Source organism: Streptomyces sp. NPDC002742, from assembly GCF_042888885.1.
In the GTDB taxonomy this organism is placed as follows: Bacteria; Actinomycetota; Actinomycetes; order Streptomycetales; family Streptomycetaceae; genus Streptomyces.
Window position 1 is genome coordinate 1 of sequence record NZ_JBIAQF010000004.1, and the last position, 57,149, is coordinate 57,149.

Annotated in this window: 47 protein-coding genes and 3 pseudogenes (1 of these 50 running past the window's edge); 16 read left to right on the forward strand and 34 right to left on the reverse strand. The window is 69.8% G+C overall.

The genetic code is table 11. The features are described from left to right. The 6 genes from ACFYW8_RS07515 to ACFYW8_RS07540 all read right to left on the reverse strand — a co-directional run. The coding region (locus ACFYW8_RS07515; RefSeq protein ID WP_389068857.1) for a homocysteine S-methyltransferase family protein at positions 1–1,121 on the reverse strand (1,121 nt) is incomplete at its 3' end. Further along, on the reverse strand, positions 1,118–2,101 hold the full coding sequence (locus tag ACFYW8_RS07520) for a carbohydrate kinase family protein (protein ID WP_389068858.1): 984 nt from the start codon (positions 2,099–2,101) through the stop codon (positions 1,118–1,120). The genes ACFYW8_RS07515 and ACFYW8_RS07520, both read right to left, overlap by 4 nt. A 37-nt stretch (positions 2,102–2,138) precedes the next feature. Then, positions 2,139–3,347, reverse strand: a complete 1,209-nt coding sequence (gene metK, locus ACFYW8_RS07525) for a methionine adenosyltransferase (RefSeq protein WP_389068861.1) — start codon at positions 3,345–3,347, stop codon at positions 2,139–2,141. 223 nt (positions 3,348–3,570) lie between these two features. Then, the gene (locus ACFYW8_RS07530; protein WP_389068864.1) at positions 3,571–4,332 is read right to left on the reverse strand and encodes a thioesterase II family protein; all 762 of its coding nucleotides are present in this window, start codon (positions 4,330–4,332) and stop codon (positions 3,571–3,573) included. A gap of 182 nt (positions 4,333–4,514) precedes the next feature. After that, positions 4,515–5,363 carry a BTAD domain-containing putative transcriptional regulator gene (locus tag ACFYW8_RS07535; protein WP_389068867.1) on the reverse strand — a complete coding sequence of 283 codons (849 nt, stop codon included), beginning with the start codon at positions 5,361–5,363 and terminating at the stop codon, positions 4,515–4,517. Positions 5,364–5,827: 464 nt separating this feature from the next. Next, positions 5,828–6,571 carry a TetR/AcrR family transcriptional regulator C-terminal domain-containing protein gene (locus tag ACFYW8_RS07540; protein WP_389068870.1) on the reverse strand — a complete coding sequence of 248 codons (744 nt, stop codon included), beginning with the start codon at positions 6,569–6,571 and terminating at the stop codon, positions 5,828–5,830. Positions 6,572–6,760: 189 nt separating this feature from the next. On the opposite strand from ACFYW8_RS07540, the gene ACFYW8_RS07545 reads away from it, so the two are divergent. From ACFYW8_RS07545 to ACFYW8_RS07560, 4 genes are all read left to right on the forward strand, one after another. Continuing rightward, positions 6,761–7,369 carry a PadR family transcriptional regulator gene (locus tag ACFYW8_RS07545; RefSeq protein WP_389068873.1) on the forward strand — a complete coding sequence of 203 codons (609 nt, stop codon included), beginning with the start codon at positions 6,761–6,763 and terminating at the stop codon, positions 7,367–7,369. Between the two features lie 2 nt (positions 7,370–7,371). After that, positions 7,372–8,337 carry an ATP-binding cassette domain-containing protein gene (locus ACFYW8_RS07550; protein ID WP_389069601.1) on the forward strand — a complete coding sequence of 322 codons (966 nt, stop codon included), beginning with the start codon at positions 7,372–7,374 and terminating at the stop codon, positions 8,335–8,337. Between the two features lie 11 nt (positions 8,338–8,348). Continuing rightward, entirely contained in the window at positions 8,349–9,104 is a 756-nt protein-coding gene (locus tag ACFYW8_RS07555) for an ABC transporter permease (protein ID WP_389068876.1), read from the forward strand. Positions 9,105–9,218: 114 nt separating this feature from the next. Next, entirely contained in the window at positions 9,219–10,169 is a 951-nt protein-coding gene (locus ACFYW8_RS07560; RefSeq protein ID WP_389068879.1) for an aminotransferase class I/II-fold pyridoxal phosphate-dependent enzyme, read from the forward strand. Here the strand turns inward: ACFYW8_RS07560 and ACFYW8_RS07565 are convergent. Further along, positions 10,056–11,354 carry a Glu/Leu/Phe/Val dehydrogenase dimerization domain-containing protein gene (locus ACFYW8_RS07565; RefSeq protein ID WP_389068882.1) on the reverse strand — a complete coding sequence of 433 codons (1,299 nt, stop codon included), beginning with the start codon at positions 11,352–11,354 and terminating at the stop codon, positions 10,056–10,058. The two genes, ACFYW8_RS07560 and ACFYW8_RS07565, sit on opposite strands and share 114 nt — an antisense overlap. A 314-nt stretch (positions 11,355–11,668) precedes the next feature. On the opposite strand from ACFYW8_RS07565, the gene ACFYW8_RS07570 reads away from it, so the two are divergent. Together ACFYW8_RS07570 and ACFYW8_RS07575 are read left to right on the forward strand one after the other, a co-directional pair. Continuing rightward, positions 11,669–12,433, forward strand: a complete 765-nt coding sequence (locus tag ACFYW8_RS07570; RefSeq protein ID WP_389068885.1) for a hypothetical protein — start codon at positions 11,669–11,671, stop codon at positions 12,431–12,433. 1 nt (position 12,434) lies between these two features. Beyond that, positions 12,435–14,390 (forward strand): prolyl oligopeptidase family serine peptidase, encoded by a 1,956-nt coding sequence (locus ACFYW8_RS07575; RefSeq protein ID WP_389068887.1) that lies wholly within the window; start codon positions 12,435–12,437, stop codon positions 14,388–14,390. Here the strand turns inward: ACFYW8_RS07575 and ACFYW8_RS07580 are convergent. From ACFYW8_RS07580 to ACFYW8_RS07610, 7 genes are read right to left on the reverse strand one after another with little or no spacing between them, the layout of a single operon-like run. Continuing rightward, positions 14,374–15,006 (reverse strand): GAF domain-containing protein, encoded by a 633-nt coding sequence (locus ACFYW8_RS07580; protein ID WP_389068890.1) that lies wholly within the window; start codon positions 15,004–15,006, stop codon positions 14,374–14,376. The genes ACFYW8_RS07575 and ACFYW8_RS07580 overlap by 17 nt on opposite strands. Then, positions 15,006–15,842 (reverse strand): S8 family serine peptidase, encoded by an 837-nt coding sequence (locus ACFYW8_RS07585; RefSeq protein ID WP_389068891.1) that lies wholly within the window; start codon positions 15,840–15,842, stop codon positions 15,006–15,008. Before ACFYW8_RS07585 ends, ACFYW8_RS07580 begins: the two co-directional genes overlap by 1 nt. After that, the gene (locus tag ACFYW8_RS07590) at positions 15,839–18,880 is read right to left on the reverse strand and encodes an AAA family ATPase (RefSeq protein ID WP_389068894.1); all 3,042 of its coding nucleotides are present in this window, start codon (positions 18,878–18,880) and stop codon (positions 15,839–15,841) included. The genes ACFYW8_RS07585 and ACFYW8_RS07590 overlap by 4 nt, the downstream gene beginning before the upstream one ends. A gap of 20 nt (positions 18,881–18,900) precedes the next feature. Next, entirely contained in the window at positions 18,901–19,107 is a 207-nt protein-coding gene (locus ACFYW8_RS07595) for an aroma-sacti cluster domain-containing protein (RefSeq protein ID WP_261704515.1), read from the reverse strand. Further along, positions 19,104–19,787, reverse strand: coding sequence for an iron-containing redox enzyme family protein (locus ACFYW8_RS07600; RefSeq protein WP_365868471.1), 684 nt, complete (start codon positions 19,785–19,787; stop codon positions 19,104–19,106). The genes ACFYW8_RS07595 and ACFYW8_RS07600 overlap by 4 nt, the downstream gene beginning before the upstream one ends. Further along, positions 19,784–20,728, reverse strand: a complete 945-nt coding sequence (locus ACFYW8_RS07605) for a 4Fe-4S cluster-binding domain-containing protein (RefSeq protein WP_389068900.1) — start codon at positions 20,726–20,728, stop codon at positions 19,784–19,786. The genes ACFYW8_RS07600 and ACFYW8_RS07605 overlap by 4 nt, the downstream gene beginning before the upstream one ends. After that, positions 20,712–21,779 (reverse strand): radical SAM protein, encoded by a 1,068-nt coding sequence (locus ACFYW8_RS07610; protein ID WP_389068902.1) that lies wholly within the window; start codon positions 21,777–21,779, stop codon positions 20,712–20,714. The genes ACFYW8_RS07605 and ACFYW8_RS07610 overlap by 17 nt, the downstream gene beginning before the upstream one ends. 348 nt (positions 21,780–22,127) lie before the next feature. On the opposite strand from ACFYW8_RS07610, the gene ACFYW8_RS07615 reads away from it, so the two are divergent. Genes ACFYW8_RS07615 through ACFYW8_RS07630 form a run of 4 tightly spaced genes read left to right on the forward strand, consistent with a single transcriptional unit; the run spans position 22,128 to position 25,822 of the window. Further along, a complete protein-coding gene (locus tag ACFYW8_RS07615; RefSeq protein WP_389068904.1) occupies positions 22,128–23,258 on the forward strand; it encodes a hypothetical protein in 1,131 nt (376 codons plus the stop codon). Beyond that, a complete protein-coding gene (locus ACFYW8_RS07620; RefSeq protein ID WP_389068907.1) occupies positions 23,255–24,244 on the forward strand; it encodes an ABC transporter ATP-binding protein in 990 nt (329 codons plus the stop codon). Before ACFYW8_RS07615 ends, ACFYW8_RS07620 begins: the two co-directional genes overlap by 4 nt. Beyond that, entirely contained in the window at positions 24,241–25,026 is a 786-nt protein-coding gene (locus ACFYW8_RS07625; protein WP_365868480.1) for an ABC transporter permease, read from the forward strand. The genes ACFYW8_RS07620 and ACFYW8_RS07625 overlap by 4 nt, the downstream gene beginning before the upstream one ends. Before the next feature lie 7 nt (positions 25,027–25,033). Then, a complete protein-coding gene (locus tag ACFYW8_RS07630; protein ID WP_389068910.1) occupies positions 25,034–25,822 on the forward strand; it encodes an ABC transporter permease in 789 nt (262 codons plus the stop codon). A 7-nt stretch (positions 25,823–25,829) separates the two neighbouring features. Here ACFYW8_RS07630 and ACFYW8_RS07635 read toward each other — a convergent pair whose 3' ends face one another. The 3 genes from ACFYW8_RS07635 to ACFYW8_RS07645 all read right to left on the reverse strand — a co-directional run bounded on the left by ACFYW8_RS07635 (position 25,830) and on the right by ACFYW8_RS07645 (position 30,931). Beyond that, complete coding sequence (locus ACFYW8_RS07635; protein ID WP_389068912.1) at positions 25,830–27,965, reverse strand: hypothetical protein; 2,136 nt, start codon at positions 27,963–27,965, stop codon at positions 25,830–25,832. A gap of 68 nt (positions 27,966–28,033) precedes the next feature. Then, positions 28,034–28,969, reverse strand: a complete 936-nt coding sequence (locus ACFYW8_RS07640) for a hypothetical protein (protein WP_389068913.1) — start codon at positions 28,967–28,969, stop codon at positions 28,034–28,036. Between the two features lie 3 nt (positions 28,970–28,972). Continuing rightward, positions 28,973–30,931 carry an ABC transporter substrate-binding protein gene (locus ACFYW8_RS07645; RefSeq protein WP_365868485.1) on the reverse strand — a complete coding sequence of 653 codons (1,959 nt, stop codon included), beginning with the start codon at positions 30,929–30,931 and terminating at the stop codon, positions 28,973–28,975. 333 nt (positions 30,932–31,264) lie between these two features. Here ACFYW8_RS07645 and ACFYW8_RS07650 point away from each other — a divergent pair, with 333 nt between their 5' ends. After that, positions 31,265–32,608, forward strand: a complete 1,344-nt coding sequence (locus ACFYW8_RS07650) for a phosphotransferase (protein ID WP_389068916.1) — start codon at positions 31,265–31,267, stop codon at positions 32,606–32,608. 39 nt (positions 32,609–32,647) lie between these two features. On the opposite strand, the gene ACFYW8_RS07655 is transcribed toward ACFYW8_RS07650, so the two are convergent. From ACFYW8_RS07655 to ACFYW8_RS07705, 11 genes and pseudogenes are all read right to left on the reverse strand, one after another. Continuing rightward, a complete protein-coding gene (locus ACFYW8_RS07655; RefSeq protein WP_389068918.1) occupies positions 32,648–33,310 on the reverse strand; it encodes a LuxR C-terminal-related transcriptional regulator in 663 nt (220 codons plus the stop codon). A 280-nt stretch (positions 33,311–33,590) separates the two neighbouring features. Next, the gene (locus tag ACFYW8_RS07660) at positions 33,591–34,628 is read right to left on the reverse strand and encodes an alcohol dehydrogenase catalytic domain-containing protein (protein WP_365868491.1); all 1,038 of its coding nucleotides are present in this window, start codon (positions 34,626–34,628) and stop codon (positions 33,591–33,593) included. Further along, positions 34,628–35,950: a nucleotidyltransferase family protein gene (locus ACFYW8_RS07665; RefSeq protein ID WP_389068922.1), complete on the reverse strand. Its 1,323-nt coding sequence runs from the start codon at positions 35,948–35,950 to the stop codon at positions 34,628–34,630. The genes ACFYW8_RS07660 and ACFYW8_RS07665 overlap by 1 nt, the downstream gene beginning before the upstream one ends. Further along, positions 35,947–36,774, reverse strand: a complete 828-nt coding sequence (locus tag ACFYW8_RS07670) for a hypothetical protein (protein WP_389068924.1) — start codon at positions 36,772–36,774, stop codon at positions 35,947–35,949. Before ACFYW8_RS07670 ends, ACFYW8_RS07665 begins: the two co-directional genes overlap by 4 nt. Before the next feature lie 360 nt (positions 36,775–37,134). Continuing rightward, entirely contained in the window at positions 37,135–39,471 is a 2,337-nt protein-coding gene (locus ACFYW8_RS07675) for an FdhF/YdeP family oxidoreductase (RefSeq protein WP_389068927.1), read from the reverse strand. Positions 39,472–39,889: 418 nt separating this feature from the next. Further along, complete coding sequence (locus tag ACFYW8_RS07680; RefSeq protein ID WP_365868498.1) at positions 39,890–40,168, reverse strand: hypothetical protein; 279 nt, start codon at positions 40,166–40,168, stop codon at positions 39,890–39,892. Between the two features lie 202 nt (positions 40,169–40,370). After that, positions 40,371–40,772, reverse strand: a pseudogene (locus tag ACFYW8_RS07685) (Clp protease N-terminal domain-containing protein); the annotation flags it as partial. Positions 40,773–40,988: 216 nt separating this feature from the next. After that, the gene (locus ACFYW8_RS07690) at positions 40,989–41,861 is read right to left on the reverse strand and encodes a family 1 encapsulin nanocompartment shell protein (protein WP_365868499.1); all 873 of its coding nucleotides are present in this window, start codon (positions 41,859–41,861) and stop codon (positions 40,989–40,991) included. After that, positions 41,858–42,907: a Dyp-type peroxidase gene (locus tag ACFYW8_RS07695; RefSeq protein WP_389068932.1), complete on the reverse strand. Its 1,050-nt coding sequence runs from the start codon at positions 42,905–42,907 to the stop codon at positions 41,858–41,860. Before ACFYW8_RS07695 ends, ACFYW8_RS07690 begins: the two co-directional genes overlap by 4 nt. 117 nt (positions 42,908–43,024) lie before the next feature. After that, a complete protein-coding gene (locus tag ACFYW8_RS07700; protein ID WP_389068935.1) occupies positions 43,025–43,669 on the reverse strand; it encodes a DUF1345 domain-containing protein in 645 nt (214 codons plus the stop codon). Between the two features lie 129 nt (positions 43,670–43,798). Then, positions 43,799–44,284, reverse strand: coding sequence for a PaaI family thioesterase (locus ACFYW8_RS07705; RefSeq protein WP_365868505.1), 486 nt, complete (start codon positions 44,282–44,284; stop codon positions 43,799–43,801). Positions 44,285–44,400: 116 nt separating this feature from the next. Between ACFYW8_RS07705 and ACFYW8_RS07710 the strand changes: the two are divergent. From ACFYW8_RS07710 to ACFYW8_RS07725, 4 genes and pseudogenes are all read left to right on the forward strand, one after another. Beyond that, positions 44,401–44,856: pseudogene (locus ACFYW8_RS07710) on the forward strand (winged helix-turn-helix transcriptional regulator); the annotation flags it as partial. A gap of 336 nt (positions 44,857–45,192) precedes the next feature. Continuing rightward, positions 45,193–46,590, forward strand: a complete 1,398-nt coding sequence (locus tag ACFYW8_RS07715; RefSeq protein ID WP_389068938.1) for a diacylglycerol/lipid kinase family protein — start codon at positions 45,193–45,195, stop codon at positions 46,588–46,590. 213 nt (positions 46,591–46,803) lie between these two features. Continuing rightward, entirely contained in the window at positions 46,804–47,592 is a 789-nt protein-coding gene (locus ACFYW8_RS07720) for a polysaccharide deacetylase family protein (protein WP_389068941.1), read from the forward strand. 140 nt (positions 47,593–47,732) lie between these two features. Beyond that, positions 47,733–48,179: pseudogene (locus ACFYW8_RS07725) on the forward strand (SRPBCC family protein); the annotation flags it as partial. A 180-nt stretch (positions 48,180–48,359) separates the two neighbouring features. On the opposite strand, the gene ACFYW8_RS07730 reads toward ACFYW8_RS07725, so the two are convergent. The 6 genes from ACFYW8_RS07730 to ACFYW8_RS07755 form a co-directional block, all read right to left on the reverse strand. After that, positions 48,360–49,571, reverse strand: a complete 1,212-nt coding sequence (locus tag ACFYW8_RS07730; RefSeq protein WP_389068945.1) for a glycoside hydrolase family 6 protein — start codon at positions 49,569–49,571, stop codon at positions 48,360–48,362. 109 nt (positions 49,572–49,680) lie between these two features. After that, complete coding sequence (locus ACFYW8_RS07735; protein ID WP_389068947.1) at positions 49,681–50,853, reverse strand: XdhC family protein; 1,173 nt, start codon at positions 50,851–50,853, stop codon at positions 49,681–49,683. A gap of 76 nt (positions 50,854–50,929) precedes the next feature. Beyond that, on the reverse strand, positions 50,930–52,387 hold the full coding sequence (locus ACFYW8_RS07740; RefSeq protein WP_389068950.1) for an NCS2 family permease: 1,458 nt from the start codon (positions 52,385–52,387) through the stop codon (positions 50,930–50,932). A 328-nt stretch (positions 52,388–52,715) separates the two neighbouring features. Further along, the gene (locus ACFYW8_RS07745) at positions 52,716–55,103 is read right to left on the reverse strand and encodes a xanthine dehydrogenase family protein molybdopterin-binding subunit (protein WP_389068952.1); all 2,388 of its coding nucleotides are present in this window, start codon (positions 55,101–55,103) and stop codon (positions 52,716–52,718) included. 2 nt (positions 55,104–55,105) lie between these two features. Continuing rightward, positions 55,106–55,708 (reverse strand): (2Fe-2S)-binding protein, encoded by a 603-nt coding sequence (locus ACFYW8_RS07750; protein ID WP_389068954.1) that lies wholly within the window; start codon positions 55,706–55,708, stop codon positions 55,106–55,108. Continuing rightward, the gene (locus tag ACFYW8_RS07755; RefSeq protein ID WP_365868519.1) at positions 55,708–56,598 is read right to left on the reverse strand and encodes a xanthine dehydrogenase family protein subunit M; all 891 of its coding nucleotides are present in this window, start codon (positions 56,596–56,598) and stop codon (positions 55,708–55,710) included. The genes ACFYW8_RS07750 and ACFYW8_RS07755 overlap by 1 nt, the downstream gene beginning before the upstream one ends. A 454-nt stretch (positions 56,599–57,052) precedes the next feature. Here ACFYW8_RS07755 and ACFYW8_RS07760 point away from each other — a divergent pair, with 454 nt between their 5' ends. After that, positions 57,053–57,149, forward strand: the 5' end (the start) of a protein-coding gene (locus tag ACFYW8_RS07760; protein WP_389068957.1) for a PucR family transcriptional regulator. The gene runs 1,577 nt beyond the window's last position; the window shows 97 of its 1,674 coding nt (coding positions 1–97); the start codon lies at positions 57,053–57,055; its stop codon lies off the right edge, out of view.

Genomic DNA, 57,149 nt, shown 5'->3' on the forward strand with positions numbered 1-57,149 from the left:
GCCATCTCCACACAGTCGTCCCAGCGCCCCTCCAGCATGGCCTCGCGGAACTTCTTCGACCCGTTGGCGTTGGTACGCTCACCGATCGCCATGTAGGCGGTGTCCTGACGGAACGGGACCGTCTGGTAGAGCGAGGCCGCACCCGGCTCGGGCCGCGGATCGCGCACGGCGGGCGTGACACCGTTCACCCGCTCGACCACCTGGCGCAGGTGCTCCGGCGTGGTGCCGCAGCAACCGCCGATCAGGGACAGGCCGTACTCGCGTACGAAGTTCTCCTGGGCGTCTGCGAGTTCCGGCGCGGTCAGCGGGTAGTGGGCGCCGTCCTTGCCGAGGACGGGCAGGCCCGCGTTCGGCATGCAGGACAGCGGGATGCGCGAGTGGCGGGCCAGATAGCGCAGGTGCTCGCTCATCTCGGCCGGGCCGGTCGCGCAGTTCAGGCCGATGAGGTCGATGCCGAGCGGCTCCAGCGCGGTCAGCGCGGCACCGATCTCCGAACCCAGCAGCATGGTGCCGGTCGTCTCCACCGTCACCGACACGATCAGCGGGACTTCGTACCCGGCCGTCTCCATGGCCCGGCGAGCGGCCAGCACGGACGCCTTGGTCTGGAGCAGGTCCTGGGTCGTCTCGACGATCAGCGCGTCGGCGCCACCGGCGAGCAGACCCTCGGCGTTGCTCTGGTACCCGTCCCGGATGGCGCCGAAGGTGGTGTGGCCGAGGGTGGGCAGCTTCGTACCGGGTCCCATCGAGCCCAGTACCCAGCGCGAGCGTCCGTCCCGGGCCGCGAACGCGTCGGCCGCCTCGCGGGCGATGCGGGCGCCGGCCTCGGACAGCTCGGCGATGCGCTCGGGGATGTCGTACTCGCCCAGAGCGGTGAGGTTCGCTCCGAAGGTGTTCGTCTCCACACAGTCGACGCCGACCTCGAAGTACGCCTCATGGACCGAGCGCACGATGTCGGGACGGGTGACGTTCAGGATCTCGTTGCAGCCCTCCAACTGCTCGAAGTCCTCCAGCGTCGGGTCCTGCGCCTGAAGCATCGTGCCCATCGCACCGTCGGCGACCACGACACGGGTGGCGAGCGCTTCTCGGAGTGCGTCGGTTCGCCTCCGGCCCTCGGCGGTCATGACGGCGACTCCGGCGCACTCGCAAGGCGTTGGGCCGCTTCGGGCCCGTAGGCCCGGTGCACGATGCCGAGCAGGGTTGCCCAGTCGGTCTCGTAGGTCTGTGAACCGACCGTGCCCAGGGCGACGGAGGCGAGTGCGCAGCCCAGTCGGGCCGCGGTTTCGAGAGGAAGCCGCCGACCGACGGCGGCGAGGAAACCGGCCCGGAAGGCGTCCCCCACTCCGGTCGGGTCGACCACCTCGGTGTCGGGGATCCCCGGGACGGTGAGGGACGGCTGCCCGGCTCGGTCGATGCGGACACCCTGCTCGCCGAGGGTGGTGACCCAGGTTCCGGTGGTCGAGAGGATCTCGTTCCTGTCGCAACCGGTGCGCTCCTGGAGCAGGGCGGCCTCGTATTCGTTGGTGAACAGCCATGTGGACCCGGCGACCAGCTCGCGCGCCTGGGCGCCGTCCAGCCGGGCGAGCTGCTGCGAGGGGTCCGCGGCGAACGGGATGCCCAACGCGCGGCAATCGAGGGTGTGGCGCAGCATGGCGGCCGGATCGTTGGGCGAGATGAGGACCAGTTCTGGCCCGGTGCCCGCGGTGGTGAGGTCCCCCAGGTCGATCTCGGCGGCCTCGGCCATCGCGCCCGCGTAGAAGGCGGCGATCTGGTTGGCGTCCTCGTCGGTGACGCAGACGAAACGGGCGGTCTGCCGTCGGGCGGAGACCCGCACGCCGGTGGTGTCGACGCCGTGTTCCTTCAGCCAGATCTCGTATCCGGCGAAATCGCTGCCCACCGTCCCGACGAGGATCGGGTTCAGCCCGAGGACGCCGAGTCCGAAGGCGATGTTGGCCGCGACTCCGCCGCGTCGCACGTCGAGCCGGTCGACGAGGAAGGAGAGCGAGAGGTGTGCCAGTTGGTCGGGGAGCAACTGGTCCGCGAACCGGCCGGGAAACACCATCAGATGGTCGGTGGCGATGGATCCTGTCACGGCTATGCGCATGCGTACTCCTTTCGGATCGTGGGTTCCGGTACGGGGTTCAGGCGACCGCAGCGCGCTTGAGGTGCTGGGCGCGGTCGGTGCGTTCCCAGGTGAAGTCGGGGAGTTCACGACCGAAGTGGCCGTACGCGGCTGTCTGGGCGTAGATCGGGCGGAGCAGGTCGAGGTCACGGATGATGGCGGCCGGGCGGAGGTCGAAGACCTCGGTGACGGCCTGCTGGATTCGGTCCACCGGGACCGACTCGGTGCCGAAGGTCTCGACGAACAGGCCGACCGGCTCGGCCTTGCCGATGGCGTAGGCGACCTGGACCTCGCAGCGCGAGGCGAGGCCCGCGGCGACGACGTTCTTCGCGACCCAGCGCATCGCGTACGCGGCGGAGCGGTCGACCTTGGACGGGTCCTTGCCGGAGAAAGCGCCGCCGCCGTGCCGGGACATGCCGCCGTACGTGTCGATGATGATCTTGCGGCCGGTGAGGCCGGCGTCGCCCATCGGGCCGCCGATCTCGAAGCGGCCGGTCGGGTTCACCAGCAGGCGGTAGCCCTCGGTCTCCAGCTTGATGCCGTCCTCGGCGAGTCGGCCCAGGACGCTGCCGACCACGTGCTCGCGGACGTCGGGGACGAGCAGGCCGTCCAGGTCGATGCCGGGTGCGTGCTGTGCGGAGACGACGACGGTGTCCAGTCGTACCGGACGGCCGCCCTGGTACTCGATGGTGACCTGGGTCTTGCCGTCCGGCCGGAGATACGGAACGGTGCCGTCCTTGCGGACGTCGGTCAGGCGGCGGGAGAGCCGGTGGGCCAGCTCGATGGGCAGGGGCATCAGGTTCGGGGTCTCGTCGGTCGCATAACCGAACATCAGGCCCTGGTCGCCCGCGCCCTGCCCGTCCAATGCCTGGCTCTCCCCCTCGACCCGCTGCTCGTACGCCGTGTCGACTCCCCGCGCGATATCCGGGGACTGTGCGCCGATGGAGACGGAGACGCCGCATGAGGTGCCGTCGAAGCCCTTGGCGGAGGAGTCGTAGCCGATGGCGAGTACGGCGTCCCGCACGAGCTGGGCGATCGGCGCGTACGCGCTGGTGGTGACTTCACCGGCGACGTGCACCTGACCGGTCGTGATCAGGGTCTCCACGGCGACGCGGGAGAGGGGGTCCTCGCGCAGCAGGGCGTCGAGGATGGTGTCGCTGATCCGGTCGGCGATCTTGTCGGGGTGTCCCTCGGTGACGGATTCCGAGGTGAACAGATGACGGGACATGTCACTCCAGGCGGTCGTGGACAGAGACTTGGGGCGTCGGCGGCCGGGCGGGAAGGGGCCCGGACCAAGGAAGGAGCGTGCACGGGAGCGGACAAGAAACGCTCGAAGAACGAATGAACCCAGGCCGGAGCGGAGGGCGCCGGGTTCCGTGTGCGCGCCGCGACGGACGTCCCGAACCGTCCGCGTCCGGCCGCGCTGCAGTAGTCCCGGGCCCTCGTGTCGGTCAATTCCCCGTACGAGTCACTCGCCCTGCCCGGCGCACCGCGTGGCATGCCTGCCCGAGAAGCCGGGGCAGTTCCTGGCCGCGCACGAAGAAGTGGCCACCTGAGACCGTGCGCAGACTCGTGGGCTCCTCGCTCCAACGGCTCCAGCCCTCCGCAGCCGCGGGCGACACCGTCGGATCGTCGTCCGCGGCGACGACGAGCAAGGGCGTGGTGAGCGGGCCGGCCGGCGACGGTGTGCACGCCGCAGCGCGCAGTGCTCTCGCGAGCGCCAGATCATCACGAAGCACCGGTTTCACGGCACGGTCCCAGATTCCCCCGGTGCCTGTGCCGGGCGTGCCAGGTGGTACCACGCCCATCTGGTTCAGCGTGCGCAGGAGTTCGGCATCCGGTACGCCGAGGGCGTACGCCGGTTCGGGCGGCATGTGCGGGGGCGGGCAGGCGCCGACCGCCAGCAGCGCGGGACCGGGCCGACCCGCCTCGTGCAGGGCACGGACGATCGTGTAGGCGACGAGGGCGCCGAGGCTGTGCCCGTACAGGACGAACGGGGCTGTCGGCGCACCGGTGAACAGGCGCATCACATCGTCGAGCAGCGCCTCACGGGTGGTGACCCGGGGTTCGCGGCGCCGTCGGTCACGGCCGGGCAGCAGCACCGGGATCGGCTCCACGCCGGGCCCGACGCTCGCCGCCCAACCGTGGAACGCCGAGACGCCCGCCCCGGCATGCGCGAAACAGTAGAGCCGTACCGGCTGTTCGCTTGGCATGGGATCCTCCTCGCCTGCGCGGAACACGAGAGGATCCGAGGGTCGTCGACCGCCCTTGACAGCGACTTGAGAGCGGCCCGGACAGCGACACGGCCGCCGGCACGTGAGCGGCTCCCACACCCCGAGCTGGGGCTCACGGCGCGGGAGCGGCATGCGGCTTGGGCCACACCGCTCGGCAGCCCTTAGGCGGCACTCGGCCCCGGATGCCGGTTGAACGCCCAGGGAGCCGCCCCCCAGCCGTATCCGGCGCTGTCGTCACGCGGCGATGCCGAGCTGAGGACCACCTGCTGGGTCCTCTGCACCTGCTGGGAGGGCTCCAGACCGAGTTCGTCCATCAGATTCTTCCGAAGCCGGTGGAATACGCCGAGAGCCTCCGAGCGCCGCCCCGCCAGATGAAGCGCACGCATGTACTGTTCATGAATGTTCTCGTTGAGGGGCTGCTGGCCGGTCAGCGTGACCAGATCGACGATGGCGTCGTCATACCTGCCCATCTGCAAGTCGGCCTCGATCCTGCATTCCAGCGCGATCTGCTGCTGCGTCTGAAGCCCCCGCACCTTCGGCTCGAGTATGGAGCCGATCGGCACATCCACCAGAGCGGGGCCTCGCCAGAAACCTAACGCCTTGCGCAGAAGACAGGACCCACGCTGCGGATCCCCCTGCGAAAGAGCGATTCGCCCCTGGGTCGAGAGTTCGCTGAATTGACGAAGGTCGAAGGGGGCCATGGGCAGCCGCAGGAGATAGCCACCCTGCCGGGTCAGCAAGATATCCCGCACCACTGTGGAATCATCCTTGAACGCATTCGAGATGAGCTTCCGAAGATGCAGGATGTATGTCTGCAGGGTTGTTTTCGCACTCCGGGGCGGACGCTCCGCCCATAATTCGTCAACAAAGCTTGATGCCGTCACGACTTGCCCTTCATTAAGGGCCATGAGCGCGAGGACCTGCATCTGCTTCGGAGCGGTAGGAGTGACATCAATGCCATTAATGCTGAACTGCAACGGGCCCAGGACAGACATGGCCACCTCTGCCATATTCGTCGACTCCATTGACATTCCAAGCCCCTCCATCAACGTGAGACCATCTATTGGGGATCGCGGTCCTTATTGACTGGGGTACAGCCCGAGCGGCACCCAAAAAGCAGCCCAACCCACCCGATCAAGAATCCCCCGTCCACCAACGACGCTATACCAGACACCAGAGCAGATCAAGAAGTTTGTGTGATTATTAGAATCAATCACTCCTCAAGGGACACTCGAGGCACCTTTGAGATAATCGACTGTCAGGATTTCTCTGCAGAATGAACCAACTTCGATAAAAACCGATACTTAACTACTTAAAATTCCCATAGCCAATACACATGATTGACCTCCTCCTTACCGGCCGATTACACGAAAACACCTCGGCCGTTCCAGATTCAACAGAATCTGGAGATGATGTTCCGTCGACAAACGAAAGGACCCGGCCGCGACGCGGCCGGGTCCTTCGACTTCGCCCGTCAGGCTCGTTCGACCCGGAGGGCCAGACCGTCCAGCAGGGCATCCAGGCTGATCTCGAAACTCTCATCGACGGTCAAGTGCCGCGCCCCGGCCCGAAGGAAACGGGAGAACGTCGGGTACCGGCCGCCCGCGACAAGGCCGTCCAGGAAAGCCGCCACGTCGAAATGCCTCTCGTGGGTACTCCTGGTGCCGGCCCGGACGCGCTCCATCTCCGCCTCCTCGGCCTCGCACATCGCCGTCCCCATCACGTGGCCGGTGACGATGGCCGCGTAGGCCGCCGCCACGGTGACATCCAAGCCGGCACGCTCCAGCACCGCCATGGTGTGCTCCAGCCAGCTCAGCGCCCGGGGGCCGAAGAGCGGCCGACGGAAGGTCAGCCGGGCGAACCACGGATGGCGCCGGATGGCCTCGCCCAGCTGGAACGCGCCCGCGCGCAGATCCGCCCGCCACTCCCCCGACTCACTCCATGAGGGGACCAGTTCGGCGAAGACGCCGTCGAGCAGCAGGTCGTCCAGGTCGCCGGGACGTCGGATGTGGAGCCCCAGCGAGGGGCCGGCGGTGCCGAGTTCCGTCGTGACGCGCTCGACCGACACCGCGGCAAGCCCCTCGGCGTCGGCGATCCTCAGCAGCGCCGCGGTGATCTCGGCGCGGGTCAGCGGCGGCTCCAGCAGAGCGCCGTCCGGCTCGGAATCGGCCCAGATCAGAGGCGGGACCTCGGGTACTGGTTCGACGGTTGCCGCCATCTCTCACTTCCCTGATTGATTGCGTTGACGAGGTCGCCGGTCCACACGGGCGTCCGGCGCCCTGGTACCCGCCCCCGGTGCCCGGACAGGCGGCCCCAGCGTGGTGCGCACAGCTCGAGGCCCCCTCGAACCGGAGTTGACGGTCGAGTCCGATTGACAACATGAATCTAGTTCAGTGAAGCTAGAAGCATGAATCTATCTCGCCTTGTGGTGTTGGGACTGCTCGAGAGCGGCGGCCCGCAGCACGGCCACGAAATCCGCAGACAGGCCGAGCGCAGCAACGTCCAGACCTGGGGCGGCGTCAGCATCGGTGCTCTGCACCGCGAACTGCGCACGATGGAGACGCAAGACCTCGTCGAGGCCGTCCGCACCGAGCAGGTCGGACGCCGCCCCGTCCGGACCGTCTACCGGATCACCGAGGACGGTCGGACCGAACTGCGCACCCTCCGGGGGAAGGCCATCTCCCAACTGCACTTCGGCCCGGACCCGCTGGGAGTCGCGCTGCTCTTCGGCCGGGTAGGGGACCGCGCGGAGATGCTCGCTCTGCTCGCCGGGCGCCGCGAGGTGCTCGCTGTCAGTCGCGACGGCGTTGCCGCCGAATGCCGACGCCTCACCGAGCAGGGCCTGATCACCGCGTTCGACGCGGCGATGTTCCGCCGCCGGGAAATGCAACTGGACGCCGAACTGCGCTGGCTCGAGCAGTTCGAGAAAGACGTGGCCGACATCTCCGATTCCGGACCGGCCGCCGACGTCGAGCGGGCCGAACCGGCAGACCAGCCCACTGAGGAGAAGCCGTGAACATGATCGAAGCGGAAGACCTGTCGAAGACGTACAAGAACAAGAAAGGCGGGGTCCAGGCCGTCACCGGCGTGAGCTTCCATGTCTCGCCGGGCGAGATCGTCGGCTTCCTGGGCCAGAACGGTGCCGGAAAGACCACCACGCTGCGCATGCTCACCACGCTGCTGCAGCCCACGTCCGGCAGCGCCCGCGTGGCCGGATGCGACCTGCGCACCGATCCGCAGGGAGTCCGCCGCAAGATCGGCTACGTCGCGCAGTCCGGTGGCACCTCACCCGCGGCCTCGGTGCGCAGCGAGATGATCCTGCAGGGACGGCTCTACCAGATGTCCCAGGCCGACGCGGTACGCCGCGCGGACCGGTTACTCGGGGAACTCGACCTGACCGGGCTCGCGGAACGCCCGACCATCACGCTCTCCGGCGGGCAGCGCCGCCGGCTGGACATCGCCCTCGGCCTGGTCCACAAGCCCGAGGTGCTCTTCCTCGACGAGCCCAGCGCCGCGCTCGACCCGCAGAGCCGCAGCATGTTGTGGGACCACGTCCGCGAGGTCCGGGAGAGCCACGGCACCACTGTGTTCCTGAGCACGCACTACCTGGACGAGGCCGACGCGCTCTGCGACCGGGTGCTGATCATCGACCGCGGCCGGATCGTCGCCGAGGACAGCCCGGCCAACCTCAAGCAGCAGCTGGGGTACGACGTCGTCACCATGGAGCTGCTCTCCGGGGCCGCCCGGGCCGGAACCGCGCTCGCCGAGCACCCCGCCGTCCGCGACGTCCAGGTCGACGGCGAGACCCTGCGGCTGACGGTGGAGCACAACGACCGCGTGCTGCTGGAGTTCCTGCGCACGCTCGACGGCGTCGACGTCGAACCGACCTCCATCCAAGTGGTCCGCCCCACGCTGGACGACGTCTTCCTGTCCATCACCGGCCGCTCGCTGGACACGGCGGCCCCGCAGCCCCTGAGCGTCTGAAAGGACTTGTCGTGCAGGTAATCAACGACTCGCTGCTCATCTTCCGGCGGCACATGGACACCACGCTGAAGAACAAGATGAGCGTCGTCATCGGCATGGTGCAGCCGGTGCTCTATCTGTTGCTGTTCGGCCCGATGCTGGAGAAAGCGCTGCCCAACGCGTCCGGGCACAACGCCTGGCAGGAGTACGTGCCGGGACTGCTCGTCCAACTCGGCCTGTTCGGGGCCGGATACGCCGGGTTCAACCTGATCCCGGACATGCGCGCCGGGGTCATCGAACGCATGCGGGTGACGCCGGTCAGCCGACTGGCCCTGCTGCTCGGCCGGGTCATGCGGGACGCCGTGGTCATGCTCTTCCAGGCACTCCTGCTGACCCTGGTCTCCGTCGGGTTCGGGCTGCGGGCCCCGTTGCTGGGTGTGGTGGCCGGGTTCGTTCTGGTTCTGGCGCTCGCCATCAGTCTGGCCTCACTGTCGTACCTGCTGGCGCTGAGCCTGCCGACGGAGTACCTCTTCGCCCCGGTGATCAATACCGTGGTCCTTCCGCTGATGCTGCTCTCCGGCATCCTCCTGCCTATGACGTTCGCTCCGGATTGGCTCTCCGTTCTGTCCCGCCTCAGCCCGTTCCGGTACATCGTCGACGCCATGCGCGACCTCTTCGCCGGCCACTACGCGACCGGCTCGGTGCTGGGCGGTGCCATTGTCGCCGTCGTACTGGTCATGGGCTCGCTGACGCTCGGCACCCGAAAGTTCGTCAAGGCCAATTCCTGAGCCGGAGCACCGGTTTCCGGGATACGTGCACCGGAGGGAAGACAAGGACGAATCGCTCCCGGTCGGGAACGAAGCGACGTTGACACCCGGGCGCGAAGGACAGAGGCTCGCGCCATGGCCGAACTGTTCGACCTCGGTGGGGAATGGCCGCGGTGGCCGGATGCCGCGGTTCGGCTCTGGCGGCGGGCGATGAGCCGGGCCGGTGCGGCCACCGATCCGTCGTGCTGGGTGCCGCAGGAGGGTGATCCGCTCCTGCGGGAGCAGCTCGCGAGCGAACTCGGCGTGTCGGCCGGGCAGTTGGTGGTCACCTCGGGCGTGCGAGCGTCCGCGGCCGCCCTGGTGCGCACCTGCAGCCCCGTGCTGGTCGAACGCCCGACCTTTCTGGGGGTGCCCGATGTGCTGGCCTCCCACGGGATTCCCGTGCGGTCGAGCCGATGGGAGCAGATCACCGAGGCTCCCCGGGGATCGGCGCTCTGGGTCACCGTCCCCTGCCGGAATCCCGACGGGCGGCAACCCGACAGGCGGTTCCTGGACGACCTCGCCGCGGCTGTCGACCGCGGGGTCCGGGTCATCTGCAACTCCGCCTACGCGTGGTACGCGGGACCCGCCGAACTGCCGCCGGGCGTGGTCCGGGTCGGAACGCTGCACAAACTCGCCGGACCCGGCGCCGGTATCGGCTGGGTGATACGTGACGACACCGAGGCCGTCTCCTGGCCGCCGCCGGGCATGCCGGTGCCACCGCCCTTCTGGCAACGCACCTGGGCCCATTTCATCGAGGACGGCGGGCTGTCCCTGTTGCGGGCGCCGCTCCGCGAGCTCGAGGCCGTCCGTTCGGCCTTTCTCGCCGGGGCCGGTCGCCCGGACGGGGGAGCCGGGCCGCATGTGCTGCTGCCCGTGCCGGTACCGGAGCCGTATGCGCTCTCCGCGCTCGCAGCAGTCGGCATCGTGGCCTCACCCGGGGCCGCCTTCGGGGCCGGGGAACCCGCGGTACGGGTCTCTCTGATCGGCCTGACCGCCGACGCCGCGCGAGGTGTCGGCGAGCGCATGAGGGCCGCGCTCTCCTGACACCGCGTACCGCCCGTACCGGCCGGCGATCACCGGCAGCCGCTCCCCCGCCAGTCCGTGCGCCGCCGCGCGTGGCGTCACACCCTCCCGGTCGGCCCGCCGCAGCACCTCGTCGATCAACCGCCGCATCGAGCGCCTGATGTGCCTGAAGGTCTGCTCCACGTCAGCCTCCAGATCGCCGAACAGCGTCCACCACCACCAGGCGTTGGTCGCGGAGTTCACGATGACGTCCGGCAGCACGGTGATGCCGCGGGCTCCCAGCCGCCGCTCGGACGACGGCAGCACCGGGAGGTTTGCGGCCTCGACGATCCACCGGGCCCGTATCCGTGCCTCGTTCGTATCGTCGATGCAGTACGAGACCGCGGCCGGCACCAGCACCTCCGCGTCCGCCGACAGCCAGGCCTCGCCCTCCCGTTCGGCGTCGCCGGGCCGTAGGCACTCTCGGTCCACGGTGCCGTGCGCATCTCGCGCAGCGAGCAGCCGCTCGACGTCGAGGCCGTCCGCGTTGACGATCGTTCCCTTGACGTCCGCGACCGCGACGACCCTCAGCCCCGCCTGCGCCAGAAACCGGCCGGTCGCCCCTCCCATCGTCCCGAAGCCCTGGATGGCCACCCGGGTGTCCTCGTAAGCCCGGCCGGCCCGTTCCAGCCCGACCAGCACCGACTCGGCCACCCCGCAGCCGCCCACCAACTCACCGAGCCCGACGCCCTCGACCCGCAGGGCGAACGCGTCGGCGAGCCGCTGCCGGGCGGCCTCCTCGTCGTCCAGCAGGGGCCGGACCGCCTGCGCCGCGGAGGCCACTCCGACCTCCATCAGCGCCTGGTCCACGGTGTCCTGGGACAGCCCCAGATCCTCCCCCAGGGCCCAGCAGTTCTCCACGTACGGCCTCATCGCCCGCAGATAGCGCACCAGTACGCCATGAGCCCGCGGATCCAGCGGATCGCAGTCGATGCCGCCCTTCGCGCCGCCGAGCGGCACATAACGGGCCTGCGGGTCGTAGTGCAGGGCCTCCTTCATCGTCATGCCGCGAGCCAGGTCGGCGACCTCGTCGAGGGTGCAGCCGGCCCGCATCCGCAAGCCGCCGCTGGCGACCCCGCGGACCAGCGTGTCGATGACCAGATGGCCCTGGCGGCCGGTGACCGGGTCGGTCCAGGTGACGGCGAGGAGAGGTGCGGTGGATGTCAACGGCGCTCCTGCACGACGGACGCGGATGAGGGCAGCCGATGTCAACGGCCCTCTAGAGGGCGGGCGTTGGGCGGTATTGACACCGGATGAGGCGATCCACTAGTCACGTCAGTGTGCCATCGACACCAGAACCTCACGGCGGCTTCCACCGATTACGGCCGCCCTCCGGGGCCCTGATCCGCATCACCCCTTCGCTGCTGCTCGCCGAAGCGGGAGAGCTGACCTGGCATCCGTCGGCCGCGCTGGTCCATGCCGTGACCCAATGTCTGGCGCTCACCGGGACGAGCCCGCGGCTGGCCCTGGTCCATCATGCGATGCCCACCTTCCGCGCGGCCGGGCTGGCCGAATCGGAAGCGGTCGAATGGACCCGGCGCTTACGCCGGGAGCTCTGCGACCAGGCGTTCGAGCGTCTCTGCGAGCGCTATCCGGATGAGCTGAACCCTTCGGGGCTGCCGCTGGAACCGATCGAGTTCGATCTCGACGGCTACGGCATCAACGTGAACTTCATGGGCGACGGTATCGATTTCCGAGCCAATCAGCAGGCCCACTTCGATATCGTCGAACCGCTCGGCTCGAACCTCTACGGCCCCAACGTCAACATCCGCGGCGGCTGGCCCGTCTTCTGTGACGGCCGAGCCTATTGCCGCGACCGGGGCCTCGACATCAGAGAGATTCTGGACAAGGTTCCGGCCAGCCGGAATCTCACCTTCCGATTGCCGCACTACCGCGCACTGCTCGAGGACTACTCCGTCGCCTACCAGGTGGACATGACCGACGACACCCCGTTCACCGTCTTCGTCAACCGGGTCGAGGAGGCCGGGCTGCTGCACGGCGCCACGGAGGTCGCCAAGGCGGACCCCGAGACCGACGCGCAGCGGCCCATCCGGCATTACGCCTGGGACAACGTCTCCCCCGCGGCCGCCGACCGCTGGTACGCGGAACTCGGCCAGGAGAACCGGCGTACGCCGGGCGAACCGCACCGCCTCAAACCGCTCATCCCGGAGAGCGTGCGGACGGCCAGAACCCCGCTCCTGATTCCCGTACCAGGCGATCCGACCGGTTTGCCGGAAAGGCTCTGACTTGCCACCCTCCCCGTTCACCGAGGCGGCGCCTGGATGGCTGAGCCTGGGGGTGCCCGCAGGAGCCGGCGCCCTCACCGGGCTCGCGCTGTCGGCCGACGGCATGCTCGTGGCCGCCACCCTGGTGGCCCCCGACCCGGCCGCGGACCGGGACCGGGCCACCACCTGGATCCGCTCGACCGCCGCATCCGCGGCCTGGACCAGACTGGATACAGGCTGCACCGAGCTGGTGTTCGCCCCGACCGGGCGAAGGCTTCTCGGCCTGGCCCGGGCCGAGGAGGGACAGGTCTGCGTGGTGATCGATCCGGATGCCGGTACGGCCGTCCGGGCCACACCTGCGATGATCTCCGGCGGCGCACCGGTGTGGCACCCGCAGGGCAACGGTTTCGCGTGGTCGTGCGCAGCCCTTCCGGACGGCCCGCGCCCGCTGCACCGCACCCGGCGGCTCGGCTTCGACCTGGACGGGCGTGGCTGGCTCGGCGAGGACGTACGGCAGGTCCATGTTTTCCGGGGCTACGGCGGCTACGGGGGCTTCGGGCCCGGCGACGAGAAGCCCACGGTGATCGAGTCGCCCACCGACTGCCGACACCTCAGCTGGGCGCCGGACGGCCGGACGCTGCACTTCGTCACCGAACGGCACGACGAACGCTTCCGCGACTTCGGCGCCCAGCTCTTCGGAGTCGACCTGGACAGCGGCCACGAACGTCAGCTCACCGAGCCCGACCTCGTCGCCGCGGCCTCGCTTCCGCTGCCCGGCGGGGCGGTCGCCTGCGTGGCGCTGACCCGTGCCGCGGGCTGCGGCAGTGCCGGAGCCGTGTACACCGTCGATCCGGAGTCCGGCGAACGGGTACTCCGGTTGACCGACCCGGCGGCGTGCGACATCGCCCATCCGCTGACCTCTTATGCCCACGGGCTTGCCGCCGTGGGCGGTCTGCTCGTCACCGTGCAACTGGCCCGCGGCGCGATGCCGCTGCTGCTGCTCGATCCGGAACGGCCCGGCAGACAGCGCCGGATGCTCGACGGTCCCTGCGAGGTGCACGCGTACGACGCCGGGCCCGGCGGGATCGCCGCCCTGGTGCGCTCGGGGGCGACCGCGGAGGACGTACTCTTCCTGCCCGCCGAAGAGCTGCCCGAGCCCGCGGCGGCCGTCCTGCCCGTCCCGCCGGCCACCACCTGGCAGACGGACGGCACGCCCCGGCTCCGGCCCCTGGACATCGCGGGGATCGACGCCTGGCTGGTCACGCCGGAGGGGCCCGAGCCCGCGCCCCTCGTGGTCTGGCTGCACGGGGGTCCCGGCGCCCAGGCCGGCTGGACGGTCCCGCCCGATGTCCAGCGGCTGGCCGCGCACGGCTACGCGGGCCTCTATCTGAATCCGCGCGGTGCGGCCGGACGCGGCGAGGACTTCACGGCCGCGCTGCTCGGCGGGCCCGGGACGATCGATCTCGACGACGTCGCCGCGGCGCTCGACGCCGTGGTGGGTCTGCCCGGGATCGATCAGGACCGGGTCGGCGTGCACGGTGTCTCCTACGGCGGCTACTTGGCCGCGCTGCTGTGGAGCCGGACACCGCTGATCAAGGCCGCCGTGGTGGAACGCGCCATCGTCAGCTGGGACTTCCACCGCACCGGCAGCGATCTGGGCATTCCGGTCACCGACGGCTACTGGCGGGGCGGCCCCGGGCCCGGACAGCGTCCGGATCCGCTCACCGTGCCGCTGCACAACTCCTCGCCCGTGCTCGTCCTGGCCGGGGAGTTGGACCGGCGCTGCCCGCCGGCCGAATGCCGGCTGCTGTTCGGCCGGCTGGTGGAGGAGGGTGTGCCCGCCGAGTTCGCCGTACTGGCGGATTGCGGCCACAGCGTCGGCGCGGCACCGCCCTCCGTCCGGCGCGCCCGCGGTGCGGCACTACTGGACTGGTGGACGACTCAGCTGCCCGGGACAGCCGCTACATCAGCTCCCTGATGAGCCGCAGCAGCCGGACCGCCGTCTGTCGCTTCTCCTCGCTCAGGGCCGAGAAGGCCGAGGTCAGCGCGGCCAGTTCACGCAGCTCGGCGTCGGCCTCCACAGCCTCGCCCACCGTTCTGTCGCGCTCGACGAGCTGCAGCACGATCGACGCCTGACCGGCGAAGGGCGCGACGAACTCCAGACACCCGATCCCGCGCTCCTCGCCCAGCTCGTAGTCGAGCACCTCCATCACACCGACCGGCGCATCGTCCTTGATCAGCGGAAAGGCGACGATCGACCGTGGTACGTATCCGGTGGATTCGGCGACGTCCTTGGCGAAGGAGGGCTCCACCGACACGTCATCCACCACGATCGACTGGCGGGACAGCAGCGTCCAGCCGGCGATCCCCCGGTCGGACGGGTACCTGCGGCCGATCATCGAGTCCTCGCCCTGTCCCGCGACCGCCTCGAAGACGAATTCACGCCGGGCGATGTCGAGCCGCTGGATCGAGCAGGCCTGGGCGACACACGCCGCTCGCGTGGTCTCCGCGATCGACTGGAGGAGCAGCCGGTGCGCTCGCCCGTTCTCGGCGCCGCCCGCGCCGAGCAGCAGGGCGAGGTCTTGTCCCTCCATCAGGTTCCTCCCGTGACGTTTCCCGCGATGAGATGAAGCACCGTCTTCACTTGATACGGAGTCAGGCCGCCGTGTGCGCCGAGGATGCGCGCGCACATGCCGCTGACGTGCGGAGTGGCGAAGCTGTTGCCGCTGCAGACCATCTCGCCGCCGTTCAGCCAGCCGACCGGCACCCGGTCACCGCGGGCGAAGAACTCGACCGGCGGCGCCGGGTTGTACACCAGCAGCTCCGGGTCCGGCTGTTTGTGGCTGCCGACGGAGATCACCGAGGCGAAGCGCCAGGGGAAGCTCTCTATCGGCGTATTGTGCGCCGACGCGACGATCAGGTTGCGCCGGAAGTACGCGACGTCGGCCAGGTGGTACAGGGTCCGTGCCACCTCGGGTTTGGTGGTGGACAGGCTCATGTTGATGACGTCGAAGTCCTGTTCCAGCGCCCAGCGCAGACCCGTGATCAGCGCCTCGCCGCTGCCGAAGTAGCCGAGTCCGAGCACGCGCACACTGATGATCTCGCAGGCCGGGGCGAGCGACCGGATGATGCTGGCGCACGCCGTGCCGTGCCCGCAGACATCGCCTTCGGTGTCCTCGGTGACGACCGATTGCCCGCCCTGGGTCTCCTGCACCGCGTACGCCCCCTGGATGGGACCGACCTGCGGATGATCCTGTTCGACCCCACTGTCGAGGATGCAGACCCGGGCCCCGGCGCCCGAGCCGTCGCCCCAGGCCCACTCCTTGCTGATCGGGTGCGGCCAGCTCACCGGCTGCGGTGCCGTGCCGGCGGGGCCGTCGCCGAGCCGCCAGGACAGGGAGAGTTCCGCTCCGCCGCGCCCGGGGGTCATCGTGGGTCCTCCCCTCGGGTGAACCGTTCCGCCTGTTCGATACCCGCCAGATGGCCCTTCGCCCGGTACCGGGCCAGCGCCAGATCCGCCGCCCGTCGAGCTTCCGGCTCCCGGCCCAGTTCTCGCGCCAGATGCGCCTGGTCCAGCAGCGCGACAGCCTGGATCTCCGGGGAATCGGTCATGCCGGCGAGCCGTAGGGCGACTTCGACGCTCGCCTCGGCGGCCTCCGGGTTCCCCCGGGCGAGCTCCGCCCGGGCCCGCGCGCCGAACCAGCCGGCCGGGAAGTCGCCGTCGTGCTGCCATTCCGGCTGCGAGCGCAGGAGGTCGACGGCCTCTGCGGCCCGGCCGAGCCGCAGCAGCACCCTGATGAGATCGCCGGCCACCGCGGCGTGCTGCACGCCGCCGAACCGGCCGAGCGCGGTGCAGGCGGTCCGCAAGCGCTCCTCGGCCGCCGGCAGATCTCCGCCGAAGGTCTTGACCGTGGCGGCGAAGACCGCGATCGAGATCCTGGCGAACTCATGGGCGAACTCCGAGACCAGCCTCTCGGCTTCGCCCAGCAGCCCCTCGGCCCGCGTCAGCTGCGATCTGCTCGCGAGCAGTACGGCGAGGGGACACATCGCCGCGACGCGCACCAGCCGCCCCGAGGCGGGCACCCCGGCCAGCAGCGACTCGCACTCCTCGATCGCCCGCGGCGCCGGTGTGGGGCCGCGCCAGAGAGAGAAGGCGAGGCCCCCGATGCTCTGCGCGTGCTGCAGATCGTCGGCCCCGGGCACCGTACCGGACCTGCTGCGTTCAAAGGCCTCGACGGCCCGCAGATAGCGGCCGTTGGACTGGTGGACCTGGCCCATCAGTGAGTAGGCCTTGCTCAGTCCCCTGGCGTCGGACGCCTCGGTGAAGACGGGCACCGCGTCGGACGCCAGGCGGAGCAGACGATCGGCGGTCAGCTCCGAGGTGGGCAGCTGGACCAGCCCCAGCCGGGCATGGGCCAGCGTGGCCCCGTCACCGTGCCGGGCGGCCTGCGCGACCGCCTCCTCGTAAGCGGTCCGTGCCTCGTCGAGCCGGGTCGTGGCCATCAGCGCGGTGCCGAGCTCGGTCAGCATCGGGCTGCGGGCCGGATCGTCCTCGGGCACCGCTTCGAGGGCACGGCGCAGCAGATCGGCCGCGGTACGCAGATCGCCCTGGCTCATCTCCTGCCCCGCGGCGGTCCGCAGGGCCGCCGCCGTCCGGGACCGGAGCGGTTCGGCCGCCTCGGCGTTCCCCAGTTCGTGGAAGTAGGCAAGGGCACGTTCGAGGTGTCCGCCGATCTCGTCGGCCGCCTTCTCGCCGTGCAGCTCGTCGAGCAGCTCGCCGATCCGCTGGTGCATCCGGGCCCGGATCCGCTTCGTGATGGACTCATAGGCGACCTCTCTGATCTGCAGATTGTGGAACCGGTAGGCGCCGGCTCCGGCGGCCTCCAGCAGCCGCCGGTGCGCGAGCCGGTCCAACGCGGGCTGCAGTTCCGCCAGTTCGAGCAGGGCTCCGAGCAGTTCAGCCGTGCACTCCATGCCGTGGACCGCGGCCCATTGCAGGATGGCGGTCTCGTGGGCGTCGAGGGTCTGCAGGCGGGCCGCTATCAGCGCCCGGATGGTGAGGGGCAGCGAGTCGATGCCGGAGCCGTCACCCACCGCACCCACGAGTTGCTCGATGTACAGAGGATTGCCGCCCGAGCGTTCCGCGATTCCGCGCACCGTCGCCTCGGCGGTCTCGCCGTGCAGCGCGACGTCGAACTGACTGCGGGCGAGGCTCTCGGCGGCCTCGTGGTCCAGCGGGGCCAGCAGCGCGGACGCAGCCGACAGGATGCCGCCCGACCAGGTCGGGCGGCTGTCGAGAAGTTCGAGCCGGGTCAGGCAGAGCAGCATCACCGGCACATCACGCAGCGAGTGGGCGAGCTGCCCGATGACGTCGAGCAGCAGGGGCTTGGCCCACTGCATGTCGTCGAGTACGAGGATCAGGGGGCACTCCGCCGCGGCCGCCTCGAAGAGTCTGCGGGCCGCCCAGAGCACATCGTCCGCGGTGTGGTCGACGGCGCCGTCGCCGAGCGCCTCGGCCGCCGCCCGCAGTCCCGGCTCGACCTGCTCGCCGCGAGCCAGCTCGGCGAGGGTGCCGAGCAGCGGGCCGAGCGAGACACCCTGCGAGAACGGCGGGCATCGTCCCGTGAAGACCTTGGCGTAGCTCTGTGCCCAGCCGAGGAACTCGTGTGCCAGCCGTGACTTCCCGATGCCCGGTTCGCCGTAGACCGTGACGATCCTGGCCATCCGGCTGTCCCGCAGATGATCGAAGTTGCCCCGCAGAAACCGCAGTTCGGCCTCCCGGGCCACCAGCGGCGCGGTCATCCGCCGCTGGATCCCGCCGGCGTCGGGGTCGACGTCGCGCACCAGCCAGGCGGGGACCGGTGTGCTCTTGCCGGCGAGCTGCTTCGGTGCGAGCGGTTCGAGCAGGACGGCCCCGCTGACCAGCGCGCGGGTCGCGCCGCCGATCACGATCTGCCCCGGTGCCGCGGTCTGCTGGAGCCGCGCCGCGACATTCACCATCTCGCCGTTCACCCGCACCTGGGCTCCGTGCCCGGAGACCATCACCTCGCCGGTGTTCACTCCGATCCGCACCGCGATCCGCACACCGAGCCGCTCGGACAGCTCATGATCGAGCAGTTCGGCCTGCCGGCACATCGCCACGGCTGCCCGGACCGCCTGCAGGGCGTCGTCCTCGTGCAGTTCGGGGACGCCGAACACACCGACGACCGCGTCCCCGATGAACTTCTCCACCGTCCCGCCGTGCCGCTCCAGGGCACGCCGCATCCGCTCGTAGTAGCGCCCGACGACGGCGCGCAGCGGCTCGGGGTCCAGGCGTTCGCTGAGCGCCGTCGAGCCGACCAGGTCACAGAAGACCACGGAGACGACGCGTCGGGTCTCCGACTGGTCGTCAGCCGCGACCTGTTCACCGCAGTACGGGCAGAACCGCGCCTCGGGCAGCCCCGGCCGCCCGCACGCGGCGCAGTCCACGATGTCTGACGATCCGTCGGCTACCAGACCACACCCCCGGCCCACTCGGAGTGCGCAACCACATCGGGGGTCGCCTCGTCGAGCCGTGACTTCAGGGAGATCAGCAGGTCGGCCTCGTCCTGCGTGAGCGCGGCCATGGTGGCCAGCTGCGGCTCCGGCATCTGGTCCACCGGGAACCCCGCCGCACGCAACTGGTCGAGCACCGCTGTGCCGTGAGGATCACTCATGCGGTCCTGTCCTCTCCTTCGACCTGGCCGGCGAGTCGATCGAGGGTGGCGACGAGCATCTGCACCGAGTGTAGGGCAGCTATACCGGCCGCGGACCGGTGCCGGTCCTCGAGCGGCAGTGAGTCGAGCAGCTCGGCGAGTGCCGTGCGGTGCAGCTGGTCGAGTTCGGCGTGCCGGGCCAGGGTTCGGAAGGCCGCGGCCGGCAGACCCGTGCTCCGTCTGATCCGGCCGAGCAGGACCGGCGGCGGTGGGTAGCCTTCGAGTACGGCGATATGGCCGATGAGCGCCACCGGGTGGCCGTGCCGCGTCCAGTAGTACTGGGCGCCGACCAGCGACGCGATCTCGGGGCGGGGGATTCGCCGGAGCAGCAGCGCCGCGTCGCCGCCGGCCGCGGTGAAATCCGCGAGCAGTTCGGTGTCATGGCCGCGTTCCTCGGCGATCTGATCCCGGTAGTACCCGGCGAGCCGTGCGGCCACGGCATCGTCCCGGCCGCGTGCCACGCATTCGGCCACCGCGAACTCCAGCAGCGGCACGGTGGCGCGGATCGCCATGTGGCACACGGCGAGGAACTCCCGGTAGCGCTCGGGGCTGGGCGGCGCCCAGGCACGCTGCGCGGCGGCCGCCAGGGCCGGCACCACCGTCTCGATCTTCAGCCGCAGCCGGGTGCTCTCGGCGATCATGACAACCCGCCTCTGAGCCCGCGCAACGCATCGACGAAGGGATGGGAGCCGGTCGGCGGGAACCGGTCCAGCACCCGCCAGCACTGTGCGCACAAGCCGCCCTGCGGGGATCCGGTCTCGAGCGCTGCGGGACCGGCGGCGCCGATGGCCCACAGCAGCGGGTCCTCGGCGAAGCCGTCGAGCGCCTCGTCCAGTGCGGGGGCGGAGTCCGCCGTCCGGCGCAGCCGCGCCGGGCCACCGCCCATGATCACCGTTTCGTTGCAGCAGGCGCTCACCGTACCGTCGTAACGGACCACCGCCGTGCCCACCAGACCGCAGCGCCCGGGGCCCGCGGCCGGTGGCGCCGGGAACCAGTCCGCGCCCCGTCCGTGCGACAGGCCCGGCTGTTCCTCGATCTCTGCCCAGCCGGCCCAGCCGGGGCCGAAGGCGCGGTGCAGCAGTCCGCGAGCCTGGTCCGCCTCGCCCTCGATGGTCTGGACGATCAGCCAGGCTCCGCTTCGCCGGGCGAGTACGGCCGCGGCCAGCCACGCCTCGTCGGGCACGAGCGCCCGATGGTGCCGGTCGGTGCTGAGGACGATGGTCTCGGCGCGGCGCAGCACCTCGGCAGCCCACCCGGCGGCAGCCGTTCCGCCGAAGTAGCCGCTGGTGTAGAGCACCAGGTGTTTGCCCGCTGCGTGGAGTTCCTGTGCGGCGTGGATCAGACCCCGGCGTTCGGCGAAGGGCTCGCCACCGGACACGGCGACGACCTGGATCGCCTCGCGTGCGGCGAGTGACGCCACCAGCGCCGTGAAGCGGGGCCAGTCGGTGATGCCGCGACCGCCGCGCAGCGAACCGACCGAGCAGTGGGCGCATTCGACCGGGCACCGGTCGGTGAGGAACAGCAGGGCGGAGCTGCCGGGGGACGCCCTCGTCCGGGCGATGTCGCTAGCGGTCAGGGCCATCGGAGGTTCCGTTCCGGGAGCCGGACTCGACCAGCTCCGCGTAGGCCGGCGCCCCGTAGCGGCGCGCGAAGCCGAGCGCACCGCCGTCCCGTATCGAGCGCTCCACCAGCGATTCGGCCAGCACGCCGAACGGCGAGTCGAGTTCGGCTGCGATCCGCTCGCCGGTCGCGGCGTCAGCGGGCAGCCGCAGACAGGTTGCGCAGTATCCCGGCCCGGGCGGCCCGGAGTGGCGTGCGGCCAGATGTCCGGGCCCGAAGGTGCGCAGTGCGCGTGGCAGCGGAAGGGTGAGACAGCGCTGCCGGATCTCCGGCCAGCCTTCGAGGTCGATACTGCCGAGTTGCAGGTGCGGCGCGGCAGCTCCCGCCACGACCTGTTCGTTGCAGCAGGCCGTGACGGCTCCGGTCGACGTGACCACCGGCCAGGCCGCCATCGCGCAAGGTGCCAGGGTCTGCTCCGCGGGCGCCTCGGCAGCGCGGTGCCAGGCGGCTGCCCGACCGGAGGCGACGAGCGGGGTGACGAGCACGGGCACCTGGTCGCCGAACTCGTGCCGCAGCCGGCCGATCAACTCGTCGGCGTGCCCGGCGACGGCCTGCACGCTCGTCGAAACCCCGCGGGACAGCAGCAGTTCGAGCAGGGCGAACACGGCTGCTGCGGGGACCTCGCGTTCATGGAAGGCGTCCATGCTCACCGCGAAGTGATCGACCGCCTCGACGGCGGCGAGAACAGCCGCGGGCACCGTCGGCCGGGTGGCGAAGAACGCGCCGGACAGCAGATAGGTACGGGCGCCCGCGGTCCGCGCCCGCTCGGCGAGTGCGGTCACGAGTCCGGGCCTCATCAGCGGTTCACCACCGGACATCACCACGATCTGCGGACCCGGCCCGATGGCGAGGGTGTCGGCGAAGCGCAGCAGGCGGTCGGCGGGTAGTTCGGCCGATTCCAGGGACGAATCGGTGAAGCAGTGCGCACAGTGCAGCGGGCAGCGCCTGGTCACTTCGAGACAGATGCCCGCCGCAGGGACCGCCCGGAGTCTGAGCACTTCAGACAGGTGCATGTGACGGCGCCTCCCTCGACGGGTTCCGGCCGAGCTCTTGCCCAGGTTCATCCTAAGTAGGGCAATTTGCGAGGTCAACGACGGAATCCGGCCAGGGAATCGCGACGGTTCGCACGCGAGAAATGCGCCGACACCGAGGCCGGAAGAGGGGATTCCGCAGGGTGAACGCTTTTCGCCTGGAACACAGTCCGAGAAGGCCTGCCGGGAAGGTCTGGCAAATATCGAGTGTTGCCGGAACAGCCCAACTGCCCGGCAGACCGCGGGCCTTGAGCCGTTTAGATCTCCTGGATACACTCCTTCACGATGTCCAGCCCATACCGTCGGCAGGTAACGCTGGAGGTAAAGATCTTGCGATCCACCCCGACAAGCCGCCGGCGTACGACATTAGCGGCCCAGGAAATTGACGCATGCCGGAAACTGATCGCCGGGTTACCCACCGATGACGCACTGACCGTCTTCGTCAGCGGATCCCGTGCGGAGGGCTGGTCGAGCGCCGGGTCGAACTACAACTTCTACGTCATCGGCGACATCCCCGCGGGCGTCAAACCGATCGGCGGATTCAGTGTCCCGGGCGGTACGCAACGGGTGGCCAGCCATCATCTGCTGCACGACGACGACCGTGTGGTCGTGCGGTACTGGACGCCGGCTGATGTGGAGTGGGCAATAGAGCAGGTCCGCTTTCACGAACTGCGGCCCACGCTGGAGATCTGGCCGGTGGCGATCGAGTTCCTGCACCGTCTCAGTATCGGCAGCCCCATCCACGGGGAAGCCGAATTCGAGCGGATACGGGCCGGGATCGATCTGGAGCTGCTGGCCCGGTACATCACACAGACCAAGGCGATGTACGCGGAGTCGTACTTCACCGACGCCGTGACCCGGCTGGGTGCGGGCCGGGTGTACGACGCCCTGCTCCAGGCCCGGCTCGGTCTGGAGGCGCAGCTCGACGCCTATCTCGCCTCCCGGGGAGACACCAACACGCAGGAGAAGTGGCGGCACAAACGGCTGCAGCACGCGGACCGGAGCCCTGCGCTGCTCCACGACTTCGAGCGCGCGCTGTGCGGACCCGGCGCCGTCGGCGAAACGGAACTGGCCGGTCATGTGCGTGACTTGGTGGTGTTCTCGGAAACCCTCAACTGCTGTGTGCAGCTCGCCTGCACGTACGCCCGGTTGAGCCCTCCGGATCCGGACACGGCAGAGGAGCACGACCGGGTCCGGCGCAGCCTCGACGTCCGGCTTGCGCGGATGTACGACGGGAGTGTGCTGGTCGCCCATATCGACGGGCGTACGGCCGAGCTCCAGCCGTTCGCCGCCCTCGTCTACGGATGTGCCGGCGGCCGTTGGTCGGCGTCACAGATCGCCGGGCACGCGGAGCGGACGCTCGGCATGCCCCCGGCGCGGGCACGGGACGACACGAACGAGGTCGTGCGCGGACTGGTGGATCGCGGCTTCCTGCACCCCGTCTCGGAAGCCGCCCGGTGAGCCCCGGGCCGGCGATCGAAACACGGGAACTGCGCCGGGAGTTCCGGGTGCGCGGTGGGCGGGGCCGTCCGGCGTCGCAGGTCACAGCGTTGCACGGCATCGACCTGGAGATTCCGCAGGGGATGGTGTTCGGGCTGCTCGGGCCGAACGGCGCCGGCAAGACGACACTCACCCGAATCCTGTCCACGCTGCTGGTGCCGACCTCGGGGTCGGCGCGCATCATGGGACTGGACGCCCAGCGGGACCTGCGGGCCGTACGCAGGACGGTCGCCGTGGTGTTCGGCGGTGACTCCGGCCTCTACGACCGGCTGTCCGCCCGGGACAACCTGCGCTATTTCGCCGAGCTGTACGGCATCCCGCCCCGGGTCGCCCGCCCCCGGACGGCGGAGCTGCTCGAACAGTTCCGGCTCTCCGATGTCGCGGACCGCGCCGTGGAGGGCTTCTCCCGTGGCATGCGGCAGCGTCTGCATCTCGCCCGCGGACTGCTGCACGATCCGCAGGTGCTGCTCCTCGACGAACCGACGAACGGCATCGATCCCGTCGGCGCACGGGAGCTGCGCCAGGTCATCGGCGGGCTCCGGGACGCCGGCAAGACGATCCTGCTCACCACGCACTACATGTTCGAGGCCGAGGAGCTCAGCGACAAGATCGCGGTCATCGACAAGGGCCGTATCGTCGCCACGGGCACGCCGAAGGAGCTGCGGGCGGCCACCACACTGGGCCGGGTCGTGGAGGTCGAGGTCCGCGGCGTCGGACCGGACCTCGTCGACACGGTGCGACAACTGCCCATGGTGCGCGCCGTGGACGTACAGGACCGTGACCAGTTGCAGGTCATGCGGGTGCACTGCCTGCCGGACCACGATCCCGGCGACACGCTGGCCGAGCTGCTCGGTGACTCCGTGATCGGACCCACGACGCGGCGGGAGCCGACCCTGGAGGACGCCTACGTCGAGCTGGTCAGCCGGTCCGCGGGCGACCTGTCGTGAGCCCCGCCACCGAGAACGCCCGCGCGACGGTGGCGGCCACGTTGTTCACGGCGAAGCTCCTGATGAGGAGCAGGTTCTCGCTGATAGCGGCAGTGCTGCAGCCGATCGTCTACGCGTCGATCACCGGCTTCATGCTCGAGGCCGGTGCCAGGGAACGTCTCACCACCGGCACGATGCTCGGAGCCGCGGTGATGGGCTCCTGGACCTCGGTGCTGTTTCTGGCCGGGGGGACGCTCAACTGGGAGCGCAGACAGGGCACTCTGCCCTTCCTGGTCGCCGCGCCGGTCCCGCTGCTCGCCGTGGCGGCGGGGTCCTGCACCGCGGCTGCCCTGTTGTCGCTGTACTCGATGGCCGGGTCCCTCGCACTCGGCGCACTGGTCTTCGACGTACCACTGGAGCTGGCACATCCCGCGCTCTTCGTCCTCGCGACGCTGGTGATGATCGTGAGCATGAGCCTGCTCGGGCTCCTGCTCTGCGGCGCTTTCGTGCTGTACCGCCAAGCGGGGATGTTCACGAACATGCTCGAGTATCCGGTGTGGATCGTCTGCGGCCTTCTCGTTCCGGTGAGCACGCTCTCGCCCGGATTCGCCGCACTCGGTGCACTGCTCGCTCCGCGCTGGGCCTTGGACGCGCTGCGCGGCGCGGCGATGGGAGGGTCATCCGTATGGCCGGGAACAGCTGCGTGCTGCGGGCTGGGTGCCGCCTACGCGATCGGCGGCGCCTTCCTGCTGCGGTACGCGGAACGGCGGGCCCGGGTGACCGCGACCCTGCATCTGCGGTAGGTGCCCGATGACCGCACCACTGCGTCTGCTGCTGCTCGGCGGATATCTCTCGTACCGGGCTCTCTTCGAGTGGCTGCGGCCCAGCCTGTTCATCTCCGTGATGCTGGTGACCCCGGTACTGCAGATGCTCTTCTTCGCGGAGCTGGGCCGCTACGCCGGGTCGGCCGATCCCTCGTACTTCGTCATCGGGAACGCGATCGTCGGCTGTACCGTCGCCTGCGTCTACGGGCCGATGCTCGCCATGTCGGAGGAACGGGCGACGGGCACGCTGCCCGTGCTGCTGGCATCACCGGCCAGCCGGATCTGCATATTCGTGGGACGACTGATCCCGTTCGCCGTCAACGGCCTGCTGGTCTCCGCCTATACGCTGTTCTTCGGATCCCTGGTGACGGACGCGCACATCCCGGCAGACCGGATTCCTCCCCTGGGCCTGACGCTGCTGATCGCGGCCTCCGCCTGTTCCGGCCTGGGGCTGTGTCTGGGAGCAATCGGTCTGGTCAGCCGTGACGTCCCCTTCCTCGCCAATCTTGTCGCCCTCCTGATGCTGCTGGTGAGCGGGGCGAACATCGGCATGGACCGACTGCCCGTCTGGCTGCGCGTCCTGGGTGAGGCCCTGCCGCTGAGCCGGGGAATCGAGGCGGCACGCCGTATCGCACGTGGTGATTCCCTGTCCGCGGTGGGCGGTCTCCTGCTCGGGGAAATCGTCATCGGCCTGGTGTATCTCGTGGCGTCGGTCGGCGTGTTCGCCTGGGCCGAAAAGACCGCGCGCACCAAGGCGACTCTCGAGCTGGCGTGAATCAGCGCTACTTCAGCAGTGAGATGGGCTGCAGATGGAAGGAGCACGCCAGGTCATCCATGATCACCACGCGCAGGTTGTAGGTGCCCGGCACGGCGTCCGCGTGCACATACAGACGCAGAGTGCAGTGACCGGCCGGACCCGGCCCCGGTCCGACGCTCACTCCCGGCCGGCAGCGCCCCCGGGCGCCGAGCACCGCGGCGCCCACCACTGTCGTTCCGGGGAGCCCCGCGGACGGTGCGGACATCCGTACGGACACCGGGAACGGGGCCTTGCGTTCGGCGACCTGCGGCGCGAAGACCTCGAGCCGGCCGGCGTCGGCGGGCACGTCGGCGACGACGGTGCAGCTCGGGCACAACCACAAAGCGCGTTCGACGCGGGGGAGATAGACGTCCCGGGCGGTCACCCTGAACAGCGGCGAGCCGCAGCTGTGGCAGTCCTCCCCCGTCTCCTCGACGGCGTCGTAGACGACTCGCTCCTCGTCCACCGCCATCATCGGGCCGCCGAGCGCGTCGCTCCACTCCCGGACCATGCGCTGTACGGCGGCTCCTTGTGTCAGAGCCAGACGGCTCGTCAACTCTGCTGTGGCGCGCTCCCGTGCCGTGACGGCGAGTGGATGCTGCGGCGGCAGGTGTACGGCACGCAGGGCGGCGGCGAGGCTGTGGGCCACCCGGGCCACGCCGTCGTCGGGTACGGGTACCGGCAGCGTGGTCAGCGCGGTGAGACGGTCCTGCAGCAGCCGCAGGCCTCGGGCGTCGACTGCCGGATCGGTGAGCCCGCCCAGCCGGACCACCGGATCGTCGGCCATCGAGCCGCGGTCCGACACCACAACGATCTCTCTTCCCCGCGGCACCGGGACGACGAACGCCCGCCGCCCGTCCCGGTGCTCTCCCGCCGGCTCGGCCCGTAGACCGTCACCGCCGCCGGCCAGCGAGGCGTACGTGACATGGCTCGCCGAGGACGGCAACCGGGCGGTCATGTCGCCCCGAGCCGCGGCGTCGACGACCGCATCGGTGTCGGCCGGTGGGTCGCCGATCGTCAGATCCGGATCGCCGAAGAGGACGAAGACCGGCGAGCCGGTGAAGCAGTCGGCCTGCAGCCTGTTGAGCGCCAGGGTCGCCACACCGGCCGTGTGCCCGCTCCACAGCAGCCCGGACACCAGCAGTGCCTCCGCCGGATCCGCCCGGCGCTGGATCTCGGTCGCGATGACCGCGCCGGTCATCCCCTCCACGCACCTGGTCAGCAGGGAGTTCTCGAGCCGGTACCGGTATCCGGGCGCGGCGAGCAGGGTGTAGCAACTGTTCAGGAACAGCACACCGGCGAGCAGTTCCCCGGCGGGCACCAGCACGCTTCGTTCGGCGGCAAGTCCCGTTTCCGGCTCGTGGATGCGCGCCCGATAGCAGGTCTGTTCGGCGCAGCACCTCATCACCGAGTCCCCTCGTGTCGCGTCGACCAGCGCGGCCGCGCCCGAGAGGTCCCTGCTGCACAGCCAACCGCCGTGCAGATAGAGGTCCGCCTGGTCGCCGTGGCCGCTCAGGGCGAGGAAGTCGTGCGGCGACGAGCGCATCCGCCGCAGCACGTCCGGCGTGATCTGCTCGTTCCGCAGGCTGGTGAGGGGACCGGCCCGGCCTGCGGGGCTCGTGGTCTCGGTGAGGGTGGACAGTGACAGATGACGCGACCAGCGGTTGCCGCGGTACAGATGCTGTTTGGCCACCACCCAGCTGAGTGCGGGAAGGTCGCGCCCGGTCAGCACGCCCCACGGCACCTCCGCGTCCGTCAGCTCCCGCTGAAGGGTGCGGATGGCAGCCGGCCCGAAGTGCTCCGCGAGCCCCACCACGGTCACGCTCGACGGCAGTTCGCCGAGCAGCGAGGCCTTGAAGTCGTCGAGCCCCGCCAGCTCGATCAGCCGGCTCCCGCTGTGCGCCGCATGGCAGGCGCCGGCCATGGCCCCGGCGGATCCGAGACCCACCACCACCCGCCCGGGACCCCGCGAGGCCGGCCGATGGAGGGTCCCCGCTCCATGCCGTGCCCGGATCAGCCTCTCCAGTCGGCGGGTGTGGTCACCGAGGACCGGAAGAAGGCCACGCTCGCCGAGCCGTGCGGCGTACTCCTCGGTCGAATGTACGGCGACGATGGTCGGCATGGCCCTCCGCCAGGCAGAGCGACGGGGGTGTACGGGACATCGGTTCCGTACACCCCTCGCGGGAGATCTCAGGAGTGCAGAGCGCTCAACTTCACCTCGGGATCGGTGACCAGCGCACTGCGCCTGCGGTCCGTCCGGCTGACCGATCCGACGATCGGCGAGACCGTCTCGCCCGAGTGGGCCATGACCGCCAGCTCCTGCTCCGGGACGTCCCCGAAGATGAACGGAGTCCGCGCGATCGGCTCGACGGCCGTGAATTTGCTGGTCAGTTCTTTGGTGCGAGCGAGTGACCTGCGGTCGTTGATCACGGCGATGATCTGCAGCGTGGCCAGGCTCGGCGCCCGCAGACCGCGCTCCATCTGCAGCTTGAAGGTGCTCTCGGCCAGTTCTTCGGCAAAGTCGAAGTCGCCGAGCTCGGCCCGGGCCCGGGCCAGCAGCGCCTGGCTGCTCAGGACAAAGATCTTGTCGCCCATGGCGGCACGGACCTCGACCGCGCGCTGCGCGGTCTCGGCGGCCGCCGGCCACTCCTCGTCGGCCGTCTTGAACAGCGCCTTGTAGTGCAGACCGAAGCCGATGAGGAACTGGTCGCCCATGGATTCCGCCTGGGCGTGGGCCTCGTCGAGCATGGCGTGTGCCATCTCCTCGGCGCTGCGCATGTCGGCCGTGGCCGCGTCGCCACTGGACTCCGCCTGGTCGACGTAGATGTCGGCGAGCCGCATCGCGTTGAGAACGTGGCCTCGCTCGTGCCCGTTCTCGGTGAACAGGTCCGCCGCCTTCTCGTACGCGGTCAGGGACAGATCGAAGTCCCACTGGAAGTGGTACAGATCGCCCAGGTAGTGGAAGCCGAACGCTCGGACGAGCGAGTCCTCGTCCTTGGTCGACGGCAGGATGAGCTCGAGAGCCGTTCGCTGGTCAGCGTTCATCAGTGCCTGGAACGCGCGCGTCAGTTCCGCCGCACGGTGCTCGGGCAGCCGTTTCTCAGGGTCGAGGTACTGAATGCTCATGGGTCACCCCTCCATCGGTTCCAACCGATTGTGGTAGTGGCTGAACCGCACCAGGCTGCCGCCGGTGTTCAGCGGGTCGCTCGACGGCGTCCAGCGGAACGGTCCGGTGCCCACCAGGCCGTGCCAGCCCGCGAACTCGTCGCCGCCGGCTCCGCGCGCCTCGTCCGAGATGGCGTACAGGCCCGTGGTTCCGCGGTACGTGGGCTGGGTGTAGTCCGGCCCGAGGTGGCGCCAGATGTGCATCGGGACGATGGGCATGTCACCGAACCACTCGTGCAGGTAACGGCTGCTGTGCGTGAAGTAGAGACTGATGGACTTGGCGTCCGGCATCTCGATGTGCTCCAGCCAGCGCGCCATGTCGATCCACGCGGGGATCTCCTTCTCGTTGACCAGCGCGGACTCGAACTCGGCCGTGGAGGCGTTCCGCTTCGCCAGCTCGCGGCCGCGAGCGCCGAGCATCGACAGATAGGTGAACGCCACGTCCTCGGCCGTGAAGTCCTCGCCGTCATGCCAGCGGACGCCGGGCTTGACGGTGAGGTGCAGGGCGTAGCGGATCTTGCCGCTGCTGAAGAACTCGCTGTGGAAGGAGTCGGCGAGGTTGACCGCGTCCTCGGCGACGCCCTTCATGAGCAGGAACGGGTTGAGTCCGAGCATGGACTCGTACATCCGGCTCCAGATGAGGGCGTCCCAGTAGTTGCCGACCCCGAGCGGGTTGATGTGGCGCAGGCGGTTGGTCACGCCGAGGTTGATCTCCTGGACCGCGGGATCGGTCTTGCGGATCCGCTGGAAGGTCCAGTGGCTCATCGTGCCGCCGGGGTACGTCGACTCGATCGGCTGGCTGGCCCCCGGGTAGGTGAAGCTCTCGTGCGGGTCACCGTTCCAGATGCCCAGCACGTCCGAACTCCGGGCGAAGCGCACGGACGCCGCGAACATCGGGACCACCGGCGCCTCGTCGGCGATCATCCACTGCAGCTTCCACAGCAGCAGCAGGGCGTCCGCGTTCTTGGGCACGTCGCCGCCCTTGGCCCAGAACTCGGCGTTGTTCCACCACGGTTCGAGGTGCTCCTCGGTGATGACCGCTCCACGCAGGTCGCGCGGGTACAGCGTGGTGAGGAACTGCTGGGCGACACGGTCGTACTCGGGGCTGTTGAAGCCGGGGTAGTTGCGGGTCCGGCTGTTGGCGGACTGGAAGTCCGCGGTCCAGTCCAGCGACAGGCGCAGCTTGCTCATACCGGGGTTCCACCGCGACAGGTTGTCCTGCACGTACTGCCAGCCGCAGAAGATGTGCCACTCACCCTCGTCACCGGAGTAGACGGTGGTGGCGACGTCGTTACGCGTCGTCTCGACGAAGCTGATGACGCGAGCGAGTTCGGGTGACCGCTCGACACGATCGCGGAGCGCGACCATGATCGCCTTGGAGATGGCGTCGTTCGTCGTGATCAGGCACTTGACGGAGTCATCGGCCAGGCCCTCGAGTTCGGAGCCCAGGGTCGCGAGCGCCCGGGCCACCGCGTCGTCCGGACCGCTGGTCGCGTACTGGGGCAGGTAGCGGTTCACCAGGCGCCCGTAGTACTGGACCATGATGCTGTCCATGACCTCGACGCGTTCCGAGGTCACCGTCCGGCTGACCGTCTTCTTCACATCGTCGAGGAGATACGCGAACGCCTGGCGGAAGGCCTTCGAGTGTGTGGGCGCAAGCCTGTTGTTGAAGGCTACGAAGTAGTACCCGAAGTCGCGGCATGTATCGACGGCCACGCCTTCGGGCAGCGGATCCGAACTCGTGACGGGAAAGTCGACGAGGTCGATCTCGCCCGCGCCGAGAGCGGTGAGGGCGTCATCGGGGGCGGCGAAGATGCGATAGTTCAGACGCTCGACGCGGGGCCCCTGAAAGAGCTCCGGCAGCGGCATACAACTTTCCTTGTACGGCCGGCCGGAGTTGTCCGCCTTGCCGGTGGATGTCATGACGCTATTCCCTTCATTTCGACCACTACTGGACTCCCGAGGGGTTTTCGCTGGTCGCGTGAACCGGCATGAACCGCTTTCATCCGATTCCACAATGGGTCTTCGCGCTATGTGATCTTCATATGCTAACGGTCGGTGCGGGCGTCGGACCACGTCCTTTCTGACAGGTTGGCGACCCTGGGGATACGAACAGTTGCACCCTGGTAAATCTGCCAGGTCGGCCCGTTCGACTGACAGGTGAATCACGGGTCGGGCCAGGGTTGTTTTCGGCCTGGCCGGAGACACTCTGGGAAAAGTGTGGGCGTCATGGAATCCTGCTGCCCGTGATGGCCAATGGCTGAAATACTGCTGGCGGCGCTGCGCAAGGGATTCACCACCGGGCGGAGTTCCGGCCTGCGGCGGTGGTATCACCCGGAATGCACGCTGGAGAGCTTTGCCGACGGCCGCGCGGAGGTGGTCCCCGGAGCGTCTGCCGTCCTGGCGGCGTGGCCCCGTGTCATCGGCCCGCCCGGACGACTGACCTGGTGGTCGGTTTCTGCCGCGCCCGGTGGCTACGAGGTGGTGACGCAGCGCGAGATCGTCAAGGGCGGAACCCGCTTCCCCGTGCGCCAACTGCACCAGCTGCACGTGGAGTCCGGCAGGATACGTCTGCATCTCGTCTCGTCGGCGGCACCGCATGAACCACCGGCTCTGGTCCCGCACGACGTGGCCGGCGTGGTTCCCGGTTCGGTCGCCGAGTTCGGGCACGACGGGCTGTCGGGGGCTGCCTTGTTCAGCGCGCGCCTGCCGTCCGGGCGGCCCGTGGTCGTCAAGATCGTCAGGCCGGGTCGGGACTGGCTTGCCGTGGCGAGCCGGGACGCGGGCCGGGAGGGCCTGCTCTTCACCGACGGCGTCTACACCGCGCTGCCGGCCGGCCTGCGTTCTCCGGTCCTCTCGGCCCAGCGGCACGACAGCGGGTGGATCATCGTCATGGACGACATCTCCGCGGAACTCGACTCGGCGCAGAGGGCAGGCCGGCAGCGCATGGCGCGCGACATCCTCACGGCGGCCGCCGACATGCACGCAGGGTTCCTCGGAAGGCAGGCGCACCCTGGTCTGTGCACCCTCGCGGACCGGCTGCGGGTGTTCTCACCGCTGCAGCGGCTGCTGAACTGGCGCAGCTCCGACAATTTCCCCACGTTGATCGGCCGGATGTGGGAGACCTTCGCCGAGCGGGCCGATCCGAAGGTCTCCGATGCCGTGCTCCGTCTGGTCGCCGATCCGTCCGCACTGCTGACCCGGCTCGGGCGCGAGGCGCCGAGCACGCTGTTGCACGGTGATCTCCGGCCGCCCAATCTCGGCGTGCGGGGTTGCGATGTGCTCGCCATCGACTGGGGGCTGGCCACCTACGGCCCGGGCGACCTCGATTTCGTCTACTTCCTCTGCAACAGCGCCTGGGGCGACGACGAGGAGCGGGACGCGCTCGAGGAGATGTGGCTGAAACTGACCGATTCGCCGCCAGGGAATCCCGTGCTCGACCTGGCCGTCGTGTACCACGCCGTCGCGGGCGAGTTGGGCGTGCTGCTGACCACGGCCGCCCATCGGCCCGAGGGGCTGCCCCGTCCCTCCGACGCAGCGGTCGCCTGGTGGATGCGGCGGGTGCGGACGGCCTTCGACCGCTTGGGGGACCTGGCCTGACAGGCCGCACGGCCGGTGTCCGATGTCGGGGCGGTTCCCCTATGGACCTCCGTACGGCCGGGACGGAGGTGTGAGCAGGCCGCTCTGGTAGGCGTACGCGACAGCCTGGGCACGGCTGCCCGCTCCCAGCTTCGACAGGATGTTGGACACATGGAAGCCGACCGTGCGCTTGCTCAGGCGCAGACTCGACGCGATGTCGGCGCTGGACCTTCCCTCCGCGAGTTTGCCGAGTATCTCCGCCTCACGGCTGGTCAGCGCGGTGTCGTTCCGTGCCACGTAGGCGGCTTCGCCCAGCTTGGCGAGGAGCGGGCTGAAGACACTGGCCGACAGGTAGTAGTCACCGGACGCGGCCGCCCGCAGAGCGGCGTGGAAGTCGGACGGCCGGCAGTCGGCGGGAAGGATCCCTCTGGCCGGCCCCTCGAGAACCGCGATGGCCACATTGATCGTGATCGGGGTACCCACCACGACCATACGCGGCGCCATCGCGGTGCTTCCGTCCATGGCACGTGCGAATTCGGAAAGCGCCATGACATGTGAGCGCCCGTCGACGACCACCACTGCCGACGTGTTCAGCGTCTGTACCAGTCGGGCCAGATCCCCCCCGAAGTCGACCAGTTCGGCCCCACCGGGGTGACTGTCGACATACTGTTGAATTCCCGCGCGGAACAATTCGCTGTCCGAACAGACAGCTACTTCGAGCATGTCGGCTCCCCCGGCGACACCGTGCCTGGTGATCGCACTGAGGATCAAGACTGTCCCGGCATTCCATCAACGCATCGGAGACACGATCCTCTTGGCCATCAGGGCGTAGGGCACATACGAGCACATCGTTCAGAGCGGTGGGCATGCAAGCGGCCGGACATTGCGACGGCCCCGCCTTCATCCATTTCTCTGCCGGCCCCACTGTCCCGTCGGCCGCCTCGGGCGGGCAGTTGGTTCCACCGCCTGCAGAGAGCAGGTTCTTCCGCACGGCGCGCACGCGTCAATTGCGGAGGCAGGCTTTCAACACAGTGCGCCGGTCCATGGCGGCATAGGCGTCGGCGGCGGCCGCGAGCGGCAGTTCCAGGTCGATGACCGATGACGGGTCCATGGTTCCCTTCACGACGTCCGCGAGCAGCTCCGGGAGGTAGTTCCGCACCGGCGCCAGTCCCCCGCACACGGTGATGTTGCGGTCGAAGGTCGTGCGCAGCGGGATCGACACTCCCGTCGTCGGCCACCCCACGTAGCTCAGGGTGCCGCCGTCCCGGACACAGCTGAGCGCCGCGTCGACCGAATCCTGGGTGCCGACGCATTCGAGCACCGCGTCCGCCGGTCCGCCGAAGATGCCAAGGACCAGCTCTGCGGCCGCTTCCGGCCCGCTGACCTCGGCCACGGCCATGCCCGCTGCCCTGCTCACGGCCAGGCGGGACGGATGATGTCCCAGCACCAGGATCTGTTCGGCCCCCAGTCTTCGCGCGGCGAGGCCGGCGCAGGCCGCGACGGGGCCGTCACCGATCACCACGACGCGCGTCGCGGGTCCCACACCGGCCCGGCTCGCCGCGTGGTGGCCGGTCGGCAGCACATCGGCCAGCGGCAGGAAGCGCCGGATGTCGGAGGCGCTCAGTTCAGCGCCGGGCAGCCGGACGAGCGTCGCATCGGCGAAGGGCACCCTGATCGCCTCGGCCTGCGCACCGCCGGGAGTTCCCGGATCGCCCCAGACGCCGCCTGCCGGGCAGGAGACCGGCAGGCCGCCCGCGCAGGCGGCGCAGTCGCCGTCGCTGTAGCTGAACGGGGCGACGACGCAGTCGCCGGGCCGGACCGATGTCACGGCCGGCCCGATCGATTCGACCGAGCCGATGAATTCGTGCCCCATCCGTTCGCCCACCGGAAGCGGCTCGAGTCCGCGGTACTGCCAGAGATCCGAACCGCAGACGCCGGCGGCTTCGATGCGGACCACGGCATCGGTCGGTTTCTCGACGGCCGGGTCGGGCACCTCCACGATCTCGATTTTTCCGGGGCCTCTGAATTCGACGGCGCGCATCAGTCCCGCCCCAGGTCGCCCGCTGCGACGTCGCGCTGGACGGGGCAGATGTCGTAGTGCACCGTCGTGGCGAACAACTCACCGTTGAGCTGGGCGAAACTGTGCCCGGAGACCACGAGTTCACGCAGTCGAGTGCTTCCCTGGACGGACGAGCTCTCCGGTTTGCCGGTCTCCTCCGGTGGGGGCGGGGATGCCGGGGCGAGGCCATGCACCATGTCCAGGGGTACGAGCCGCACGCATACATCGTTGCGCAGATGCCGCACGGGGGCGGCTGCTTCGGCGTCGTGCGTGCACGACCGTTCGGCGGTGAGCCGTAGCGGCCGCCGGTAGTAACGGTAGGAAGCCGCCGCCAGTTTCATCCCTGCCAACGGTCCGTCAGCACTGCGATAGGCGTCGATCACGGTGCCGCGGACCCTCCTGCGGGCGCTGGGGACCGCGAAGGGCGGAGATTCTCGGGGCACACCGGGCAGGGCGAGCGTACCGGCGCGGCGGGCGGCTTCGACGGAAAGACGGGAGGTGTGCGCCGTCGCCTCCAGGAGGGCATTCCAGAAAGGCCCGAGTCCGACGTTCCGGATGCGATGGAGAGCACCGCCCCACTCCCAGCCGGGCTGCTCCAGCATCAGCGCAATGTCATTGACGTCCTTCTGCCGGATCAGGAAGTCGCCCGCCGCGTTGCCGACCAGCAGCGGCAGATTCTCCAAGGGCGTCCACCGGTTGAGACCCGGTTCGGTCACGTCGAGCGGCAGGAATCGGCAGTGCCGGACGGAATAGCCGGAGAAGTGCAGGTCGACCCCGAGCCGTTCGGTACCGCGGACCAGATCCAAGGGCGCCTGGCCGTAGATCCTTCCGGTCGACCGGTCGCGTTTCACCCAGGGAAGCTCGTTCTCCCACCACTCGAAGCCGCGGGCGCGCAGCACCTCGACCAACGCCATCGCGTCATCCACGCTGCCGACCAGCAGATCGACGTCGGACATGTCCCGGAGGGCCGGCTCTTCGTAGAGCGACATGGCCGCCCGGCCTTTGATCCCGGCGACCGGAACACCGGCCTCGGCGACCGCTTCGCCGATCTGCGACCACAGTTCGTCCAGTTGAGCGCGTTCCTTGCGCTTGGCGGCCGCCGCGGACAGGATGACCGACCCGGTCGGTGCCCGCCCGGACTCGGCGAGCTGGGCGGCGCCGTAACTCAGCACCTGGTTGGCGCGGAGGACCGAGAGGGCCCTCTTCTCGTCGCGGAGTACGGCATCGACGGCGTCTGCCCGGGGGATACGGGGCGCGACATGCGCCAGAGCCAGGATCGCCCGGGTCTCGCTGTCGGGCGTCATGACGGATACCCGTCGAGCAGCGCGGCGGCCGCCGGGACTTCGCGCAGGCCCGCGAGCAGAGCGGGGAAATTGACGGCCGGGTCCGCGTCCGTCACCTCGAAGAGCGGCCAGCCCCAGTCCGCGGCGACCTTGCGGAAGAACTGGTCGGAGGCGCTCTGGTGCTCAAGGAATCCCGGCCATCCGCGGGCGCCGCCGACCGGCGACATGTCTTCCAGTACCCCGAGAGTGCCGTCCTGTTCCGTACGCCATTTGAAGGCGACATCGACAGGTCCGGAGACGATGACCGGGACATCGGGCGGGTACGTACGGAACAGGGTCAGCAGCGACTCTTCGGCTCGGTCGATCTCCTGAGCCATGTCCGGGTCGTCGTTCAGGGTGCGGGCGTGCTGAATGGCCTTGTAAGCCATTTTCAGACTTGAGCTGTCCTCAATTACCGTTATTCCCCGGGCCAGCAGTGGTCTGATCGATTCGTGGCGCAGTACGGTGTATCCCGACCATTCGAGCCAGGCGGCCGCCAGAGGGCCGGCGGCGCGTCGCTCCGCAATGGACGCGGAGCCGAATCGGGATTCCCAGTCTCCCTGCTGAAAGGTACTGAAGTCGGCCGGCGGCTGGAAGTCGGCTCCCATGCCGAGATGCATCATACGGAATGACTCGACCCATAATTCCTGTTGAACGGTGCGGGTGGAACGCCAGGGTTGGTCGGTGAGTTCACTGCGCCAGCTCACCAAGCGCGCGTCGTGGCCATTCGCGGTCAATGCGCTGTGCAACAGGCCGGCGAAGGTCGATTTCCCGACGCCGTCTATCCCGATGAATGAGAAGTACACCCCAGCAGTCAAGCTCGGTCCCCCTCCGGAGCGGCCGACGCCTCCGTGCCGCCAGGTAGCGGTGATCCATTACCACACCGTGCCCGGGGTTGCGCTGGCCGGATGATGGAATACCTGCGATTCTGATCGGAAGTGCAGCTTAGTGGCCACTGTTGTCAATGTCGATACCCCACCAATGCGGGTACGGCGATAAAGATCGACGATGCCCCTCGCCTCACGGAATGCCGGCCGGGTCGGCGGCGAAGAGGTCATTTTCGTCCGTACGACGCCGCCGGCCGTCCGGCGGGACAGCCGCCCGCGGGACGGGCCGGCCACCTGGCGGGACAGCCGTCCGGCGGGTGGTGGAGGCGACCGAGCCGGCTATCGGGCGTTGTCCGCCTGGTCGGCGGCGGCCTGTGCGATCGTGACCTTGACGTGTTTCATCAGTGGCTGGTCGCTCTCGACGCTGTAGTCGCCGATCGCGCAGAGTACGTTCATCTCCGGCATGTAACCGGCCGCGCAGCCGCGGGGGATGTCGTAGGGGATGGCCAGATAGCCGTCGAGATTGCGGTGGCTGCCGTCCTTGGCGGTGCTGACGATGTCGACCGGGGTGAACTCGGAGATGCCGCGTTCGCGCATGTCGTCCTCGTTCATGAAGACGAGCGTGCGCAGGTTCTTGATGCCCCGGTAGCGGTCGTTGTCCGAGTAGATCGTCGTGTTCCACTGGTCGTGGGACCGCATGGTGCCGAGCGCCAGGGTGCCGGGGGCGGGGACCACGTCGGGCAGCGGGGCCGCGGAGAACTCGGCCTGGCCGGACGGGGTGAGGAAGACCAGCTCGCGGGCGGGCTGCTTGATGCGGAAGCCGAGTGGCAGGCGCACGCGGCGGTTGCAGTCCTCGAAACCGTCGAGGGCCCGCGCCATGGTGTCGCGGATGCGGTCGTAGTCCTCGATGTACCACTCCCACGGGGTGCCGCTGTCCGGCAGGGCGGCGCGCGCGATGCCGGCGATGATGGCGGGCTCGGACAGCAGGTGCTTCGAGGCGGGGCGCTTCATGCCGACGGACAGGTGGACCATGCTCATCGAGTCCTCGACCGACGTGCTCTGGACGCCGCCCCGCTGATGGTCCTTCTCGGTCCGGCCCAGACACGGCAGGATGAGCGCCCGGCGGCCGTGCACGAGGTGACTGCGGTTGAGCTTGGTGCTCACCTGGACCGTGAGATCGCAGTTGCGCAGTGCCGCGTAGGTGTACGGGGTGTCGGGCGCGGCGAGGGCGAAGTTGCCTCCCATGCCGACGAACACCTTCACGTCGCCGCGGTGCATGGCCCGGATGGTGGCCACGGTGTCCATGCCGTGCTCGCGGGGCGGGTCGATCCCGCACACTTCGGCCAGCCGGTCCAGGAACTCCTCGCTCGGCCTGTGGTCGATGCCGCACGTCCGGTTGCCCTGGAGGTTGCTGTGGCCGCGCACCGGTGAAGGACCGGCGCCTTCCCGGCCCAGATTGCCGCGCAGCAGAAGGAGGTTGACGATCTCGCGCACGGTTTCCACGCCGTGTTCGTGCTGGCTGACACCGAGGCACCAGCTGATGATGGAGCGGTCGGCCTCGCGGTACACCCGTGTCGCCTTGAGGATGCCGTCCCGGTCGATCCCGGACTGACGCTCGATCTCGTCCCAGGACGTGGCCTCGCACACCGCGCGGTACTTGTCGAAGTACGTCGTGTGGCGGTCGATGAACTCCTGGTCCAGGGCCTTGGGGTCGGTGCCCGACTGCTCCAGGATCGCCTTGGCCATGCCGCGCAGGAGCGCCATGTCGCCGCCGATGCGCGGCTGGAGGTTCAGGGTGCTGGTCCGGGTGGACTTGAGGACGGCCATGTCCGTGAAGTCGTGCGGAACGATGGTGCGGGTGGCGGCCGCCTCGACGAGCGGGTTGATGTGCACGATCTGGGCGCCGCGGTGGTAGGCCTCGGCCAGGGCGGTGAGCATCCTGGGCGCGTTGGAGGCGGCGTTGACGCCCATGATGAACAGGGCGTCGGTGGTCTCCCAGTCCTTGAGGTCGGCGGTCCCCTTGCCGGTGCCCAGCGACGCCTGAAGCGCGCGGCCGCTGGCCTCGTGGCACATGTTCGAGCAGTCGGGCAGGTTGTTGGTGCCCAGCTCGCGGGCCATCAACTGGTAGAGGAACGTGGCCTCGTTGCCGAGCCGGCCCGAGGTGTAGAAGGACGCCCTGTTCGGATCGTCCAGCTCCCGCAGGGTGCGGCCGGCGAGTTCGAACGCGTCGCGCCAGCCGATCGGCACGTAGTGGTCCGACTCCGGGTCGTAGACCATCGGTTCGGTCAGCCGGCCCTGGTCCTCCAGGTCGTAGTCGCTCCAGCCGAACAGCTCGGTCACCGAATGGGCGGCGAAGAACTCGCGGCCGACCCGCTTGCCCGTCATCTCCCAGGTGACGTGCTTGATGCCGTTCTCGCAGATGTCCAGGTGCAGGCCCTTGGTGTCGTCGGGCCAAGCGCATCCGGGGCAGTCGAAGCCCGTGTTCTCGTGGTTCATGCGCATGATCGCCCGCGGGCCGTCCACGAGGGCACGTTCGCGCACCAGCAACCGGCTCACGCTCTTGGCCGCACCCCAGCCGGCGGCAGGGTGATGGTAGGGGTGGAACTCCGGTTCACCCTGGGGGTCGGGCCCCACATGGGGCTCCAGCCCGTCCCGGCCGTTCTGGGATGCGTTCAAGAACCTCACCGAGCTCAGGACTGGGGTCGTCTCCCGTGATTCGCGGCGTGCTTACGGCGCGCCTTCTTCTTCCGGCGTCGCTTCGAGGACATGCGGACCTCCCTCACTCGCAGGACATCAAGAAGCTCATCAGGAAGCGCGTCAGAAAGCGTCCTGAACTCCGGGGACCCACGATTCCACACATCACATAACGTCGCGATTCGGCCCAATTGCGGGTCGCCCGACGGCAGCGGCTCATCGGTCAGCCGCCGATCGCGTCCGCGCCTGGCCGAGCCGACCGACCCCTGCCCGCAACCGAGTTGCGGAGGAACGGGTCCAGGGCGCGAGCCCGGCCGCCCGGACCGAGCGGGCGTTTCCCCGAACCGAGGGGCGCCCTTGAACGCGCCCCTCGGCACGGTGATGTGAGTCGTGCGGTGATTCAGTCCTCGTAGCTGGAGGGCGGGTAGGGGTCCCGGGTCCGCCGGGTGGAGTTGCCCGTCGGGATCCGGCCGGCGCCCACCTCCAGATCGATCTCCACGCGCTCGCGCCTGTACGCGGCTTCGGGGTCGTCCATGGGACCGCCCAGCAGACCGGCTTCCCGCCGCTCACGGACCGTACGTGCGTGGAGTTCGTCATCGTCGGACCGCAGCGGCATGCCCCTGTTGTGGGCGTGCTCCGGATCGCCTTCGACAGCCCGGTTGGACTTGTGGTGCGTCATGCGCAGCCTCCTCAAACGACTACCCGGCGTTCGCGCGCCCGGGTACGTCTTCGGTGTCAGGAGTCCTCCGTCCCGTCCTTCGTCGTACGTCGTACGTCGGTCACTCGTTCTGCCTGTCATCGGCGGGCGACCCGCTCCCCGGTCCCGCCTCCGTGCCGTCGCCCTGGGCGGACTTGCGCACGGTGCAGTGGACGGAGCCGTCTCCGGCCGCCTGCGAGCGGGCGTAGGCGGCGGCGAGTGTGCGCTTGGCCGCCGGGGTGAGGCCCGGTTCCGAGGACGGTTCGCTGGTCTCCCGGGGAAGCACCTCGGCGAGCTGGGCCGCGAGGGCGTCGGGGTCCACCTCCGCGCGGGCCAGCAGCGAGCGCGAGGGTTCCACCTTCGTGGCGGCCCACAGCAGGTGCTCCGTGTCGAGATCGGAGGACCCGTCCTGCACGGTCCGCTGCACGGCCAGGTCGAGAAGTTCCTGCGAGGACTCCGTCAGCAGTCGTCCGATGGGCACCCGCTGCACCGCCGGTGGCGAGGACGCGGGTGACATCCCGAAGAAGCGGTTCAGCAGTTCACCGAAGGGGTCGGACGAGCCGAAACCGTAGGACGACATCGACATGGGCAGCTCCCGGTGCGGCGATGAGTCCTTTCCACCATTTCGCGGCGCCTATTGCTCCGCAACTGGAGCGGTCGTCCGCGCCACGAGGGCTCTGGCCTGCGATGTTTCCCTGGAGAGAGCGGAACTCGCCCACGGGGAAGGTGCGTTCAGGAACGTCGGAAAACGGAGCCGGCGGCCGAGGCGGACACCCCGCTGAGCGCCGCGCGTCCGGCGAGGTCAGAGCGTGTCCGTGCTCGTGTCGGTCCACGGGTCGAGTGCCACCACGGCCTCGTCCGTGTGGACCAGGAAGGTCAGGGTCTGGCGGAAGTACAGGTCGATGCCGGTGGCGTCATGGGTCGCGTAGCCGATGGCCAGATCCTCGCCGAGCCGCAGTTCGTAGTCGCCGCCGCGGGTGGTGAGCAAGAAGGCCCCCTCCACGGCGGGCGCCCAGATCAGCCGGCCGTCGAGGATCCGGCCGAGGTGGGCGGCGACGGGGTAGCCGTGGTCGGAGGTCTCGCTGACCGCCGTGTACGCCTCCGCGCCGAGCAGCAGCGCGTACGGTCCCTGCACACCTGCCAGCCGGAGGGTGCTCAGGGCATGGCTGACGGCGTCCGGGAAGTCGCGCGGCTCCGCGGGGAGACTGAGCACCGGGTTGGAGGTGCGGGCGCGAAGACCGTCGATACGGGCCGCCGCGTACCCGTTGAACACGGTCTGGTCCTCGGCGAACGCCATGATGCGGGCGGCGTCCTTGACCGGCTGCCAGTCGGAGTCCTTGGCGCCCCGGTCCACGTCGTCGACGGCGGCGCGGCTCACCCTGAACGGCACCGTCAGCTCGACCAGGGGCTGTACCTGGCGCAGCCGTGCCGCGACACCGGGTGACGGTCCGTCGATGCCGGACAGATGACCGGTTCCGACGGCGGCGAGTTCGGGGCCGTCGGGACCCGAGACGTCCACGGCGCGCCGCCCGGCGAGGTTGCGGCGGAAGGTGCGGCGCGCCTCGTCCTCGATCTCGTTCCACGCGGCGGGTGTGATGGGGGCGAGTTCGCGGTGGAGGTTGCCTGCGCCGGAGACGGGAGCGGGTGCGATGGCGATGTCGTCGGACGTGGTCATGGTCGGACTCCTTTGAGGCTGCCGATCCCCAGTGAGCCGTCCGTCGCCGCCCGCTCGCCGGACGCGGCGGGAGGCTCCGCCGACCGCTCGTCCGCGGCCCGCTCGCCCGGGGCGGCGGGGAGGTCGTCGAGGAAGTCGACGGTCGGCACGTGGAAGAGGCATCCGGTGATCGCGGTCGAGAAGTCGAGGATGCGGTCGTGCGAGGCGCGGCCGTCTCCGAGGAACATGTTCCGCAGCATCTGCTCGGTCACCTCGGGGGTGCGGGCGTAGCCGATGAAGTAGGTGCCGAACTCGCCCTCTCCCAGGGTGCCGAACGGCATGTTCTCCCGCACGATCTTGCGTTCGTCGCCGTCCTCGCCGGTGATGGTGTTCAGCGCGACATGGGAGTCGGCCGGCAAGACGTCGTCGGGGAGTTCGACGTTGGCGAGCTTCGTACGTCCGATGACCTTCTCCTGCTCGGCCGACGGCAGCGCGTTCCATGTCCGCAGGTCGTGCAGGTACTTCTGGACGATCACGTAGCTGCCGCCCTCGAAGGCGGGGTCCTCGTCGCCGACGAGGACGGCGTCGGCGGCCGGCCGGCCCTCGGGGTTCTCGCTGCCGTCGACGAAACCGAGCAGGTCACGGTCGTCGAAGTACTTGAATCCATGGACCTCGTCGACGACGGTGACCGCGCCTTCGAGTCGTTCCACGATCAGCCGGGCGAGTTCGAAGCAGAGGTCCGTCCGGCGGGCCCGGAGGTGGAACAGGAGGTCTCCCGGCGTGGACGGGGCCCGGTGCCGCTTGCCGGTCAACTCCACGAACGGGTGCAGTTCTTGGGGGCGAGGCCCGCTGAACAGCCGGTCCCAGGCCGCCGATCCGATGCCGACGACGCAGCCCAGGTCGTCGTCGGGTGCCCGGAAGGCGACGGAACGGCGCAGTCCCGAGACGTCCTCCAGCAGGCCACGGACCGTGCCCTCGTGTCCCGGCGTGACGGTGACCACGAGAAACACGGTGGCCCCGGCCGGTCGGGAGACCACAGCCTGCGGCTCGGCCGAGAGTCGGGCCAAGAGTCGGCCTCCTCATGGGACGCGGAGGTGTCCGTCGTGCGCGGACCTGTCGGTTCTTCCTCCCATCCTGCTGCGTCCGGGGACAAACCGCACCAGAACCACGCGGCGCGGGTTCCGTCAGCCGCTCACGAGTCCCACGACGACGTTGATGGCCGTGGCGAGGATGCTGGTGCCGAACACGTACGACAGGAGGGAGTGCCTCAGCACGATCGAGCGGATCCTCGGACTCGAAACACCGGTGTCGGACACCTGGTAGGTCATTCCGAGGTTGTAACTGAAATAGAAGAAGTCGCGGTACGCCGGCGGGTCGTCCGTGTTGAAATCGATGCCGCCGTTCGCCTCGTAGTACACGTAGGCGTAGCGGGTGGCGTACATCAGATGCAGGGCGGACCAGGCCAGGAACACACCGCACAGGGCGGTCACGGCCGCCGCGTGGCCGTTGTCGGACCTGCCTCCGCGCAGGAGCAGCAGCACGATGGCGAACAGCCCGCACAGGGCGACCGCGACCACCACGAGTTCGTCGGCCAGGGGGCGGAAGTCCTCGCGTCGCGCGTTGTCGCGGGTGGCCGTGGCCGTCATCGGCCACAGCACCGCCCAGCCCGCCAGGACGAAGAACAGTTCCGTCGCGGCGATTCCGGCCAGCAGGCCCAGAAAGACGTCGGTCGACAGTCCGACGGCGGCACCGACCGCGGCGCCGAGAACCACCGCGCCGATCAGGCGCGGCACGGCGTCCAGGGGCAGGCTCGGCAGGCTCGTCCTCATACACCGCCACGCTAGCCCCGGGACCGCCGCTCGGCCGGGCGGAACGCGTCGCCGGGGCCGGGCGGGTGACGGCATCGACCGGCGCCGTCACCCGCCCGGCGGACGAGGAACGGGGTCAGGGGTCAGGGGTCAGACGGGGAACAGCAGGCAGCTGCTGGTGGTGTGGGCGAGCAGCCGGTCGGCCGCGTCGAAGAGCTCCGCCTGGGCGAGGGCCGTACGGCGGCCGCTGCTGAGGACGGTGCCGACCGCGCGGACCGTGCCGGTGTCCACGGTGACCGGCCGCAGGAACTTCACGTTCAGGTCGAGCGAGGTGTATCCGGTGCCCCGGGGCAGCACGGACTGCACCGCGCAGCCCGCCGCGGAGTCCAGCAGGGTGGCGTAGACGCCTCCGTGGACGCTCCCGATCGGGTTGTAGTGCTCCTCCCCCGGGACCAGGGCGAAGACCACCCGGCCGTGCTCGACCTCTTCGAGGGTCATGCCGAGGGTCGCCGAGATCGGCGGTGCGGGGAGCCGTCCGGCCTGCACCTCGCGGAGGAAGTCGAGACCGCTGTACCGGCCGACGACGGCCGCGGAGACGGCCGGGTCCTCCCAGTCGTATGTACGAGACCTGCCCATGACTCCGTCACTCTCCCCGTGCTCGACGATCCGAGTCCGCCATCTGACTCTTTCTTTCGAAGCTAGCCAGTCCCACACCTGGCTGTCAATCTCACAGTCAGCCTACGATGGGGCGCATGACGTGGCTCGACACAAGTACCGAGAACTGCACGGTCCAGCGGACGCTCGACCTGATCGGCGAGAAGTGGTCGATGCTGGTCCTGCGGGACGCGATGAACGGCGTACGGCGCTTCGACGACTTCCGGCGACACGTCGGACTCTCCGAGAGCGTGCTGGCGGACCGGCTGAGGAAGCTGGTCGCGGCCGGGATCCTGGACACCGTGCCGTACAGCGAGCCGGGCAGCCGCACCCGGTACGAGTACCGGCTCACCCGCAAGGGCTGGGAGCTGTGGCCCGCCATGATCGCACTCAAGCAGTGGGGCGACCGCTACACGGCGGATCCCGAGGGTCCGCCCCTGGAGGTCGTGCACGCGGACTGCGGCGAGCAGGTGCACGCGGTGGTGGTGTGCGGCGCCGGGCACGGCGCGCTGATTCCGCCCGAGGCACGCACCCGCCCCGGCCCGTCGGCGAAGCACGCGGACCCCGCCGTCGGCCGGCCGGCGTCCGGACGGGAAGTGGACCGGGGAGCGGACAAGGGATCGGACAGGGGAGCGGGCCAGGAAACGGCCCGGGACACAGGCCGCCTCGTGGTGCGGGAGCCCGGCTCATGACAGCGTGACCCCATACGGCCGTCCCCGGCACGTCGGCCATGGACGTCCGCGCCGCGGAGGCATGGTCCGAGTGACGCGGGGAACGGGTGTGCCATCGATCGCGGTGGCACCGGGGCTGCGCATGGTCCGCGTGACGCGTGGAACGGTGCCTCTCGTCCGGTGACCGCGGCGCGCGAGGGACCGACCAGTGGAGGAACGATGAGCACTGATACGGGTCCGCCGGCCCGCGAACGATGGGCGGCGAGAGCCTCGCTGGCATCGGCGGCGCTCGCCGTGGCGCTGCCGCTCGCCTTCGGAGGCGTACGCGGGTTCCTGCTCCTCCTCGCCGCCCTCGCCGGCATGGCCGTCGCGGCGGCCGCGCTGTGGTGGATGCTGACCCGTCGAGGCCTGGTGCGCTGGATCGCGGGGCTGCTGGCGGTCGTCGTACCCCTCGCCGTCATCGTGGTCCTCGCGGTCACGCTGCTGTGGACCCTGCTGCTGTCCCCCGTGCTGTGGATCGTCGCCGTGTGGTGCGGGCGCTACGCGCTGCGGAGCGCCCGCGGCCGGGTCCGGCCCATGAAGGAGCACCGCACCCCGCCGCCACGACGGCCCTTCGTCCTCATGAACCCCCGGTCCGGCGGCGGCAAGGTGGAGCGGTTCCGTCTCGTGGAGAAGGCCGAGCGGCTCGGTGCCCGCGTCGTCCTCCTCGATCCGGAGCACCACCAGGACGTCACCGAGCTGGCCCGGCAGGCGGTCGCGGACGGAGCGGACCTGCTGGGCGTCGCGGGCGGCGACGGGACGCAGGCGCTCGTCGCGGCCGTCGCCGCCGAACACGGCCTGCCGTTCCTCGTCGTCTCGGCCGGCACCCGCAACCACTTCGCCATGGACCTCGGCCTCGACCGCGACGACCCCGCGACCTGCCTCGACGCCCTCACGAACGGGGTCGAGCTCCGGGTGGACCTCGGCTTCGCCGGGAAGCACCCCTTCGTCAACAACGCCTCGTTCGGCGCTTACGCGGCGGTCGTCCAGGATCCCGCCTACCGGGACGACAAGATCGGCACCATCCTGCAGCTCCTTCCGGACCTGCTCACCCGCCAGCGCGGACCACGGCTGACCGCGCGGGCCGCCGGCACGACGCTCGACGCGCCGCAGGCACTGCTGGTGAGCAACAACCCCTACCGGACGAACGATCCGGCGGGCCTCGGCCGCCGCGAGCGGCTCGACTCGGGGCTGCTCGGCGTCCTCGGCGTCAAGGTGGACAGCGCGGTCGAGGCCGCCGCCCTGCTGCTCTCCCCGGATCCGCAGGGCCTGTCGGTCCTCACCGCGCGCGAAGTGGTCGTCGGCGCGGACAGCGCCGAGCTGGAGGTCGGCATCGACGGCGAGGCCATGGTCCTGCCCACCCCGGTGCACTGCCGCGTCGAACCGGGCGTGCTCCGCGTCCGCGTCCCGAGGAAGCGGCCGGGCGTCCCCGCGGTCCAGCCAACCCTGGAATGGCGACGGCTGGGCTCCTTGGCGATGCTCGTGGGCCGCACGGCCGGGGTACGCCGCTCCGGCCACAAACCGAGGCCGGACCAGCAGCCGGAGCGACAGCCGGAGGAACGATCCGACAAGCCGTGAGCACCGCCGAGCGGCGCGACGCGAACTCCTGACGCCACACTTAGACCAAGGCAGTTACTGAGACCGCACAAGGCCGGCGGCGCGAGAAGGGGACACCGCAGCCGACGGCGACGGCGACGGCGACGGCGACGGCGAAATCATCAGCCGATCAGGGTACTTGCGCAGCTCACAGCACTATACATCGAGTGTATACACTCCATATATAGTCGCGGCATGTTTTCTCTGACCAGGAAGATGAAAAGACCGGCGCCCAGGTTCCGCGCGACGGCCGCGATCTCCGCCGCCGTCGCGCTGGCCCTGCCGCTGACGGGGTGCGCATCCATGGACACCACCGCGCCGAGCGCCGCGAGGACGCACGCGGGTGCCGCCGGACAGGCGGAATTCGGGGCGGTGGACTGCCGAAGGGTCAAGTGCATCGCCCTGACCTTCGACGCCGGGCCGAGCGAACACTCGGCCCGGCTGCTCGACATCCTCAAGGAGAAGAAGGTCAAGGCGACCTTCTTCCTGCTCGGCAAGCGGCACATCGAGAAGTACCCGGAACTGGTGCGGCGCATGGCCGACGAAGGCCACGAAGTGGCCAGCCACACCTGGGACCACAAGATCCTCACGCAGATCTCGCCGGCGGAGATACGAGAGGAACTGCGCCGTCCGAACGAGGAGATAGAGCGGCTCACCGGGCACAAGCCGACGCTGATGCGGCCCCCGCAGGGGCGGACGAACGACACGGTGACGAAGATCGCGCGCGAGGAGGGGCTCGCCGAGGTCCTGTGGAGCGTGACCGCCAAGGACTACCTGACGAGCGATCCCGGGCTGATACGCCGACGCGTCCTGCAGCAGTCGTCCAGGGACGGGATCATCCTGCTGCACGATCTCTACCCGGGCACCGTGCCCGCGGTTCCGGGGATCATCGACTCGCTGAAGGAACGCGGGTATGTGTTCGTGACGGTGCCGCAGTTGCTGGCGCCGGGGAGGGCCGAGCCGGGTACGGTGTACCGCCCCTGACGATTCATCACTGCGATGCGACGTCGCCGGTGCACGGGTCGGGTTCCTCGACCGGGGGGACCAGCCCGGACGTCGAGCGGGCTGGCGTGGCGGGGAGTCCACCTTCCGGTCGACGGCCTTCGAACGCCTACGATCATGCCGTGGTCCTCTTCGTCCTGGAACGCGTGTCCCGGCACTCCGTCGCCGAGAGCTGGCGGCGCATGACCGACTGGGCCCGGCACGCGGACGTCGTCCCGCTGACCCGGGTCAGCGTGCGCACGCCGCCACCTACGCGGGAGGGCACGGTCTTCGTGGCGCGGTCGGGGCTCGGGCCACTCGCCTTCGACGACCCGATGGAGGTCGTCGCGTGGCGGCCGCCGCGCGACGGGGCCCCGGGAGCGTGCCGCCTGGTCAAGCGCGGCACGTTCGTCACGGGCTGGGCCGAGTTCGAGGTGCGCCCTGCGGACGGCGGCAACCACGACGGCTCACGGGTGATCTGGCGGGAGGATCTCAGCGTGCGCGGGCTGCCCGGATTCGCCGACCGGCCGCTGGGGTGGTCGGCGCGGTGGATGTTCGGGCGGGCGATGGACGGGCTGCTGGGGTGCGGCGAGAGCGGCCTGGACGAGGTCAGGAACGGCCGGGCGCGGAGGTGGAGGCGGCGCCGCGGAGGCGAGAGCGACACGGCGGGGAGGTGAGAGCGGCAGGGCGGGGAGGCGAGAGCGACACGGCGCGGCCGAGAGGCCGACGCCCGCCCTCTCCCGTCCTCTCCTCTCCCCTCCCCTCCCCCGTCAACTCCCAGGAAGCAAGGGTGGATCGGCCAACTGGGAGAGCTCCAGAGCCTGTTCCGGGAACCAGTCCCCCGCTTTCGGGTCGACCGTGCCACGCTCCGGGTCCTCGGGCCCCGCCGTTCCGCGCAGACAGAGCCCGTCCGACTCACCCGGCGTCTTGATCCACAGCCGGGCGTCCTGGAGCGGGTCGCCGGTGCGCAGGGTGGGGCGGGCGCCGAGACCGCGGTCCGGCGGGTTGCACCAGTCCTGCGCGTCCGTGTACTTGCCCGCCGGCGGGGTCCAGGGGCCCTGACCGTTGCGGCTGGAGTCCGTGACGAAGTGTTTCATCCGGGACGGTGGCGTCCGCACATGCGCGTCGAGCCAGGCCTGCGCGTCGCCCCGCGGCCACCACTGGTTCGGGCAGTCGGCGATGTCGCCACCGCCGTCGGCATAGACCAGGCAGGACGAAATGAGCTTGCCGTACCAGGAGTTGGCGTCCTCGGTGTTGTAGTTCGAAGCGTTGGTGTAGAAGCCGGTGGCCCGCGCCACCCCGCCCTCGACCAGCCGCGGCACGATGGAGTTGACGCTGTGCCAGCCCGGGTGCCCGGTGTCGAGGTAGACCCGCGTCCCGTGCAGTGGCTCCAAGATGTCGACCGCGTAGTTGACCTCGGCGTACCGCGCGGCGGTCTTGGTGCCCTGGGCGTCGTCCTGGCCGCAGTCGGAGGGCAGCAGGGCGAGGGCGTCGGGTTCGAGGGTGACGATGGCGTCGCCGCGCCCGATCCCCCGCGCCACAGCGTCGATCCACGCCTTGTACTCCGCTGTGTCCGCGGCGCCGCCCGCCGAGTAGTTGGAGCAGTCCCGGCCCGGGATGTCGTACAGCGCCAGCACCGGAATCGCGTCGTCACGGCCCGCGTCGCGCACCACCGCGCGGACCAGCCGCTCCGCCTCGGCCGGCGTCTGGTCGCCGAACCACACGGCCTGCGGGGTGTTCACCATCGCCAGGATGCCGGCCGCGTCGCGGAACCGGCCGGCTCGGGCGAGGCCGAGGGCTTGCTGGTACGCCGCCGGGTCGGGGTCCGGGACATACAGCGACGACGGACCGCGCTCCGTGTCCGGGACATACAGCGACGGACCGCGCACCGTGGACTCCGCGGCGTGCGCCGGAGGCAGGGCGAAGAGGGCGGCCAGCCCGACGGACAGGGCGGCGAGCCAGCTGGGGGCGCGTTTTCTCATACGGGTTCACTCCGGGGTCGCAACGGTCACGAGGGACTTACGGGAGCGCTCCCACAGGAGATTCGCCGAGAGGCATGCCTGCGTCAATACAAGAGACAGAAGCCGCCTCTCAGGCCACCGACCCGATCCGTCGCCCCGGAACGGTGGACGCGTCGTGACGGGAGGACCCGTCGTGATGGATCGGCGTGTGTGCCCCCGTGAGGGAAACCCCGCTCCCCCCACGCCGGTCGGCCACGATCTCCGAGGCGATCGACAGTGCCGTCTCCTCGGGCGTGCGCGCTCCCAGGTCCAGGCCGATCGGCGAACGAAGGCGGGCCAGTTCCAGCTCGGTCACGCCGACTTCACGCAACCGCTCATTGCGGTCCAGGTGGGTGCGGCGGGAGCCCATCGCGCCGACGTACGCCACCGGGAGCCGCAGGGCGAGCCGGAGCAGCGGGACGTCGAACTTGGCGTCGTGGGTAAGGACGCACAGGACGGTGCGGGAGTCGACCTCCGTGCGCTCCAGATAGCGGTGGGGCCAGTCCACGACGATCTCGTCCGCGTCGGGGAAGCGGGCCTTGGTCGCGAAGACCGGGCGGGCGTCGCACACCGTGACCCGGTAGCCGAGGAACTTGCCCATGCGGACCAGGGCCGAGGCGAAGTCGATGGCACCGAAGACGATCATGCGCGGGGGCGGGACCGACGACTCCACCAGAACCGTGAGCGGCGCTCCGCAACGAGAGCCCTGCTCTCCGATCTCCAGGGTGCCCGTGCGACCGGCGTCCAGTTGGGCCGCCGCCTCGCCGACCACCGTACGGTCGAGTTCGGGGTGGGCGCCGAAGCCGCCCTCGTACGAGCCGTCGGACCGCACGACGAGGGCGCGGCCGATCAGTTCGGCGGGTCCGCTCACGACACGGGCGAGCGCCGCCGCCTCCCCACCCGCCGCGGCGGCCAGCGCCGCCGCGAACACCGCCCGGCGGGCGGTGTCCCGCGAGCGGACCGGGGTGACCAGGATGTCGATGACGCCGCCGCAGGTCAGACCGACCGCGAAGGCGTCGTCGTCGCTGTAGCCGAACCGTTCGAGGACGGTCTCGCCGTCCTCCAGGGACTGGCGGCACAGTTCGTAGACGGCTCCTTCCACGCAACCGCCGGAGACCGAGCCGATCGCCGTGCCGTCGGAGTCGACGGCGAGTGCGGCGCCGGGCCGGCGGGGCGCGCTGCCGCCGACCGCCACCACGGTGGCGACGGCGAAGTCGCGGCCCTGCTCGACCCACCCGTGGAGCTCTGCGGCGATGTCCAGCATCTCTCGGTCTCCTTGCCTGTCTGCCTGTCTGTCTGTCGGTCCGCTTGCCTGCGGTTGCGTGGAAGGGACGCGGGCGTCAGTGGACGCCCAGCCAGCTCTCGATCGGGTTGAGCGCGAAGTAGACGAAGAAGACCGCCGTCAGACCCCACATGAAGGCCCCGATCTCCCGGGCCTTGCCCTGGGAGATCCTGATGGCGACGTAGCTGATCACACCTGCCGCCACGCCCGCGGTGATCGAGTAGGTGAACGGCATGATCACGACGGTCAGGAAGACCGGGATCGCGGTGGCGCGGTCGGCCCAGTCGACATGGCGGGCGTTCATCATCATCATGGCGCCGATGACCACCAGGGCCGCCGCCGCGATCTCGCCCGGGACGATCGCCGTGAGCGGGGTGAAGAACAGGCAGGCCGCGAAGAAGAGGCCGGTGACGACGGCGGAGAGGCCGGTACGGGCACCCTCGCCGACGCCGGTGGCGGACTCGACGAAGACAGTCTGCCCGGAGGCGCCGGCCACTCCGCCGACCGCTCCGCCCGCGCCGTCGATGAACAGCGCCTTCGACAGGCCCGGCATCCGGCCCTGGCCGTCGGCCAGCCCGGCCTCGGTGCCGACGCCGATGATGGTGGCCATCGCGTCGAAGAACCCGGCGAGCACGAGCGTGAAGACGATCATGCCTACCGTCATCGCGCCGACCTGACCCCAGCCGCCGAACTCGACCTTGCCGAAGAGCGAGAAGTCCGGCATCGAGACGGCGCTGCCGTGCAGCTCTGGGGCGCCGCCGGCCCATTGCTTCGGGTCGATGGCCCCGGCGGCGTCGAGGACGACGGAGACGACCGTGCCGGAGACGATGCCGATGAGGATCGCGCCGGGGATGCCACGCGCCTGGAGCATGAAGATCAGCAGCAGGGTGGCGGCGAAGAGCAGCACCGGCCAGCCGGCGAGTTCGCCGGTGGGACCGAGAGCGAGGGGGGTGGCTTTGCCCTGGTGGACGAAGCCGGCCTTGACCAGGCCGATCAGTGCGATGAACAGGCCGATGCCCATGGTGATGGCGTGCTTGAGCGCCAGCGGGATCGCGTTCATGATCATCTCGCGTAGCCCGGTGACGACGAGGAGCATGATGACCGCGCCGTACATCACGCACATGCCCATGGCCTGCGGCCAGCTCATCTGCGGGACGACCTGCGAGGAGAGCACACCGGACACCGAGAGTCCGGCGGCGAGGGCGAGCGGCACCTTGCCGACGAAACCCATGAGGAGGGTGGTCAGGGCCGCCGCGAACGCGGTCGCGGTGATGAGGGCCTTCTGGCCGAGCGTGTCCCCCGCCACGTCCTTGCCGGACAGGATGAGCGGGTTGAGCAGCAGGATGTAAGCCATCGCCATGAAAGTGGTGACGCCGCCGCGCACCTCACGCGCGATCGAGCTTCCCCGCTGGGATATGTGGAAGTACCGGTCGAGCCAAGACCGTCCCGCCGGAACGCGGCTTCCCGCGCCCGCGTCCTGCGCGGTGGTCTTCGGCTCCAGTGACTGCTGGGTCATGTGGGCCTGCTCCCAAGGTTCAAAGGGGCACCCGGACAGCCGTCCTGACGGCTGGTCAACCGCGGGAGCGGTTGCGGGATTTGGGATGGTGCTTCGGCCGCACGACCCGGGGGACGGCCCGAGACGAACGTGATGAACGTGCTGAACGTGCTGAACGACAAGAACTCTGCCGCGCTGTGTGCCTGTTACCTGCTGCCTGCTGCCTGCTGCCTGCTGCCTGCTGCTTGCTGCTGGTCCCGGTCACGCGAGCGGTGCGGTGGCCGGGCGCTCCGGGCGGCGCGGCGAAGTGTGACGTTCCCGGCGCCGCCCGGAAAGATGTGTCCGGCGCCTACGCGGTTCCCGTGAGGTGTTCGGGGCGTACCGGCGTCCGGTCGAGCTCCAGACCCGTCGCGTTCCGGATCGCCGCGAGGACGGCCGGGGTGGACGACAGGGTCGGGGCCTCGCCGACGCCACGGAGCCCGTACGGGGCGTGGTCGTCGGCGAGTTCGAGCACATCGACGGGGATGGTCGGTGTGTCGAGGATGGTGGGGATCAGATAGTCCGTGAAGGAGGGGTTGCGGACCTTCGCGGTCTTCGGGTCGACGATGATCTCCTCCATGACCGCGACGCCCAGGCCCTGGGTGGTGCCACCCTGGATCTGGCCGATGACGGACAGCGGGTTGAGCGCCTTGCCGACGTCCTGGGCGCAGGCCAGTTCGATGACCTTGACCAGGCCGAGTTCGGTGTCCACCTCGACGACGGCGCGGTGCGCGGCGAAGGAGTACTGGACGTGGCCGTCGCCCTGGCCGGTGCGCAGGTCGAAGGCCTCGGTCGGACGGTGCCGCCACTCGGCCTCGACCTCGACGGCCTCTCCTTCGAGCACGTCGGCGAGATCGGCGAGGACCTCACCGCCGTCGGTGACGACCTTGCAGCTCTCCAGGAGGAGTTCGGCCGTGGCCCACGCGGGGTGGTACGTGCCGAACTTGCGGCGGCCGAGTTCCAGGACCTTCTCGCGGACCAGCTCGCAGGAGTTCCTGACGGCGCCGCCGGTGACGTACGTCTGGCGCGAGGCTGAGGTCGAACCGGCGCTGCCCACCCGGGTGTCGGCCGGCTGGATGGTCACCTGGGCGACGCCCAGTTCGGTACGCGCGATCTGCGCGTGGACGGTGACGCCGCCCTGGCCGACCTCCGCCATCGCGGTGTGCACGGTGGCGACCGGCACGCCGCCGACGACCTCCATACGGACCCTGGCGGTCGAGTAGTCGTCGAAGCCCTCGGAGAAACCGACGTTCTTGATCCCGACGGCGTACCCGATCCCGCGGACGACGCCTTCGCCGTGCGTGGTGTTGGACAGGCCGCCGGGCAGTTGCCGTACGTCGGCCTCCTCGCCCGCGGAGAGCCACTGCTGCTCGGGCGGCATGGGCATCGCCTTGACGCGGCGCAGGAGTTCGGCGACCGGGGCCGGTGAGTCGACGCGCTGCCCGGTCGGCAGGAGCGAGCCCTGCTCCATCGCGTTGAGCCGGCGGAACTCGACCCGGTCCATGCCCACCCGGTCGGCGAGTTTGTCCATCTGGGCCTCGTACGCGAAGCACGCCTGGACCGCGCCGAAGCCGCGCATGGCGCCGCAGGGCGGGTTGTTGGTGTAGAGCGCGATGGCCTCGATGTCGACGTCGTCGACCACGTACGGGCCGACGCCGAGCGAGGAGGCGTTGCCGACGACCGCCGGGGAGGCCGACGCGTAGGCGCCGCCGTCAAGGACGATCCGAGCCTTCACATGGGTCAACTTGCCGTCCTTGGTCGCCCCGTGCTCGTAGTAGAGCTTGGCGGGGTGGCGGTGGACGTGTCCGAAGAAGGACTCGAAACGGTTGTAAACGATCTTGACGGGCTTGCCGGTGCGCAGGGCGAGCAGGCAGGCGTGGATCTGCATCGACAGGTCCTCGCGGCCGCCGAACGCGCCGCCGACGCCGGAGAGCGTCATCCGGACCTTGTCCTCGGGCAGGCCGAGCACCGGGGCGATCTGGCGCAGGTCGGAGTGCAGCCACTGGGTGGCGATGTAGAGCTCGACGCCGCCGTCCTCACAGGGCACGGCGAGACCGGACTCGGGTCCGAGGAAGGCCTGGTCCTGCATGCCGAAGGTGTACTCGCCGCGGACGACGAAGTCGGCCTTCTTCACGGCCTGTTCGGCGTCGCCGCGGACGATCGGCTGGCGGTGCACGATGTTCGGGTGCGGAACGTGGCCGATGTGGTGGTCGTCGCGGCCCTCGTGGACGAGGATCGCGTCGGGCGCGGTCGCGGACGCCTCGTCCGTGATGACCGGCAGCTCCCTGTACTCCACCTTGATCTTGGCGGCGGCGCGGCGCGCGGTCTCCGGGTGGTCGGCGGCGACGATGGCGACGGGCTCGCCGTGGTGGCGTACCTTGCCGTGCGCGAGGACCGGCGTGTCCTGGATCTCCAGGCCGTAGTTCTTCACGTCGGTGGGCAGGTCGTCGTACGTCATGACGGCGTACACGCCGGGCTGCGCGAGGGCCTCGGAGGTGTCGATGGACACGATCTCGGCGTGCGCGACCGTGGAGCGCAGGATCTGGCCCCACAGCATGTCCTCGTGCCACATGTCCGAGGAGTAGGCGAACTCGCCGGTGACCTTGAGTGTGCCGTCCGGGCGGAGCGTGGACTCGCCGATGCCGCCCTTGGTCTTGGAGCCCTGTGTGATGTTCGTGGGTGTACCGGTCGTTCCCATGGTCAGACCGCCTCGGACTGCCGGGCGGCCGCGAGGCGGACCGCGTCCATGATCTTCTCGTAGCCGGTGCAGCGGCACAGGTTGCCCGAGAGCGCCTCGCGGATGTCCGCGTCGGTCGGGTTCGGGGTGCGCTCCAGCATCTCGTCCGCCGCGATCAGCAGACCCGGGGTGCAGAAGCCGCACTGGACGGCTCCGGCGTCGATGAACGCCTGCTGCACGGGCGAGAGTTCGGTGCCCTCGCCGGTCTGCGAGTCGTGGCCCTTGGCGGCCCAGCTCTGGGCCTCGTCGAGCGAAATACCCGTCAGCTCGGCCGTGTTGCAGGCACCCGTCGCGCAACCTGCGTGCTCCGCCCGCTGCTTGGCGAAGTCGGCCAGTCCCTCGACGGTGACGACCTCGCGGCCCTCCACCTGGCCGGCGGCGACCAGACAGGAACACACGGGCACACCGTCCAGGCGGACGGTGCAGGAGCCGCACTCGCCCTGCTCGCAGGCGTTCTTGGAGCCGGGCAGGCCGAGCCGCTCGCGCAGGACGTACAGGAGGCTCTCGCCCTCCCAGACGTCGTCGGCTTCCTGCCGGCGCCCGTTGACCGTGAAATTGACACGCATTACGCGACTCCCTCCGTGCGGGCGGCGGTGCCGCGGTACGACTCCCACGTCCAGGTCAGTGTGCGGCGGGCCATGACGCCGACCGCGTGGCGCCGGTAGCTCGCCGTGCCGCGGACGTCGTCGATCGGGTTGCAGGCGGCCGAGCACAGCGCCGCGAACTGCTTGGCGACCGAGGGGGTGATGATCTTCCCGTTGTCCCAGAAGCCGCCCTCGTCGAGCGCCGCGTTCAGGAACTCCTCGGCGGTCTTCGCGCGGACCGGGGTGGGCGCCGCCGAGCCGATGCCGGTGCGGACCGTACGGGTCTCGGGGTGCAGGGCCAGACCGAAGGCGCACACCGCGATCACCATCGCGTTGCGGGTGCCGACCTTCGAGTACTGCTGCGGTCCGTCCGCCTTCTTGACGTGGACGGCGCGGATCAGCTCGTCGGGCGCCAGCGCGTTGCGCTTCACGCCGGTGTAGAAGGCGTCGATCGGAATCAGCCGCGAGCCGCGCACCGACTCGGCCTCGACCTCGGCGCCCGCCGCGAGGAGGGCGGGGTGGGCGTCGCCGGCCGGGGAGGCGGTGCCGAGGTTGCCGCCGACGCCGCCGCGGTTGCGGATCTGCGGGGAGGCCACCGTGTGGGAGGCGAGGGCCAGCCCGGGGAGCTCGCCGCGCAGGTTCTCCATGATCCGGGTGTACGGGACGGAGGCGCCCAGGCGCACGCTCCCCTCGCCGACCTGCCAGTCGCTCAGCTCTCCGATGCGGTTCAGGTCGAGAAGGTACTCGGGCCGGCGGTGATCGAAGTTGATCTCGACCATGACATCGGTGCCACCCGCAATCGGCACAGCTGTGGGGTGCTCGGCCTTCGCGGCGAGCGCCTCCTCCCAACTGGCGGGGCGAAGGAAGTCCATGAGTGGCTCTCTTCATTCGTATCGTCGGTCGTTCTGATCAAGCCAGATCGTGGGCGGGCGGACCGGCTCGTTCATGAGGTGTTTACGCGGAGTGAGGTCAGTACACAGCCGCGTCCCGCACCGGGGTCAGTCACCGAAACCATGAAGGAGTTGGCTGGCCAGCGCGCGCATCTTGTAGATTCGTATGAACCGAGGTCATCAGCAACATCTTCGTTTTCCTCCGGAAACAAGGAACACGGTCCCGGAAACATCGGGAACAACACCCTGGAATCAGTGAGCACCGCTCTCGAAAGCCCAGGACACAGGCCCGGTGGGGCCGGGACCACCGATTCCCGGAACCCCGCGGACCGGCTCGGCGGAACCCACGGACCGGCTCCGCGGAGCGCGGGGACCGCCTGCGGGCCTCACCCACGATCCATCGTAGATTTCGAGACAAAGAACGGCGGCGACGAGAATGCGGCTGCGCGCACTGCTGGACACCGACGCGCTGGGCCTGCGGCTGCTCGGCGGCGAGGACGAGCTCGACCGCACCGTACGCGGCGTGATGACCA

Excerpts from the sequence above, each read along its gene's own strand:
- ACFYW8_RS07520 (WP_389068858.1), bottom strand. The coding sequence starts at position 2,101 with ATGCGCATAGCCGTGACAGGATCCATCGCCACCGACCATCTGATGGTG.
- metK (WP_389068861.1), bottom strand. The coding sequence starts at position 3,347 with ATGTCCCGTCATCTGTTCACCTCGGAATCCGTCACCGAGGGACACCCC.
- ACFYW8_RS07530 (WP_389068864.1), bottom strand. The coding sequence starts at position 4,332 with ATGCCAAGCGAACAGCCGGTACGGCTCTACTGTTTCGCGCATGCCGGG.
- ACFYW8_RS07535 (WP_389068867.1), bottom strand. The coding sequence starts at position 5,363 with ATGGCAGAGGTGGCCATGTCTGTCCTGGGCCCGTTGCAGTTCAGCATT.
- ACFYW8_RS07540 (WP_389068870.1), bottom strand. The coding sequence starts at position 6,571 with ATGGCGGCAACCGTCGAACCAGTACCCGAGGTCCCGCCTCTGATCTGG.
- ACFYW8_RS07545 (WP_389068873.1), top strand. The coding sequence starts at position 6,761 with ATGAATCTATCTCGCCTTGTGGTGTTGGGACTGCTCGAGAGCGGCGGC.
- ACFYW8_RS07550 (WP_389069601.1), top strand. The coding sequence starts at position 7,372 with ATGATCGAAGCGGAAGACCTGTCGAAGACGTACAAGAACAAGAAAGGC.
- ACFYW8_RS07560 (WP_389068879.1), top strand. The coding sequence starts at position 9,219 with ATGGCCGAACTGTTCGACCTCGGTGGGGAATGGCCGCGGTGGCCGGAT.
- ACFYW8_RS07570 (WP_389068885.1), top strand. The coding sequence starts at position 11,669 with ATGCCCACCTTCCGCGCGGCCGGGCTGGCCGAATCGGAAGCGGTCGAA.
- ACFYW8_RS07580 (WP_389068890.1), bottom strand. The coding sequence starts at position 15,006 with ATGGAGGGACAAGACCTCGCCCTGCTGCTCGGCGCGGGCGGCGCCGAG.
- ACFYW8_RS07585 (WP_389068891.1), bottom strand. The coding sequence starts at position 15,842 with ATGACCCCCGGGCGCGGCGGAGCGGAACTCTCCCTGTCCTGGCGGCTC.
- ACFYW8_RS07595 (WP_261704515.1), bottom strand. The coding sequence starts at position 19,107 with ATGAGTGATCCTCACGGCACAGCGGTGCTCGACCAGTTGCGTGCGGCG.
- ACFYW8_RS07600 (WP_365868471.1), bottom strand. The coding sequence starts at position 19,787 with ATGATCGCCGAGAGCACCCGGCTGCGGCTGAAGATCGAGACGGTGGTG.
- ACFYW8_RS07605 (WP_389068900.1), bottom strand. The coding sequence starts at position 20,728 with ATGGCCCTGACCGCTAGCGACATCGCCCGGACGAGGGCGTCCCCCGGC.
- ACFYW8_RS07610 (WP_389068902.1), bottom strand. The coding sequence starts at position 21,779 with ATGCACCTGTCTGAAGTGCTCAGACTCCGGGCGGTCCCTGCGGCGGGC.
- ACFYW8_RS07630 (WP_389068910.1), top strand. The coding sequence starts at position 25,034 with ATGACCGCACCACTGCGTCTGCTGCTGCTCGGCGGATATCTCTCGTAC.
- ACFYW8_RS07635 (WP_389068912.1), bottom strand. The coding sequence starts at position 27,965 with ATGCCGACCATCGTCGCCGTACATTCGACCGAGGAGTACGCCGCACGG.
- ACFYW8_RS07640 (WP_389068913.1), bottom strand. The coding sequence starts at position 28,969 with ATGAGCATTCAGTACCTCGACCCTGAGAAACGGCTGCCCGAGCACCGT.
- ACFYW8_RS07645 (WP_365868485.1), bottom strand. The coding sequence starts at position 30,931 with ATGACATCCACCGGCAAGGCGGACAACTCCGGCCGGCCGTACAAGGAA.
- ACFYW8_RS07650 (WP_389068916.1), top strand. The coding sequence starts at position 31,265 with ATGGCTGAAATACTGCTGGCGGCGCTGCGCAAGGGATTCACCACCGGG.
- ACFYW8_RS07655 (WP_389068918.1), bottom strand. The coding sequence starts at position 33,310 with ATGCTCGAAGTAGCTGTCTGTTCGGACAGCGAATTGTTCCGCGCGGGA.
- ACFYW8_RS07660 (WP_365868491.1), bottom strand. The coding sequence starts at position 34,628 with ATGCGCGCCGTCGAATTCAGAGGCCCCGGAAAAATCGAGATCGTGGAG.
- ACFYW8_RS07665 (WP_389068922.1), bottom strand. The coding sequence starts at position 35,950 with ATGACGCCCGACAGCGAGACCCGGGCGATCCTGGCTCTGGCGCATGTC.
- ACFYW8_RS07680 (WP_365868498.1), bottom strand. The coding sequence starts at position 40,168 with ATGACGCACCACAAGTCCAACCGGGCTGTCGAAGGCGATCCGGAGCAC.
- ACFYW8_RS07690 (WP_365868499.1), bottom strand. The coding sequence starts at position 41,861 with ATGACCACGTCCGACGACATCGCCATCGCACCCGCTCCCGTCTCCGGC.
- ACFYW8_RS07700 (WP_389068935.1), bottom strand. The coding sequence starts at position 43,669 with ATGAGGACGAGCCTGCCGAGCCTGCCCCTGGACGCCGTGCCGCGCCTG.
- ACFYW8_RS07705 (WP_365868505.1), bottom strand. The coding sequence starts at position 44,284 with ATGGGCAGGTCTCGTACATACGACTGGGAGGACCCGGCCGTCTCCGCG.
- ACFYW8_RS07715 (WP_389068938.1), top strand. The coding sequence starts at position 45,193 with ATGAGCACTGATACGGGTCCGCCGGCCCGCGAACGATGGGCGGCGAGA.
- ACFYW8_RS07720 (WP_389068941.1), top strand. The coding sequence starts at position 46,804 with ATGTTTTCTCTGACCAGGAAGATGAAAAGACCGGCGCCCAGGTTCCGC.
- ACFYW8_RS07730 (WP_389068945.1), bottom strand. The coding sequence starts at position 49,571 with ATGAGAAAACGCGCCCCCAGCTGGCTCGCCGCCCTGTCCGTCGGGCTG.
- ACFYW8_RS07735 (WP_389068947.1), bottom strand. The coding sequence starts at position 50,853 with ATGCTGGACATCGCCGCAGAGCTCCACGGGTGGGTCGAGCAGGGCCGC.
- ACFYW8_RS07740 (WP_389068950.1), bottom strand. The coding sequence starts at position 52,387 with ATGACCCAGCAGTCACTGGAGCCGAAGACCACCGCGCAGGACGCGGGC.
- ACFYW8_RS07745 (WP_389068952.1), bottom strand. The coding sequence starts at position 55,103 with ATGGGAACGACCGGTACACCCACGAACATCACACAGGGCTCCAAGACC.
- ACFYW8_RS07750 (WP_389068954.1), bottom strand. The coding sequence starts at position 55,708 with ATGCGTGTCAATTTCACGGTCAACGGGCGCCGGCAGGAAGCCGACGAC.
- ACFYW8_RS07755 (WP_365868519.1), bottom strand. The coding sequence starts at position 56,598 with ATGGACTTCCTTCGCCCCGCCAGTTGGGAGGAGGCGCTCGCCGCGAAG.